Consider the following 57,671-nt stretch of genomic DNA (forward strand, 5'->3'; position numbering starts at 1 on the left):
TTCAAAAACTAGATTTGGATGCCTTTGGCAAAAGTATTTGGATTACTATAACCAGAATTGGTAAAGCTGAAAGCGCACCAACAGAGGTTAAACAAGTAGAAGCACCAATAATACAATTAGATGCTGCAAGAGATAAAGATTATGCTAATTTAGGGTTAGATATAAGGGATTTTAGCATTGGGCAATGGAAACCATCAGCTAAAAATCCATATGTTAATACAATAGCACCAACGCAATCTATCTACATTGTACCTTCTAAAGTTGTATTGGACATGAAGAGCTTCCAAGCAAAGGAAGAGTTAATTAGTATTGCTACTAACTCTTGGGATGGAGCAAAACTATACAACGATTTGACTGGCGATAAATTAGAACTTAGAAAATTAGATAGTAAAAAAACATTATTTAAAGCTCAAAATTATGATGTGTATATAGCAACTAAGTACTCTGGTGAAGGTGGTCCTGATAGTGATGGAAAGCGTCCACGTGTAAATGGGATGATATCTAGCGATACTCCTTCTATTATGTTGGCTAAAGAAGAAGCATTACCTAAAAAGCCAATTATAATTACACAAAGAGTAAGAACTAGAGAAAGAGATGTAGATAAAGATGGAATAGCAATAGGAACAGCAATAGGAACAGAAATTACATTGGCTATAGCCCCTGCAATAGGAGAAACTGCTTGGATTGTACCAGTTGAAGATATTGCAAAGGTAAAAGGATGGAAGTGGGAAGATAGGGACAAGTGGTTAGGTTCTACTGGATGGGTTAATGAAGGAGGTAATAATCCATATGATCCTTTTAAAGAATTGGAAAAAGAATATGCTAAGTATGGCACGCAATTGGAAAACATTACAAAGTTAGTTGGAGATGGATCCAATAAATTTATTAAAGCTCCTTTAGGAATGAAGGATGATGCCAAATATAAAGATAAGAACTATAAATTATTTATAGTAAATGGTGTAGGCGCATCAGTGGAAGGCGGAGCCTCTTTAAGAGATACAAATGATAGCATTATAGTAGATAATCAAGCATCAACATTATCACTCTTATCAAAGATAGTTGTAAAAGCTGGAGATTTCATTAAAGTTAAAACTTCGGAGAATCCAAATATGCCATTGGAATCTGAACGAGCAAGGGTGTTTATTATAGATGGTGACAGTGATGTGTATACCCTCGAGCAACTTGAAAATTCAGTAAAAAATAAAAATGGAAAGTTTATCAATGTAAGAAATAAAGATGTGTATAAACTATATACAACAGGTTTAGAAGCTAAAGAAAGTAATTTTAAAAAACCTAACTATACTATTGTAGTAGTTGATGATGCTGGAAATGTTTCACCGTTATATCGAGTTAGTATTGTGGTTAAGACTTATGAATTAAAGGAACTATTTGTGGAAGTGACTAATAAATTGGGAATCACAAATACAGAGGATAAAGCTACCATAAGTAGAATGAATAGTTTGATTTCATATCTACCTAACGTAAAAAAGATTATAGAAAACGCAAGTTACGAGAGTCAAAACAATATAACAGATGCTTTTAATAATTTAAAAAGTAAATATTCATCTTTTTTAAATTTATTAGATCCTAAACCTGCTATAATAACTAAAGATATTGATGTATCTGAGCCGATGTTTACATACAAAGATCCAGCAGAAGTAGATAGTAGCTCAATTAAGGTTAATATCAAATCAGATAAAGCAGCAACAGCTCATTATGTAGTGTTGCCAGCAGATTTTCAGTGTCCAGATTATAAACTATTAATGCATTCTAATAGTTTAGGTATGATAAAAAGTACAATTCCTCTTTTGAAAAACACAGAAAAACCGCTAGAAATAGATATAACTTCTTTAAAATCAAAAACAGATTACATTATTTATGTAGTATTAGAGGATGATGATCTTAACTATTCTGATGTTGAAAAGATAGAATTTACAACTAAATAAGAATAATTAGCAATTCAAACCTATGATATATCATATTAAAAAACTCATTCTAACTTAGTGTATGATTACAAATAATTATAATGAATTTAATACAGTAACTGTAAAAACAGGCTTAATGAAAATTAAGTCTGTTTTTGTATAATTAAGTCTATTCTTGTATAAGATTGTTAAAACTATTGACAATATAGAACAGTAATGTATAATAAAATAGGTTTGAAATAAAAATCCAGATAACATAAAGATTGCCAGAAGGGAAACATGGCAATTAAAATATGTATTTCAACAGTGAAATATAGAATCTTAAATTGTAAAGTTAATTAAATTAATAAAATAATCGGAAGATTATATTCACTAAGATAAACAAATAGTATATAATAAGATTATTAAAGTCGAAATTTTAGATTTTGAAAATAAACTTAGCTAATTTTTATTAAAGTGATAGGTTTTAAGAAGGGATTTTGAACTATATGTCTAATTAATAGAGTAGGAGATGATTTTGTGAATATAAAGGGAGAATCTGTAAATATAAACACCTACGATTTGCTAAAAAATAGCATGGATGCTTCCGCATTGAGGGGCAAAGTTATTGCAAATAACATTTCAAATATTAATACAAAAGGTTATAAAAAGCTTTATGTTACATTTGAAGATACCTTAAATAACAGTATGAGTGGAGATACACTAAAAACTGACAATAATAAGCATATTCAAACAGGGAGCACCAGTGGGGAAATTGCAGTACAAAGAGATGAAAGCACTAGCATGAGACAAGACGGTAACAATGTAGATATTGACCTAGAAATGACTAATCAAGCAGCAAATGAATTAATGTATAACGCTTTAGTTAAACAAGTTAATAGTAAGATTTCGCTTACTAGTTATATTATAGGAGGAGGAAAATAATGAATAATGCTTTCATGGGAATGAGAATAAGCTCTAGCGGGCTAACTGCAGAAAGACTAAGAATGGACACTATAGTGTCAAATATAACAAATGCAACAACTACAAGAGGAGAAAATGGACAACCATACATAAGAAAAATAGCTGTGTTTCAAGAAAGCTTGCAAAAGGAGTTAGATAAAACTAGTGGTACATACAAGGATAGTTTTAGAGGAGTCAAGGCTGTTGGTATTGAAAATGATGGTTCTCCTTTAAGAAAAGTTTATAATCCATCACATCCAGATGCAGATAACCAAGGGTATGTTACAATGCCTAACGTAAATATTTTAAATGAAATGGCAGATATGATTGCTTCAACAAGAGCATATGAGGCAAATGTAAGTTCTATAAATGCCCAAAAGAGTATGTTTTCAAAAGCTTTAGAAATAGGTAGATAGGAGAGGGATTTATGAATATTAATGCTTACATCCAAAATGCTAAAATACATAATGAAATTCAAAAAAATGTTATAGAAGGTGATAAGAAAAGTAATGGGTTCTTAGACACTTTAAAAGAAAAGTTAAATGAGGTTAATGATAAGCAAATAGAAGCAGACAATATTACTCAAAAGTTTATAAAGGGTGAAGAGGATGACATTCATAAAGTTATGTTATCTACAGAAGAAGCTAAACTGTCATTAGAACTTGCAGTGCAAATTAGAAATAAACTTGTTGATGCATATGGGGAATTTAATAGGATGCAGATATAGTAAGGGGTGCTGGATATGAACAAGCTGCTTGAAATAAAAAATAAGCTTTCGCAATGGTTTGTTAACTTAAGTAAAAGTAAAAAGATAGCTTATAGTTTACTTGCGGGCGTAATTGTAGTAGCTCTTAGCTCTTTTATAATAATGGCATCAAAAGTTAAGTATGATGTGTTATTTTCAAATATGACATCAGAGGATTCTGGCGCTATAGTAGCAAAGTTAAAAGAGAAAAAGGCTCAATATAAAATAACCGGTAACTCAATACTGGTGCCAAAGGGAAATATCGATAGTCTTAGAATGGAACTTATGTCAGAGGTTGATATTAAAGAAGGAAGTAACGGATTTGAACTCTTTGATAATGGTAAAATGGCACCTACAGACAAAGAAACTAGTATTATGTACCAAAGAGCTTTAGCAGGTGAAATTGAAAGAGCTATTAAATCTTTTCCAGAAATCGAAGGAGCTAAGGTTAATTTAGTCTTGCCAGAAAACACAGCTTTCGTTCGCGAAACGGAGCCAGCAAGTGCATCTGTAGTAATAAAACTTAAAGCAGGTACTAAGTTAAATAACTCACAGGTAAAGGCAATAGTTTCTTTACTTACAGGTGCGGTGGAAAACCTGCCAAAGGAAAACGTTAGCATAGTTTCTGATAAGTTTGAGCTTTTAACAGAAGGGTTATATGAGGAAGAAAAAGACACATTAATTGGGTCTACAGACAAGCAACAACTTTTAAAGGCAGAAATTGAAAAGGGTTTGGAAGCAAAGATAATGAAGGTTTTAGAACCTATATATAAAAATGGAGTAAAGGTTTCAGTTAATACAGATCTTGACTTTGATGCCCTTCAAAAAAACAGTGTTAAATATGAACCACAAGGAACTATTGTAAGCTCACATGAGGTTGAGACGGTAGACAATGGTTCTACTACTGGAGTATCCTCTAGTCCTGTGGATAATGCAACTCAAAACACAACACCTGTAACCACCAATAATGGTAACGTGGTTAATAAAGATATTACAAAGAATTTTGAAATTTCAAAGATAGAAGAATCTTCAGTGAAAGCACCTGGGGGAATTAAGAAAATTACTACTTCCGTTGTATTGGATGGCAATTTAGATGAAAATACTAGAACGGCTGTAAACAATTTAGTTATAAATGCCATAGGATATTCAGAAACCAGAGGAGACTCTATAAGTGTAGAAGGATTGGACTTTAATAGTGATAGCAAGAAAGAAACTGAAAAGGTACTTCAAGATATTGAAGATGCCCGAAAATTAGCGGAAAAGCAAGCACTATACACTCGTATTGGATTTGCAGCTGCGGCTATTATATTATTTGTTATATTATTATTTGCAATCCGTAGATCTAAAAAGAAAGCAAACAACGTGCCAGAAGGCATTGATATGGTAATTGGAGATGAAATAGCTCCAAAACAACAAGAAGTATTTGCTCCTATTGAATTTGAAGTTAACGATAAAAATTCCCATATGGAGAAGGAAGTTAAAAAGTATGCTGCAGAGAAACCAGAACAGGTTGCAGATATAGTTAAGTCTTGGCTGACGGAAGATGAGAGGTGATAAATAGTGGCTAAAAGTGAGAAACTTACGGGAATACAGAAGGCAGCTATATTATTTATAACCTTAGGGCCAGACGCTTCCTCAGGTATAATAAAGAAGTTGCCAGAAAAAGATATTCAAAAGATAACCTACGAAATTGCTAATATAACTTCCGTAAAATCAGAGCAAAGATTAGCAATTTTGGACGAATTTATGGGAATGAATAAAGCAAAAGATTTTCTATTAGAAGGTGGAGTAGAATATGCAAGAAATTTGCTTTCAAAAGCATTGGGTAGTCAGAGAGCAAAAGATATATTAGATAAGGTTATGGAAGAAACCCAACAGTATAGACCTTTTTCTATTGTTAGAAAAGCAGATGCACATCAGCTGCTAAACGTTATGTCTAGTGAACATCCACAAACCATAGCACTTATTATGTGTTATATGCAACCAGATAAGGCTGCGCAGATAATGTCAGAACTACCTTTGGATCTGCAAAGTGAAGTATCTTATAGAATAGCAACTATGAGTAGTATTTCTCCAATGGTTGTAAAAGAAATAGAAAAGGTTTTAAATGGTAAGTTATCTTCTGTTATTAGAACGGATAGTGCTGTCATTGGCGGAATAGATTCCTTAGTTGATATTTTAAATCAAGTAGATAGAACCACAGAGAAGAATATTACAGAAGGTCTTGAAAGAGAAGATGCAGAACTAGCAGAAAAAATTAAAGAATCTATGTTTGTATTTGAAGATATTATTACATTAGATGATGTTTCAATACAAAGGATTTTAAGAGAAGTAGATGTTAAAGACTTGTCACTTGCATTAAAGGGATGTTCAGAAGAGGTGGCAAATAGTATATTTAAGAATCAATCTAAGAGAGCCGCAGCATCTTTGAAAGAGGATATGGAGTTCTTAGGACCTGTAAGACTTATGGATGTTGAAAAAGCACAACAAAAAATTGTTGGTATTTTAAGGCGATTAGATGAAGCAGGTGAAATTGTGCTTTCAAGAGGTGGAGAAGATGCAATTATCCTATAATGTTATAAAAAATTCACAAATTATAGAGCAAGGTAGCAGAGAAATAAATACACATAAAAATAACGATTTCAAGGTGGCTAAGCAGGAGGAAGATCAGGGGGTTAAAGACTCTACATTAGAGAGCTTTGAAAACATTGCTAAGAATATATTAGGAAATGCAAAAAGGCAAAGTGAGGAGATCATTTCAAAGGCTTATATGGATTCAGTAGAATTAAAAGAGCAAGCCTTTGAAAGTGGTACAGAGCAAGGGTACAAAGAAGGTTACGAAATTGGCTACAATAAAGCAATGGATACAGCAAAGGATGAAGCAAAGATTGTTAAGGCAGATGCTGACTCTGTATTAATGTCTGCAAAGGAGCAGTATAATGCTTATTTAGTAGAGAAAGAACAACATATTAAAGCCTTAATTGTAAATATAGCAGAAAGTATATTAAAAAGAGAAATGAAGGAGCCAGATGCTTTAAATGAAATGATTTTTCATGTTTTAGAAGCTGAAAGAAATATAAAAACATATATTATAAAGGTTAATAATTCTCATTTTGCTATGATAAAGGATCAAATTGAAGTTTTTAAAGTTAAGCTTGCTTTTCAAGGTGATATATTTGTTATAGAGGATAATCTTTTGGATGAGGGAACTGCTGTTATTGAGAAAGAAACAGGAAAAAGCATCGTAAGCATAGCTTATGGTATAGAAAAGATTGTTGAAATTTTTCAGGAAGAGCAAATAAAGGCATAGAAAGGCGAACCTATTATGATAGCTGTAGATTTTGAGCATTTAATGAAAAAAATTCCTGGCATTAACTATACTTATTCTGAGGGTGTGGTAAAAAACGTAATAGGACTTACCATTGAAGTTCAAGGGATAACGGCATTTGTTGGTGAGGTATGTAAAATTTATAACATATCAAATGAAGAAGTTTCATGTGAGGTTGTTGGGTTTAAAAATATGGATGTAATTCTAATGCCTCTTGGTGAACTTGTAGGAATATCTCCAGGGTGCAGAGTGGTGCCAACTGGAAATCCACTTAGTGTTAAGTGCTCAGAAGAACTTTTTGGTAAAGTCTTAGATGGGCTTGGTAATCCTTTAGATGGTAGTGAAATTAGTAAATACACAAATTATTCTTTAAATGCAGCGCCACCAGACCCTTTAAAAAGACGCAGAATAACAGATGTTTTGCCTACAGGGGTAAGAGCTATAGATGGATTTTTAACTTGCGGAGAAGGACAAAGAGTGGGAATATTTGCAGGTAGTGGAGTAGGTAAAAGTACAACTCTTGGAATGCTTGCAAGAGAAGCAAAAGCAGATATAAATGTAATTGCACTTATTGGAGAAAGAGGAAGAGAAGTGCGTGATTTTCTAGAAAAAGATTTAGGTGTTGAGGGAATGAAAAAGTCAATTATAGTATGTGCAACATCTGATCAACCAGCTCTTGTAAGGTTAAAAGGTGCATTTACAGCTACAGCTATTGCAGAGTACTTTAGAGATCAAGGAAAGAAAGTCATATTAATGATGGACTCAGTAACAAGGTTTGCAATGGCACAGAGAGAAATTGGACTAGCTATAGGTGAGCCACCAGCAACTAAAGGATATACTCCTTCTGTGTTTTCAATGTTACCTAAACTAATGGAACGTAGCGGGATGTCTGACAAGGGATCTATTACAGCTTTTTATACAGTACTTGTAGATGGTGATGATTTTAATGAGCCTATAGCAGATGCTGTTCGGGGTATACTGGATGGTCATATAGTTTTATCAAGAGCATTGGCTGCAAAAAACCACTTTCCAGCTATCGATATTCTAGCTAGTATCAGTAGGTTGATGTCTGAAGTTGCTATGAAAGACCATAAGGAAGCAGCATCTATGGCAAGGGATTTAATGGCAACATATAAAGACTCCGAAGACCTTATAAATATTGGAGCTTATGTAAAGGGCAGTAGTAAAAAGATAGATAAGGCAATTCATTATAATGATAGTATAGAATCTTATTTAATTCAGGGTATGGATGATAGTACAGACTTTGAAGTTAGTATAAATATGTTGGAAAATATGTTTAATTAAAAAAATCGAAGTACTGCAGAGAGAGGGGTTTTAAATTGCCAGAAGTATATAAGTTTAGACTTCAAAAGCTTCTTGATATTAGGATGGATAGCGAAGAAAAAAGTAAACTTAAATTTAAAGAGGCGCAAAGAGAAAAGAATTTAGTAGAAAAGCAGCTAAATGATCTAAAAGAGAATTACAAGGTGCATAGAAATATAACTACAGATGAATCAATTATTCATCAAAAAATCAAACAGAACTACTTAAATGCTATAAATTTCTCAATCAATGAAACTACAGCAGTATTAAGGGATAAAAATATAACACTTGATGAAAAGAGAGAAAACTTAAAAAAATGTCAAGTAGAAAAGAAAACTGTTGAAATTTTAAAAGAAAAGCAGGTAAGTGCTTTTATAAAAGAGCAAAATTCAATAGAACAAAAGGCTAATGATGAGTTCGCTCTTTATGCATTTATTAGAAAGAACCATATGGGAAGGGAGGTGAAAAAATAATGAAAGTAGATATTAATGTAATTGCAAATAATATTCCGAAAAAACTAGATAATCCAAAGTCAACAAGCAAAAAAGATGAGTTTAAGAAAATTCTAGACAACCATGAAATGCAATCTAAGAATTCTTCAAATGAAAATGTTGATGAAAAGTACAATAAAGATGTTGCTAAAAGAGATGGTAAGGATTTGGGAAAAACTAACTTGAAAAACTTAGACAATGAAAATCAAAATGTTAAAACTGAGAAAACTGCTGTAGATGAAAGTGAAGAAATGGAACCAGTTAACACAAAAGAAAATAGCAAGATAGGTTCAGAGATATTGAGCTTTTTAAAACAATCTATTGATGAGCTAACGAAAGGCACTGATAAATCTTCAGAAGAATTATTAGGCGTAGGTAAAGCTACTGACGAAATGACACAAATCCAGCAGTTGCTGCAATCCTTACTTACTATGTTTCAAAAATTTAATGATACCACCGCAACTAAAGATCAAGATACTAAAAGTGGTACTGTTAATCTAGAACAATTAGTAGGTGGAGAAAAGGTAATCACAGATACAAAAGGTTTACTAAAAAACAGTCTTAATGAAATGGTGACACTGTTAGAAAGTTCTAAAGAGAACAGCCAGGTATCGTCTCAAATAATTGATGTGCTCCAAAAACTTATGACGAAAGTAGAACAGGTAGAGGGAGATTTGAATTTATTTAAAATTCCTAAGTTTGAAACTTTAAGCGCAAGTAGTGAAGACAAATCAATAAAAGACAACCTACTACAAAAGATAATTGATCAAGGTAATAAAGTAGTTTCTGAAATTTTACCTAATTCTCAAATGCAAAATTCTGGTGATTCTAAAAGTGATAAGAAGTCGTCAGGAAATAGTTTTTTTGAAGAGAAATTTCTTAATAATTTAATTGGCGAAGATAAAGAAGAGCCTAAAATATCAAAAGTAGTTAACTTTATGAATCAATTTGAATCTGTAAAAACTCTAGAAACATCTAAGGTTCAAGCTACAAACCTAGTTATTGATAAAAGTAATGTTGGAGCAGATGTAATTAAAACCATAAAATTTATGGAAATTAATAATATTAAGGATTTAACAGTAAAAATGAATCCTAAAGAACTTGGAGAAATCACCATAAAGATTGTTGTGGAAAGCGGTGTAATGAAGGCTAGTATATCAGCTCAAAACAAGGAGACTTATAATTTATTAAATCAAAACATTCAAGACATTGGTGATAAGTTAAAAAATATGGATATTAAGATTCAAAGCTTAGATATAAATATTTATGAGGATTCAACCTTCTTTAGTAAAGACTCTAATGAAAAAAATAATCAAAGACAACAAAATAAAAACACAGATAAAAATGTAGGCTTAGAAGAAGATGATGTTTTCTTAGGTAATAACTACGTTATGGAAGAAAGTCAGGTAAATAAATTTGTTTAAAAACAATTTAATAGCTTGTACCTTATGTATGCAAAGGAGTGATAAATATGGGTACTGAAATTCTTGAAACGAGATCAGAAGCGGAACTAGCGGCAAGGGCAACACAAAGGGGTACTAGGATTGTAAAGAAAGGTCAAGAAATGGATAAAAACTCTTTTTTAAGAATTCTTTCTGCAGAGCTTTCAAACCAAGATCCAACTAAGGGTAAGGATGGTACAGAATTTGTATCTCAATTGGCCCAATTTGCGGCATTAGAGCAGATGACAAATTTAAATAGCACTGTAGCTTTTTCAACATCTTCTTCACTAGTGGGTAAAATGGTAGCGCTTAGCTCTTACGATGCAAAAGGAATGCAACATGGAGGCATTGTGAAGGCTGTGTTTAAAGAAGCAGGTGTAACGAAACTCGCAGTGCAACTTACAGATGGAACTATGAAAGACTTCCCAGCTGATGCTTTGTCTGATATTTTGGATGTACCAGACTATAGGTTAGATTACATTAATGGCAATGCAAGTTTTTCAAGTGCAGTAAGCTTAATGGGAAAGCAGATTGAAGCAGTTGTGCAAGAAGGTGTGGATGGAAAGGATACAAAAAACTATGCTGGAACAGTTAAAAGCGTCTTTAGAGATGCAACTGGTACTAATTTAACTATTGCATGGCAGGAAAATGGACAAGAAGTTACCCAAAATGTAAATTTCAACAATATAGTAAAAGTTCAATAAAAAGTACCTAATGGGAATAGTAAGGTGATATTATGTCATATCGAGTGATAAATGGTAAACTGTACGATGCAAAGGATTTTTCTGATTTTTCATATGGAAACTTACAGAAAAATAGGGTTAAAGATAACAAAGAAATTACTGATTTTAAACAAATTTTAGATAAGCAGATTAAAAAAGAAGAGTCCTTTACCATATCAGCCCATGCAGCACAGAGATTAAGCAGTAGAAATATTACTTTAGATCATGGAGATATGGAAAAAATCAACAAAGGGATAAATATGGCCTCTGAAAAGGGTGCTAAGGAATCACTGATATTATATAAAGATGTTATCTTAGTTGCAAGCATTAAGAATAGAACTATTATAACTGCTTTAGATAAAAATCAAAGTGAAGGAAATGTAATAACAAACATAGATAGTGTAGTTTTATTGTAAGCTGGACCATTTTGGAGGCTTAGCTTTGTGGAAAGATAGAAGCAAAGTAACTATTGTAACTATAGTTTTAAAATAGAATTTCATTATAAAATTTTTATAGAAATATTTTCAGTAAAACTCAAACATAAAAGTGGAGGTAATATTATGCTAAGATCATTATATTCTGGTATAAGCGGAATGAAAGCAAATCAAGTCAAATTAGACGTTATAGGAAATAATATAGCTAACGTTGGAACTACAGCATTTAAGGGTTCAAGAGTTAGATTTCAAGACATGGTAAGTCAAAGTATGTCTCAAGCCTTAGCTCCTGGAGCAAATCAAGGTGGAGTTAATGCAAGACAAGTAGGTCTTGGTGTACAAGTTGCAGGGATTGATACTATGGTAGGGCAAGGTATGATGCAACCAACATCTAGAAATTTGGATGTTGCTATGGATGGTGAAGGGTACTTAATGGTGGCTAAAGGGTTAGTTCCCAAAGGTGAGGCTGAGAGGAGTATAAATCCAGATCAAATAGCAGCTGCAGAAGAAACAATTGAATCATCAAAGGATAAAAAACTTAATGAAAAAAAAGGGGTTCAGCTAAATCCTGATTATACAGTAAATGATTCCAATGGGTTAACAATATCTTATACAAGAGACGGAGCTTTAACCCTAGATAATGAAGGAAACTTACTGAATTCTGACGGATTAAGAATACTCGGATACGCTGTTAATGATGGAAAAAATACAAGTTTAGATTATGATAAAAATGGTAAGCCAATTTTAACTTACGCTAATGCAGATAGTCCAACCATATTTACAAGCCACATATTAGTACCTCTGGTTATACCAGAAAAGATTTTTGTTCCAGCAGTAGAGGAGATTCCTGGACCACCTATTATTCCAGCTACAGAAGCGACATTTTCTAGAATTAGAACTTTTTCTATAGAAAAGGATGGGATGATAAAAGCAGTTTTAGACAGTGGTAAAGTTGCAATACTAGGACAAGTAGCGGTTGCTTCATTTAAGAATCCTGCTGGATTATCTAAAGTTGGAGGTAATATATACGCAAATACCTCAAACTCGGGTGCTGCAGTGGTAAGGACAGGAAAGGGCGCACTTCCTGATGACGTTGATCCTGAAAGCTTCGATCCTGAGGATCCTAAATACGTTACAGACAATGGCATGGGCTACGGTGACATGCTTCAAGGAATGCTTGAAATGTCAAACGTTGACCTAGCTGAGCAATTTACAGATATGATTGTTGCAAGTAGAGCTTTCCAAGCAGCAGGTAAGACAATTACCACTGGGGATGAAATACTACAAGACATAATAAATCTGAAAAGATAGTAGTAACATGAAATTTTAAAGTGAATTTGTGTTAAGTCTCAAATGCTACAAGTATTTGAGACTTACCAAATTCTTTTAATTTATAATACATATTAGATAATAGGAGGGGCTATGATAAAATTAACAGGTTTAAATAAAGAAGGATTTGTTTTAAACGCTGAAATTATTGAAAAAATAGAAGTGGTGCCTGAAACATTAATAACGCTTATAAATGGAAAGAAGTATCTGGTGCTCGAGAGTACAGAACAAGTAATTAAGGAAGTTATAGATTATAAAAAGAAGATATTTGCAGGTAGGTTATAGGAGGAAGTTACATGAAAAAACATGATATTTTGACCAGTATTGGTGTTGCAATAGGAATCGTGCTGATTGTATGGGGTATGTCGGCTGGTGGAGCTAACTTAAGGATATTTTATGACTTCGCATCAATATTAATTACAGTAGGGGGCTCATTTGCTGCACTTCTCATAGCATACCCTATCTCAGCAATGAAAAGAGTAATGACAGTTACGCTGCAATCATTTAAAGAGAGTACAATGTCTAGCACAGAAATTATTGATAGCTTCACAAATTTATCTAAAAAGGCAAGAAGAGAAGGGCTTTTATCTCTTGAAGATGAAATGGCTCAATTAACAAATGAATTTCTGAAAAAGGGACTTCAAATGGTGGTTGATGGTCTTGAACCAGAAACAATAAAGGAAATCATGGAACTAGAAATAGGTGAAATGGAAAGACGTCATACTGATGGCGCTAACATGTTAAAAGCTTGGGCAGCTTATGCACCTGCATTTGGTATGATTGGTACTCTTATAGGACTTATTCAGATGCTTGCAAATTTAAGTGACTCTTCTGCATTAGCTTCTGGTATGGGAAAAGCATTAATAACTACGTTTTATGGAGCACTACTTGCAAATTTAATATTAATACCTATGGCGCAAAACTTAAATTATAAATCAACTATTGAAGTAAATGCTAGGGAAATGATGCTTGAGGGAATACTTGCAATTCAATCTGGAGTTAATCCAAGGATTGTTGAAGAAAAGTTAACGTCTTATTTATCACCATATGACAGGTTAAAGTTTCTTGAAGCACAAGCAAAAACAGCTGGGGTGACAGATAATGTCTAGAAAAAAAGGTGCTAAAGAGGAGATGCGAACAGATGCTTGGATAGCTACCTTTTCAGATACTATGACACTTCTTCTAACCTTCTTCGTGTTATTATATTCCTTTTCAACAGTTGATGCTGCAAAGTTCAAACAAATCGCGTCTTCTCTTCAATCTGTTTTAACAGGTGAAACTGGAAAGAGTATTTTAGATTTCAATGTAAAAACTGGAGAAGTTCCATTAGTAGGGGAGCCAATTCCAACTACTAACGCTAATAATGATACTGAGGATATATATGAAAAGGTTCAAAGCTTCATAAAAGACAAAAAGTTAGAATCAACAGTAGTGATAAAGTCTGACAATAGAGGTGTTATCATTCAACTTAGGGAAAACATTTTATTTGAAAGTGGAAAAGCAGAGATTATAGATAAGAGTAAACCAGTTTTAAATTCAATAAATGGATTAATAGCTACTTTCCCGAATGATGTTGTAATTGAAGGGCACACTGATAATATTCCCATTAGCAATTACGAATATAACAATAACTGGCAACTATCTTCTGCTAGGGCTTTAAATGTGCTTGAGTATTTTGTAAGCATAAAAGGCCAAGTTCTTCCAAAAAGGTTTAGTTCTGTTGCATATGGTGAATACAGGCCTATTGTAGCTAATAATAACGATGTAAACAGAGCTTTAAACAGAAGAGTAAATATTTTAATTGTTGCAAATGAAAAGGAGGCCACTAAAAAATGAGTGAGAAACCAAAAAAAGATAAATCCCCAAAAGGAAACATTTTTAAAATTGTAATTATAGTTCTATTATCTTTAATAGTAGTAGGCGGAGCAACCTTTGGAGGAATGTATTTAGCAAGTAAAAAAGGCGTAGGTGCTGATGTTAAATCAGATAAACCTGTGGAAATTAATGAGGTAACTTATTCATTAGATGAATTTTTAGTGAATCTTTTAGATGAGGATGGAAGAAGATATCTAAAGGTGAAGGTTTTTATTGGCTACGAGGATAATAAAGATTTGACAGCGGAAATAGAGTTGAAAAAACCAATAATTAGGGATGTATTAAACACTTCTTTCAGGTCAAAAAAAACTACGGACTTTGGAGCAACAGGTGTTGATACTATGAAGGAACAGTTAATTGTTAGTATAAATTCAGCTTTAAGTAAAGGAAAGGTTTCTCATATATATTTTAATGATATATTAGTGCAGTAGGTGCAAATATGATAGACGGTGAATTTTGGATACTAATACTCAAAATTATATTGTTTTTACCCCTCATATTATTTTTATTGTACCTGTCTTTAAAATATGGTGGCAATAAGCTTCAAAAGTTACAAGATGGTAAGTATATGAAAATACTAGATAGGATTACCTTATCTAAGGACAATAGTATTCTCGTTGTAAAAATTGGTGAAAACGCTTATGCTATATCTTCAAGTTCAAAGAACATAGAAATTTTATTTGAAATTCCCAAAGAAGAAATTATTATTATTGAAAATAGTAAAGAAATACCACAATATGAAGATATGAAAGACTTGTTTAAAAAACACATTATGAAAAAGGAAGTTAAAGATGAAAAGAAAAAATAAAAACTTGTTTATTTTTGCTTTGGCTATGGTAATTGTAGGGATTGTTGCAGTTAAGGTAGTAAATGCAGCACCTCAAACACTGCCAATACCTAAGATTAATATTTCAGTCGACAATGCTAAGACGCCAACTGACTATGTTGATAATATTAAGCTGTTAATAATGCTTACAGTACTTACTTTATTGCCTTCATTTATAATAATGACCACAAGCTTTGTAAGAATTATTATAGTACTTTCCTTATTTAAAAGTGCTATTGGAATTCAGCAGGCAATACCAAAGGAGGTAATTATAGGGCTTGCATTATTTTTAACTTTTTTTACAATGGCTCCAACCTTTGAAAAATTAAATAATGAGGCTTTAACTCCATACTTAAATAATCAAATAACTCAACAGGTTGCTATTGATAAAGGGTCAAAACCTATGAGAGATTTTATGTTAAAACAAACAAGAGCAAAGGATTTAAAACTTTTTTTAGAAGTTGGAAAGTTAGAAGATACAGTTAAAAATCAGGTTGATGAAGCGGGAAAGGTAATAATGGTAAATGGGAAGCCTAAATTAACCTATGATAAAGTGCCCCTATATGCAGTGGTGCCTTCTTTTATGATAAGTGAGCTAAGGCGATCTTTTGAAATGGGATTTTTAATATTCATACCATTTATTATAATAGATATTGTTACAGGTAGTATTTTAATGGCTATGGGAATGATGATGTTACCACCAGTTATGATTTCGCTTCCATTTAAGTTATTGTTATTCATTATGGTTGATGGATGGAATCTTTTGGTAAAATCATTAATTATGAGTTTTAGTTGAGGTGAAATAAATGACTGAGAGTATTGTGTTATCTATAATAAAAGATGCAATTCAAACTGCAATATTAGTAGCTGCACCAATTTTACTTGTGGCTACCCTTGTAGGATTAATAATAAGTATATTTCAAGCTACTACTCAAATCCAAGAGCAAACATTAACTTTTGTACCAAAGTTATTAGCAGTTGCATTAATGGGACTATTAATGGGTAGCTGGATGCTTCATACAGTAGTTAGTTTTACAACAAGAATTTTTGAACTTATGGCTAATATGGGAGGTTAGGTGGAGTTATATTGATTGATACAGCTTATTATTTAGGCTTCATTATGGTACTCCTGCGAATTTCAGCATTTTTTATGGGCATACCAATTTTCTTTCCTAAATCTACTCCTCCAATGGCAAAGGTTGGATTTTGTGTTATTTTCACTTTTTTAATAGTGCCAGGTGTTAATTATGAAAATGTAAATTTAATTACTAGTAATATGACGCTGATAGTTTTTGCAATATCAGAGGTTACCACTGGATTAATATTAAGTTACTTAGTAAAATTTTGTTTTTTCTCAGCACAGATGGCGGGGCAACTCATGGATTTCCAAGTTGGATTCTCTATGATGAGCATGTTTGATCCTATATCAAATGAGAATGTTACGCTACTTGGTAGGTTGCTATATTGGGTAAGCATGGTAATGTTTTTTGTTGTAGATGGCCATCATATGCTAATAAGGGCTATTATTGATAGTTTTAACAGTGTTAGTATTGGAAGGTTTATACTTAATCAGCAGTCATCAATGATGGTAGTAAAGGTTTTTATAGAATTTTTTACACTTGGAGTAAAAATAGCCATACCAATTATTTTAATAATTATTATCACTGATTTGTGTATGGGACTGGTATCAAGGACAGTGCCTCAATTAAATATTATGATATTAGGTATGCCAATAAAGATATTGGTAGGGCTCAGTTGCTTTGCTTTAGTGCTGCCAACAATTTTAAATTTAATAGTGAATTCTTTTTATGCAATTCCAGATGTAATTAAAGCTCTATATAAGGTATTGCCATTATTAATTATTGTTTCTGCAGATAGTGGTGAAAAAACTGAAGAAGCTACTCCCAAAAAGAAAAGTGATTCAAAGAAAAAGGGGCAAGTAGCAAAAAGTAAGGAATTATCATCTACTATTACACTATTTACTGTGACACTGCTTATGATTATGCTAGGCTCATATATGCTAGAGAATTTAAAAGGTTTATTAAGTCTTTTCTTAAGCAATTATTTAACATTAAGTGTTAACGAGTATACTTTTAAAAATATGCTTCTTGTTTCATTAATAAGGTTTGGTCTTTTGGTTTTACCAATTCTTGTACCTATTATGATTATGGGTATAATTGCAAGCCTTATGCAATCTGGATTTATATTTACCGGTGAACCACTTAAGGCTGATTTAAAAAAGCTAAATCCAATAAGTGGATTCAAGAAAATTTTTTCTACAAGATCTTTAGTAGATTTAGTTAAGAATTTAGCTATAATTTCTGTAATAGGATTTGTAGCTTATGATTTTATTCAAAGTAATTACTTAAGTATAATGAATTATGGAAGTTTGAAAATAGATGCTATTTTAACTGTATTCGGTGGATTAGTGGTGGACATATTTTTCAAAATAGCAATAATTATGATTATAATATCCGTAATTGACTTTGCATATCAAAAGTATAAACACAACAAAGAGTTGAAAATGAGTCTTCAAGAAATTAAAGAAGAATATAAGCAACAAGAAGGAGACCCACAGATTAAATCTAAAATTAAGCAAAAGCAAAGGGAAATGGCGGCAGGTAGAATGATGCAACAAGTGCCTGATGCTACTGTGGTTATTACAAATCCTACTCATTTAGCTATAGCAATTAAATATGAGCAAGGAGGCGAAGGTGCTCCAATAATTGTGGCCAAGGGAGCAGACAATGTAGCTATAAAAATAAAAGAGATTGCTAAAGAAAATCAGGTCCCAATTTTTGAAAATAAACCTTTAGCAAGGTTAATATATAAACAATTAGATATAGGATCGGAAATCCCAGCTGAGATGTATGGTGCTGTGGCAGAAATATTAGCATTGGTATTCAAATTAAAGAAAAGAAAGTAAAGGATGATATTTGTGGCTGAAAACTCGAAATTTAGTATAAAGAACAATCTAGACATTTTAGTTGCATTTGGAGTAATAGGGATAGTTTTAATGATAATTATTCCATTACCTCCAAAGCTTTTGGACGTAATAATTGCAATTAATATTACACTGGCAGTTATAATTTTATTATTAACAATGTTTACAACAGAAGTGTTGCAATTTTCAGTTTTTCCAACGTTGCTACTTATTACAACACTTTTAAGATTAGGATTGAATATTTCATCTACTAGGCTAATATTAACAGAAGCTTATGCAGGTGATATAATTGAAGCCTTTGGTGAATTTGTTGTTGGTGGTAATTATGTAGTAGGAATAATTATTTTCTTAATAATAATCGTTATACAGTTTATAGTTATTACAGCAGGGGCAGGAAGGGTTTCAGAAGTTTCTGCTAGATTTACACTAGACGCAATGCCTGGTAAGCAAATGAGTATTGATGCTGATTTGAATACTGGTGCCATTAATGAAGATCAGGCAAGAGAGAGAAGAACAAAATTGCAGGATGAGGCTAGTTTTTATGGAGCTATGGATGGAGCATCTAAATTTGTAAAAGGAGATGCTATAGCAGGTATAATTGTTACTATAATCAATATTTTTGGTGGTATTATTATAGGCGTAGTAATGCTTAAGATGCCAATTGCAAAAGCTGCAACTACTTATGTTAGACTTACAGTAGGGGATGGTCTTGTAGGCCAAATTCCAGCGCTTTTAATATCAGTTGCTTCTGGTATTCTAGTTACTAGATCAGGTAGTACTACAAATTTAGGAAGTCAAGTGACCAAGCAACTTACTGCTTTCCCAAAAGTAATAGGTCTAGCATCAGTGGTGCTATTAGTTTTAGCAGCAATTCCGGGAATGCCTCACTTGGTTTTTATTATGCTTTCAATTGCTACTGCAATTAGCGCATATTTTTTACATAAAGACGAAAAAGATCAAAAAATTATGAAAATAGAAAGTGAAGAACAGGAGTCTTTTGAAACTGAAAATAGAGAACCAGAAAATGTAATGAATTTGATTTCTGTTGAGCCTATGGAAATAGAAATAGGATATGGATTAATCCCACTGGCGGATGAATCTACAGGAGGAGACTTATTACAAAGGATTGCATCAGTTAGAAGACAATGTGCTTTGGAGATGGGGATTGTTGTTCAACCTATTAGAATTAAAGATAATCTGCAACTTAAAACCAATGAATATGTGGTTAAAATTCGAGGAACTGTAATAATAAAAGGAGAGTTAATGCCAAGCATGCTACTGTGCATTGACCCAAGTTCCGAGGATATTAACATGCAAGGCATAAACACAATTGAACCAACCTTTGGGCTACCGGCAGTTTGGATAAATAATGACCAAAGAGAAGATGCAGAAATAAAAGGGCTCACAGTGGTAGATCCAACTACTGTAATGGTAACACATTTAACAGAAACTATTAAAAATCATGCCTTTGAGTTATTAGGTAGACAAGAAACAAAGTTATTACTTGACTCTGTAAAAGAGAAATATAATACTGTGGTTGAGGAGTTAATACCTGATCTTATGACTGTTGGTGAGGTTCAGAAGGTCCTTCAAAGTTTATTAAAAGAAAGGGTAGCAATAAAGGATATGGTTACAATTTTAGAATCTTTAGCAGATAATTCAAGAGTGACTAAAGATATAGAAGTATTAACAGAATATGTCCGTTTTTCTCTAGGAAGAAGTATATGCAATGGACTTGTTGATGACAATGGATGTATAACAATAATAACTTTAGCACCAGAGGTTGAGGATATTATCGGTAATAACATTCAAAAATCCTTGCAGGGGTCTTTTCCAGCGGTAGATCCTGATACCACAGGGAGAATATTAAATTCCATTAAAAGTAATATTAGTACAATTTATTTTCACAACAATCAGCCAGTGATTTTGGTATCTCCAAAAATAAGACCAGCCTTTAGAAGATTAATTGAAATGGTATTCCCAAGCATTACAGTGCTTTCACTTAACGAGATACCAAATGAAATCGAGATTAAAACTGAAGGAGTTGTGACGTTGCAATGATTATAAAGCGATATGTAGTTAATAGCATGAATGAAGCCATGACGAGAATAAGATATGAGCTTGGCACAGATGCTGTAATTATTAGTCAAAGGAAAATACGAAAACCAGGCTTAAAAGGTTTATTTTCAAAAAAGATTATTGAAGTAACAGCTGCGGTTGAAAATGAAGTAAATGTGCAAGAACAAAATGTAAAAAGTAGTATAGATGCAATTAAAAAGGTTGTAGAGAAGGAAAATAGCCACGTTAGTGGTAATGATTACTTCAAGGATTTAAAGGATGCAAAAGAATTAAGGGATTTAAAGAATGCTAAAGATGCAAAAGAATTAAGGGGTTCAAAGGAGTCTATGGACTCAAAGAATTCAAAGGACTTAATGAATGAAATGCAAGAAATGAAGAGTATGCTTAGTGAACTTACTAGTGGTAATAAGGTAGAGCATAGTGAAAAAAGTAATATAGAAAAAATCTTGGAAGAAAATGATGTAGATAATGAAAATATTGAGAAACTATTGGAAAAAATTAAGAGTATTCAAGATGAATTTAGTGAAATTACAACTGGTAAAAAACAAACTGATGAAGCCAGAAGTGACGAAGTAGAAAGTAATGAATATGAAAGATTAAAAGTTGCATTAAAAGAAATGATTCATGTGACTAAGCCAAAACTAGAAGGTAGAATAGTTCTTGTGGGGCCAACTGGCGTTGGAAAAACTACTACCATAGCAAAGCTTGCGGGAAGGTTAGCTTTAGTTGAGAAAAAAAAGGTAGGATTAATTACTGTTGATACCTACAGAATTGGTGCAGTAGAGCAACTGAAAACCTATGCCGATATAATGAACATACCGTTTAAGGTAGTATACAACATGAAGGACATGGAAAGTGCTATAGAAAGTATGAAAGAATGTGAAGTTGTGCTCATTGATACTACAGGTAGAAATAGTAAAAATAATATGCAGATGTCGGAACTCAGAACTTTTGTGGAAAAAGCTGATACAAAAAATATCCATTTAGTCCTAAGTTCGACAACTAAAAATAAAGATATTAAATATATTATTGAAGGATATCGAATTTTAAACTATAATAATATAATAGTAACTAAATTAGATGAAACTTCAACTTATGGTTCCATACTTAATATATTAGAAATTGCAAAAAAACCATTGAGCTTTGTTGCAACTGGGCAAAATGTACCTGATGATATTAAAGAATTATCAGTTGACAAGATTGTCAGTCTTGTATTAGGAGAGGATAACATATGCTAGATCAAGCTCAAAGATTGAGACAGATGGCTGTTGAAAATGATAAAAACAATATGTCTAGTAGAGCTGATAATTCTAATAATACCAGCAAGCCTAGAATTATAACTATAACCTCTGGTAAGGGAGGAGTAGGTAAAAGTAACATAGTAGTTAATTTATCTATAGCACTTCAAAAAATGGGTAAGAAAGTTATGATTTTTGATGCAGATATAGGCATGGGAAATGATGATATTATAATGGGATGCTCCTCTAGATACAATGTGTTTGATGTTATAAGTAAAGGTAAAGAGATTGAGGAAGTTGTTTTAACTGGGCCCTTTGGGGTGAAACTTTTAGCAGGCGGATCAGCCCTTTCTAAAGTTGAAGATTTGACGCAAGATCAAAGGGATTTATTCCTAAATAAACTTACCGCTTTAACGGGGTTTGATTATATAATAATGGATACAGGAGCTGGTGTTAATAAAAGTGTTTTGGGATTTATTGCATGCTCAGAGGATTTAGTAATAGTAACAACACCTGAACCTACATCCCTGACAGATGCATATAGCTTATTAAAGGCTGTTAAGCATTTTAATATTAAAAATTCTGCTAAAGTTATAATAAATAGATCCTTAGATAATAATGAAGCTACCATTACATATAACAAATTTAATAATGCTGTTACTAAGTTTCTTTCAATGAAACTAGAGTATTTAGGTCAAATAGGTGAGGATAAAAAATTATCTTATGCAGTAAGACAGCAGCAACCAGTAATAATAAGTTACCCCAGTTCTCAAGTAGCTCAAGATATAAATTCTATAGCAATTAAAATTGAAGGCATAAAGGAAAAGGCCAGTGGCATGGGGCTAGAAGGTCTGTTCAAGAAAATTTTCAGTATTTTCTCGTAAGGGGTTGGAATAATGACTAAAGTTGATTTTAAAGTAAATATGAAACTAGAATTATTTATTGACGAAAAGTATTTTAATTGCAATATACAAGACATAACTGATGAATACATAGCAACTAACATTCCTGTTAGTACAGGTCAATATATACCATTATCAAGGGGAACGGCTGTAGAGGTTATTTACTATGAAGAAGATAGTATTTATAAATTTAAATCTTCAGTTATAGGACGTAAATTTGAAAATATACCTATTTTACTTTTAGCACAACCAACGGAAATAGAAAAAATACAGAGAAGAAAATATTTTAGAATAACATTGCTAAATAGCGTTAAATATAAAAATCTTAAAAACGAGCCAAAAACTAACCCTAAAACCATAGAAGATAGTGAATATACAAACGGTGTATTGCTTGATTTAAGTGGTGGTGGAATGAAAATTAAAGTAGCAGAGCACGTTAAGCAAAATGATTTCCTACTGGTATCATTAACTATTAATAATGAAAATTTACTTGTTGTAGGGCAAGCAATGAGAATTATAAAAGATGATGAAGGTAGATTTGTTTGTGGTTTAAGCTTTGAGTTTTTAGATAATTCAACCAGAGAAGTTATCATTAAGTTTATATTTCAACTTATGAGAGAACAGATGAAAAAAAGTTAGGAGGCGCTTAAATGTCCAATGTTGATGCAGTTGATATAAAAGAGCAAATTGTGAAAAAGCATATACCTTTAGTTAAATATATTGCATCTAGAGTAATAATTGGAAAAACCAAATATGTTGAGTATGAAGATTTGATTAGCTATGGAATGCTCGGACTTATGGATGCTTTAGGAAAGTTTGATGCCACTAAAGGCATGAAGTTTTCAAGTTATGCATCTATAAGAATAAAAGGGGCTATGATTGATGAACTTAGAAGAAATAGTCCTATTTCTAAGGGTGCCATGGATAAGTTAAGCAGATACAATGAAGCTATTGAAAGACTTCAGAAAACCTTATATAGAGAACCTTCAAACCATGAAATTGCAAGTGAATTAGGTATTACAATTTATGATGTGGCGGATATTGAAAGCAATATAAATTATATATCTGTAGTTTCCCTAGAGGATATAATATTTTCAGAAGGCGATGACATGCCACTAAGTGGTACGATTAAAGATGACAATAGTCCAAGTCCAGAAAAGACTCTAGAAGATAAAGAGCAGGTTGAATACTTAGCCTTAGGTCTTGAAAACCTAAAAGAAAAAGATAAAATGGTACTAACTTTATATTACTATGAAGGTCTTACTTTAAAAGAAATCGGAAGTATCCTGAGTGTATCAGAATCGAGGGTTTGTCAACTTCATAGTAGAGCACTTGTAAACCTGAGAAAGGAACTTGCGAAACTAAAGTATGAAATATTATAAAATTTGGAGTGAGTTGTATGACGGGTTTATTGATTTTTATTGGACTGATACTTATAATTTTAAATGTAATAGCTATAAAAAAACAAAATAAATCCTTTGATGGAGCGCTAGGAAATGCTATAGGGAATATTAATGATTATGATATTAAACTAGGGGAAGTTAGGCAAGAGTTTTCTGAAAGTATTGTTGAGCTTCAAAGTGAGTTAATGGCTATTAGAGAAATCATGGAAAGTAGTGCTAATAACCTGCAAAGTACTGAGAAAATCAATGACGATAATAAAGATAAAATTATTATAGATAATTATCATAATGGTGATGATAGTGAAAGTACTACTGTCAACATTACTGATACTAATATTAGCACTAACATTGATAATGCTAACGAGTATAAGGTTAATGAGATAAAAAGATTATTTAGTGAAGGATTTTCCGATCAGGAAATATCAGAAATATTGAAGCTCGGTAAGGGGGAAGTGCTATTAATAAAGGATTTATATATAAGATAAAGAGTTTAATAGGATTTCTAAGTGATAGGAAGCTTTTAATAGGAATAGGAATAGGAATGGTTATAGCGTCTATTTTATTAAGTGGTGCGAAAATAAATTATGAAATGAGTAAAGGTAAGGTTGAAATAAAAGCTAGGGGATATGGTATGCGTTACCCTGATGAGATGACAATTATTACGAAGGATGGTGTCAAAAAATGATTAGAGGTCTCTATACAGCAGTTACAGGGCTTATAACTGGGGAAGCTAAACAAAGCGTTGTAACTAATAATATAGCAAATGCAAATACTATTGGTTTTAAAAGCGAAAATCTTTCTATTAAAAAGTTTGATGATGTATTAATACAAAACTATGACAAGGTTGTAAATGGGAAGAATACTAGGAATGTTATTGGTTCTTTAAGCATGGGTAGTGAAATAGATGACCTAAATACATATTTTACTCAAGGATTGCTTCAACAAACTAATAAATCTACAGACTTTGGAATTGAAGGCAGTGGATTTTTTGCAGTACAAAGGAATAATGGTATTGAGAACAAGACCTATTATACTAGAAGTGGTGATTTTCACATTGATAGACTAGGGTATTTGGTAACAGATAGTGGGGATAGGGTTTTATGTAAGAATAAAGCAACTAACGATACTGAGCCTTTATTTGTTGGTGATGGCAAGCTTCAGGTTGATAAGTATGGAGATATAAGCGTTAATGATGAAAACTTATATAAATTTAATACTGTAGATTTTCAAGATTATAAAACCCTCAATAAAGTTGGAGATAATTTATATGATGCATTAAGTCCAATTGAAAATACAAATATTACAGTGAGACAAAACACCTTAGAGAAATCTAATGTTAACGTTACAAATGAAATAGTAAATATGATGACAGTTATGAGGAATTTTGAAAGTAATCAAAAGGTTATGCAATCTATTGATGAAACATTAGGAAAAGCTGTTAATGAAGTAGGCAGAGTAGGATAAAACATGAAATGAACAATATTTAATAAGATATAAATGAGGAGGCGATAGTGTATGTTAAGACTTTTATGGAATAGTCGAAGTTCTATGATGGCACAACAGGAAAAATTAGATGCAATATCTAATAATATTTCCAATGTAAATACTAATGGATATAAAAAGGTTGATGCAAGTTTTAAAGATCTTGTTTATGAGTCACTTGATAGAAAAGGATATCCGGTATCTGCTGATAAACAGGGGAAGACGGTACTGCAAAATGGTACAGGTATTAGATTATCCGAGTGGACAAGGGACACTACGCAGGGTAGCGTTACACCAACGGGGCTTTCGACGGATTTAGCATTAGATGGTACAGGCTATTTTGAAGTGCTCCAGAAGGACAACAGTAAGGCATATACCAGAGCGGGGAATTTTCTGACTGATGCTAGTGGTACTATAGTTGATCAAAGTGGAAATAGACTTAGTATTGTTGATGGTGAAGGTAAGGATATTAATAAAGCAGACGGGCCTTATAAATTTAATTCTAATAATTTCAACATAGATTCAAAAGGCGAGGTAACTATTAAAGAGAATAATAGTGATATACCTGTTGGAAAAGTAAAAATATCAAGGGCTATAGGAAATAACTCAATGATTTCTGTAGGGGACAATTTATTTATGCCAAAGCCTGGTGTAGGGATGTTAGAAAGTAATGATTATTCTATAATGCAAGGATATTTGGAGTTGTCTAATGTTGACCTTGCAACAGAAATGACAGATATGCTTATGACACAAAGGGCGTTTCAGCTTAGTTCTTCTACTTTGAAAACTGCCGATGAAATGTGGCAAATGGCTAATAATTTACGAAGATAATAAATCAATAATCAAATAAAAACAAAGCATTATAGATTTTGATAAGCCTATAATGCTTTGTTTTTTATTTAAAATAGGAAATTACGTATTTTAGTTTATCTTATCTATAACTGCTGTAATAGGCGGTATAACTTGTTTTTTTCTTGAAACTAAACCAGGAATATATACTCCATTATTAGTTAAGGAAACATTAAAGGCTTTTGAAACAACATCTGTATGCTCTCCAACAGCCATTAACACAGAGCCACCATTTAATATGTCTGTTAGCATTAGTAGAATTAAGTCAAAACCACTATCCTTAGCCTTTTTAGTCATTAAATTTATCATGTCATCTTTTAATGGGTCAAAACTTTCAATATACATTGTACCCACTTGCGATACCCCTACTTTAAAATTATTTAGTGAAAAAACTTTAAAGTCTTGGAAGAAGATTTCTTTAGCGGTTTTACCTTCTAAAGATGTTCCAGCTTTAAACATTTCTTTAGCAAACTCTTCTATATTTAAATCAGCGATTTGAGCTAATCTTTTTAATATAAGTTCATCTACTAAAGTAGCAGTAGGAGATTTTAAAAGCAATGTGTCAGAAATAATTGCTGCACATAAAAGACCGGCAACATTTTTTGAAGGTCTGATTCCATTTTCAAAAAATATGGAGGCTACAATTGTTGACGTACTACCCACAGGCTCATTTCTAAAGTATATAGGTAAGCCAGTTTGCACATCTGCAATTCTATGATGATCTATAATTTCTAATATTTCAGCATCTTCAAGACCAAGAACTGATTGAGTTTTTTCATTATGATCCAAAAGTATAACCTTTTTTCTATTTTGAGATATTAAATGGTATCTAGATATACTTCCAATAACTTTATTATTTTCATCAAGAACAGGGTAACTCCTGTATCTAGTTTCAAGCATAATATATTTTATGTCATCAATAAAGTCCTCTGTATTAAAACTTAAAACATTTTTTCTAGACATAACATAGCTTATTGGTATGCTTTGAGTTATTAATCTAGAAGCTGTAAAAGTATCAAAAGGGGTTAATATGATTGTGCAACCACTAGCTTTTGCAAGGGTGATAATATCATCCGTTGGAACATAGTTGCCTGTAATGATTATAAGGCAAGCTTTAGAATTAATTATTAAACGCTGGGAATCTTCCCTATCTCCGCATATAGCTATATCACCTGGCTCAATTATCTCTTTCATGCTATCTGGATGCATAGAAGCTACAATAATTTTCCCAGTTATTTTAAAAGTACCTTCTGGTCTGTACACGCATTTAGCTGACAGAGTGTCTAGTATATTTTCAAGGGTTGTCTTGCTTTTAGCTAAAATAGAATTGTCCCAAATATCTAAATAGCTAGAAGCAAGATTTGATACTGAAGCAACTCCCGCTAACCTATCATTTTCATCTATAACAGGTAGTGTCTTAATATCATTTTTTTTCATAATAGCCCAAGCCATTTTTAGAGATATATCTGGTGAAATAGGAGCCACCATGTCAATGTCCAAATCAGAAACCTGTGTTTTAACAGTGGTTATAAGCTCAGGCATATCTGCTTTAAAGTAACCTAGAACAAATTGTGTTTCACGATTGATCTCTCCAAGCCTAATTGGAACTGCTGCAATTTTACCAGTTTTATTTTTAAACTCTGCATAGGCAATAGCAGAGCAAATAGAATCAGTGTCTGGATTTCTATGCCCAGTAATATAAATAATATTTTTCACCTATGAACCCTCCTTATTTCCGCACGAGGCATATAACAATTATAAACTATTATATGCCTTATTATTAAACTTACGATTTTTATAACCTTTATGACTTTGAAAAAATCACATGATTAGTATTAGTTTATATTTAAACACCCATATTGTAAAGAAAAAACCAATGCTTTGCACATAAAAATCAATAAAAGGTCAACTATATCACTAATATATTGTGAATTAACTAAAATAATACACAATATTTTTTTCATATGTAAGTAGACAAGCACATATAGTAGTAGAGAAGAATAAGGGGGGATACACGTGGTTAATGAAACATTTGCAGGGGGGCTTACAAAAGAGAGTGCGGAGGTTAGATTAAAAAAATACGGGTTTAACAAACTGGAAAATAAGAAAAAAATATCTGCAATTTCGATTTTCTTTTCACAATTCAACGATTTTATTACTTGGATATTAATTGCAGCAACAGTTATTTCAGGACTTATGGGAGAGAAGGCAGACGCAGTAACTATATTTATAATAGTTATAATGAATGGAGTATTAGGGTTTATTCAAGAGTATAAAACTGAAAGGTCTCTAGAGGCACTAAGTCAATTGGCAGCACCAACTGCAAAGGTGATTAGAAATGGAAGCCTAACTATAATTAATGCCATATATTTGGTACCAGGTGATTTAGTAATTTTGGAAAGTGGGGATAGGATCCCGGCGGATTGTATTTTAACAGAAGATAATAATGTAATGCTTGATGAATCCTTACTTACTGGAGAATCGGCTGGGGTATCCAAAAGTGCAACTTCTAAGGATAATAATGTTTATATGGGCACAATACTTCTTACAGGAAAGGCTAAAGCAAAGGTTGTAGCTACAGGAATGAGCACAGAAATGGGTAAAATAGCAAATATGCTTCATAGTATTGAAAATGAAAAATCGCCGCTGAAAGAAAGACTAGACCATCTTGGGAAAATACTAGTTGTGCTTTGTATAATAATTTGCATAGTTGTAACCTTTATGGGTATTAGACGAGGACAAAATAAGTACGAAATGTTTTTACTAGGAGTAAGTTTAGCAGTAGCAGCTATACCAGAAGGCTTAACGGCTATCGTTACAGTTGCATTAGCACTTGGTGTATCTAGAATGCTCAAAAGGAAAGCGTTGGTTAGAAAGTTACCAGCTGTTGAAACCTTAGGATGTACTTCCGTAATTTGTACAGATAAGACAGGAACACTAACTGAAAATAACATGACAGTAAAAGCCTTTTATTTTGATGGGCGGACTTATGATGTTGATAAGGATAATATTCCAATAAGTTTAGTAATGAAAAAAGCTTATACATACTGTAATGATTGCAATTATAATTTTAATGCAAAGAATATTGCTAAATGTTTATTTGGTGACCCTACAGAAACAGCATTAATTAAAGGATTTTTTGAAAATCCTAAAGAATTGCAAGAGTTTTTAGGCAAATCTAAACGTGTGTATGAAATACCATTTAATTCAACAAGGAAAGTTATGTCTGTTATCGTTAAAGAAGGAGATAAAGAAATATGCTATGTAAAAGGTGCGCCAGAACGAGTTATAGAAAATTGTAATTATATATTAGTAAGCGGTAACGTAACTCCAATGACTCCTAATTATAAAAATGCATTATTAAGGGCTGTTGAATCTATGTCTTTTAAGGCATTAAGATGTATTGCTTGTGCCTATAAGGTATCTGGAATTAGAAGAGATGATAGTTTGGAGAGTAATTTAATCTTTATAGGTATTGCAGGTATAATTGATCCTCCAAGAAAAGAAGTAAAAGGTGCAGTTATAAAGTGTAAAATTGCAGGGATAAGACCAATAATGATAACAGGTGATCATAAAAATACGGCTTATGCTATTGGAAAGGAATTAGATATCTGTAAATATCCAAGTGAGGTCATAACAGGAGATGAAGTTGACAAGTTAACTGACAAAGAGCTAGAGAAGAATATTGACAATTTTAAAATTTTTGCAAGAGTGACTCCAAAACATAAATTAAGAATAGTGAAAGCCTTTAAGCATAAAAATCAAATTGTAGCTATGACTGGGGATGGTGTAAATGATGCACCAGCAATAAAGGAAGCAGATATAGGTATAGCTATGGGTATATCTGGTACTGATGTAACCAAAGAGGCAGCTTCTATGATTCTCTTAGATGATAACTTTGCAACCATAGTTGCAGCAGTTGAAGAAGGTCGTGTAATATATGATAATATAAGAAAGTTCATCAGATATTTATTGTCTTGTAATTTAGGTGAAGTACTTACTATGTTTTTGGCTTCCTTATTTTATTTAGAAAATCCACTACTGCCAATACAAATTTTATTTGTAAATTTAGTTACAGATGGACTTCCGGCTATAGCTTTAGGGGTTGATCCGGCGGATAGGGATATTATGTTTGAAAAACCACGAAAAAAGAATGAAAGCGTATTTTCAAGAGGACTTGCAGAAAAAATTATTATTAGAGGTTGCCTCATTGGTATATGCACAATATTGTCATTTATAGGGGGTAAATATTACGGTATGAGTATTGAGGCATGTAGAACCTTGGCCCTTGGAACCTTAGTATTATCTCAACTTATACATGTATTTGAATGTAGATCAGAAAAGTACTCATTATTTGAAATTAACCCATTTACAAATTTATATTTGATTGGGGCTGTAGGTATATCTATAATTATGCTAGTTAGTATAGTTTATACTCCGTTGTTGCAGGGCGTTTTTCACACGATTCCCCTTAATTTTGGTCAATGGTTAATTATTTTGTTTTTCTCTGGAATAATTTCCTTTATAAATAGTTTATACTTATTTATAAAGCACAGGCATTAATTAATAATGCGAATAATAAAAGCTATATGATAAAATCATATAGCTTTTATTATTATTTAAAACGTTTATCAGATCTTATTCTCTGAACTTTTGGTGCATTTCCTTGCATTGGAACCAAATCTTTTTTTGTAGTCATGTTTCTAATATTCACAATTTGAATCTGCTCTCTGTTTTCTTTTCCTTTTTTACCCTTCATTCCTTGAATTACAACAGAATGTCCTTGTAGCACGGAAATGAAATTGATTTTTTTAAACCAACGTCTTTTTTTAAATATGCACCTAGCAATGGATTTACTGCCGTCGGCCTTTACTAAGATAGTTACAGTTAATTTATAAAATATTTTTAGAAAACTCTTTTCTTCTACTTTCACAGATAGAACTCTACCTTGTGTTTGGGTAAGTCTATCACCATATCTTTTTAAATAAGCCTGTGTATAGCTATTAGTCAATTTGTCTTTAAATCCCATGTGTATTACTCCTTCACAATAAAAATTATAAAAAATATAAAAAGTCAGTAAATTAATTATATCTTATGTTGTAATTTAACTCAAGTATTAAAAATAGCGTATTGTAATATATATAATAAAGTAATTAATAGAAAATATGTATAGTATTCTTAGTTTTTAAATATTATTATTTCTAAGTGATAAGATTTGTTCCTAAATTGATAATTTGAGAATATTAATATAATAAAGGATTGAAAGGAGGAGGAATATGAATAGAGAATTAACTCCAAAGAATATTATTTATGAGTTCGATATTGAAGATATAAGCTTAAGAAGCCATACAGACTCAATGCCACAGTATCTTGATGCAATAGAAAATATTAAAACGGCTCTTAGTATAGATGAAGAGGGTTTTAATATTTATTTAATAGAAGATTTTTCAAAACAAAACCTTAAAGATATTATTAAATATGTAAATAAGACTTTTGAAAATAAGGGTAAGCCAAAGGATATTTGTTATGTTTTATATGAAGATGAGAAATTACCCAAACCGATTTTTATAAGTAATGGGGGAGGGAATAAGTTGAGAGATGCTATTCTGAAAATGCAGAACCAATATTTAGAGTGCACATTTCAATTTTATAATAACTCCATAAATAAAGAAAAAGAAGAAATTAAAGAAAATATTCAAAAGCAAAGAAATGAGCTAATTACAAAACTTATTGATTTAGCAAAAGAGAAGGGCTTTGACATAAAATCCACTAATAGTGGGTTTAATTTCATTCCCTTAGGCAGTAGCGGTGAAATGACTGAAAATGAATATGATACATTAGACAAAGAGAACAGAGAAACTGTTTTAGAAACCGTAAGCATTTTAAAAGAAAAGGCTAGGAAGATATTAGAGGAATTAAAAGATATTGAAGTAAGAGATATAGGTAAGATAAAAGAAATAATGAAGGTGTATTATGAAGATGAAATGAATGATTTAAAAGAAGAGTCTAAAAAAATGTTTATGGAGGATGAAGCCGTTCAGGATTACTTTGATGTAATATGTAGTAATATTGAAAATAACCTTATAGAGAACTACTCCTTAAGCTATGATGAGGATGAGGAAAAGATAAATGAAATTATATATAAATATATCGTACATGTAATTGTAGATAACAGTAAAAATGAAACATCACCAGTGATATTTGAGCAAGACCCAAGTATAGCAAACTTACTTGGAAATATAGAATATGAAAATCATAATGGGGTCTATTCTACGGATATAGAGTTTATAAAAGGTGGTAGCATGTTAAAAGCAAATGAAGGATGTTTGATAATTAAGATAAATAATCTATTAAGTAACCCTTCAGCTTACTATTATTTAAAAAAAGCATTATTAACACAAGAGGTGGATGTATCCTCTAATAAAAGTTATTATGAGTTTCTTTCTTTAGGTACTTTAAAACCAGAACCTATACCAATTAAAGAGAAAGTGATCCTTATTGGAGATTATGAGACTTATAATTTGCTTTATAACTACGATGAGGATTTTAGAAAGATTTTTACTATGAGGGCAGAATGTAATCCCATGCAGAATATAAACAATGATTTAAAAGAATCTTTGATATTTGAGATAAATAAGATTTGTAGTGAAAATGATTTTAAGTGTCTTACAAAGGGCGCTATAAGAGAAGTTGCAAAGATATTGTCTAGAAAGGCACAGAGCAGGAGCAAGATATACTATGACAAATATGAAATTAATAGGCTGTTAACATTATCAAATAATAAGGCTAAAGAAGAAAATAAGGAAGAGATTAGTGAAGAAGATATAATTCATATAGGTTATAAAAAAGATGTTGTAGAAAAGGAAATTCTAAATAGTTATATAGAAAAGAAAATGCTTATTGATGTTAAAGATATAAGGGTAGGTCAAATCAATGGATTATCAGTAATTGATACAGGATACTTTAGTTTTGGTAAACCAATAAAGATTACTTGCTGTTGTTATAAGGGTGAAGGGAATATTATAGATGTTCAAAAGGATAGCAATCTAAGTGGGAATATCCATACTAAGTCTATAAATATTCTAAAGGGATATATAAGCACCATTAATGGTGGATTCACTAAGTTGCCAGTGGATTTTCACTTAAGCTTTGAACAAATTTATGGAAAAGTAGATGGAGATAGTGCATCCGTTGCAGAAGTTATATGTATGCTTTCAGCCCTAAGCAAAATACCAATAAAGCAAAGCATTGCTGTAACAGGTTCTATTAATCAATTTGGTGATGTTCAACCTATTGGGGGAGTAAATGAAAAAATAGAAGGATTTTTTGGAGTGTGCAAAGCAATTGACACAGTAAAGGGAAAAGGTGTATTAATTCCTTTATCAAATGCAGAGGATTTGGTTTTAAGCGCGGAGGTTGAAATGGAAATTAAGAATGGGAACTTTCATATATACACTATGACCTCTATAGAAGATGCAATTGAGGTGCTAATGGGGGATTCAAATACTAGCTTTAAGAAGGTAATGACTTCTATTAATAAGGAATTAAAAAAGTATAGTAATAAAAAGATTTTAAATAACAGTAATGTTTAAGGTATATATTAGAAGAACGGGACAAAATATTTATGTCCCGTTTTGTGATTTAAATACTGATTATTTTATACGTTAAATCTAAAATTAACTACATCCCCATCTTGCATAATATACTCTTTTCCTTCAAGTCTAAATAGGCCCTTTTCTTTAGCAGCGGCTTCGCTACCACATTCAACTAACTTATCAAAGGAAACTATTTCTGCACGTATGAAACCTCTTTCAATATCGGAGTGGATTTTTCCAGCTGCAGCAGGAGCTTTAGTTCCTATGTGTATAGTCCAAGCTCTTATTTCTTGAGGACCTGCAGTTAAATAGCTCATTAAACCTAATAACTTATAACTTGCGTGAATAAGCTTATCAAGGCCTGATTCATTGAGACCATATTCCTCTAAAAGTTGCATTTTTTCATCATCATCTAAAGTGGATAATTCCTCCTCTAGTCTTGCGCAAACTACGATTACCTCTGAATTTTCATTTGCAGCAAATTCTTTAACCTTCTTAACCATATCATTTTCTATATTACCTGACATTAGATCATCCTCACTAATGTTTGCAGCATATAATACTGGCTTTGAAGTAATTAAGAAAAGGGTACTTGCAAAAGCAGCTTCCTCTTCGTTAAATTCTAATGTTCTAACTGGGAAGTTTGATTCAAGATGGTTTTTTATTCTTTCCATAAGTTCATATTCCATTTTGGCTGTTTTGTCACCGGAACGAACAAGTTTTAATGATTTTTCCATTCTTCTTTCTAGAACGTCAAGGTCAGAAAAAATAAGTTCTAAATTAATAGTATCTATATCGCGAAGTGGATCTACGCCGCCCTCTACATGCACCACATTGTCATCATGAAAGCATCTTACAACATGAACAATAGATTCTACTTCTCTAATGTGAGATAGAAATTTATTACCTAGTCCTTCTCCTTTGCTTGCCCCTTTTACAAGACCAGCTATATCATAAAATTCAATTGCAGTATGAATTTTCTTTTTGCTATTATAAATAGTTTGTAATACATCCAATCTTTTGTCAGGTACACTAACAACCCCTACATTTGGTTCTATAGTACAAAATGGGTAGTTAGCAGATTCAGCACCTGCTTTTGTTATTGCATTAAATAATGTGCTTTTTCCTACATTTGGTAAACCTACAATTCCTAATTTCATATATATGTACATTCCTTTCTTACGCTTAAGATTATTAATATCTTATAAATTATACTCTAGAACTTAAGTTACTTCAAGAAAGTTTAAGGCATTTAAGGAAAGTAAATAGAGAATGCCTTTAAAACTCAGGAAATATAAGGGGTTTATGTGATTATAGGTAACACGATACAATACAAGGGATAAATAATTGAATTTTTTTAAAAAAGTAATAATAGTTTAATAAAATAAGAAGGTATTTTCATTTTTCTATAGAATAATACTTAAAAGTGGTTTAAAATGGTTTAAAGTGGTTTAAAGTGGAGTGATTATTAAAATTAAAACATAATTATAAAATGAATTAATTTTATAACATAGAGTAATAGTATAAAGTGGGGTAATAAAATGTTTATCGGTGAATATCAACATGCCATTGATAGTAAAAACAGAATAATTATTCCCACTAAGTTTCGAGAAGGGTTAGGAGGCGAATTTATATTCACTAAGGGCCTAGATGGATGTTTATACATATACACCATGGATGAGTGGATGATAATGGAGGAAAAGCTAAAGAAGCTTCCATTAACTAGCAAAGATGCAAGAGCTTTTGTAAGGTTTTTCTTCTCAGGTGCCAACGAGGTAACCATAGATAAACAAGGAAGAGCGTTAATACCCCAAAACTTATGTGAATATGCTTCAATTGAAAAGGAAATAGTAAGTATAGGAGTATCCACTAGAATAGAAATATGGGCCAAGGATAAATGGGATAAGTATAACGATTCAGATATAAATTTTGATGAGATAGCGGAAAAAATGGTTGAATTAGGTATATAAAAGGAGAGTAAATATGGAATTTAAGCATATATCAGTTTTATTAAATGAGTGCCTTGATGCATTAGATATTAAGGAAGATGGAATTTATGTGGATTGTACATTAGGGGGTGCTGGGCATTCTTTAGAAATTTTAAAAAGGCTGTCAAAAAATGGACGTTTGATTGGAATTGATCAAGACGTAGATGCATTAAAAGCTGCAAAGGAAAAGCTAAAAGATTTTAATAATGTTACATATGTACACGATAATTTTTATAATATTGAAGCTATATTGAAAAAACTGGATATTGAAAAGGTAGACGGTATTCTTATGGATTTAGGAGTCTCTTCCTTTCAATTAGATGAAACAGAGCGTGGTTTTAGCTACATGAGGGATGCAACTCTTGATATGAGGATGGATAGAAGTCAAAGCTTATCTGCACATGGGGTAGTGAATAGTTACAGTGAGGAGCAAATAGCAGAGGTTTTAAGAGATTACGGAGAAGAAAAGTTCTCAAAGAGAATAGCTAATTTCATAGTAGATAGACGTAAGGATAAATCAATAGATACTACTTTGGAATTAGTAAACATAATAGATGCAGCTATTCCTGCAAAGTACAAGAGAGACGGCGGGCATCCAGCAAAAAGGACCTTCCAAGGTATAAGAATTGAAGTAAATGGAGAATTAAGAATTTTAAATAAAGCAATAGAAGATGGAGTACATAGACTTAATAGTGGTGGAAGAATAGCGGTTATCACTTTTCATTCACTAGAAGATAGAATTATTAAGAATAGTTTTAAAGCCCTTCAAGACCCTTGTAAATGTCCAAAACAATTACCAATGTGTGTGTGTGGTAAGACAGCAATAATAAAACTTATAACTAGAAAACCTTTAGGAGCAACAGAGGAAGAATTAGAGGTAAATTCAAGAAGTAGAAGTGCAAAACTAAGAGTGGCAGAAAAGATTTAGTTCTAAATTTTGGGTGGGGTGAATAAAGTGATAATAGAAAAAAACAAGTTTAAAGTACTTGGGAATACTGTGCTAGCACCAGATGAAACCTTTAAAAAACAAAAACATGAGGATTTAGAAAAGTCACTAGAACAAATTAAACATAAAAAAAGACTAAAGAATATGAAAAAGAAAAAACACACACTTATAAACATATTATTAGGTTTTGTTGTTGGAGTAACTATTATTGCAAGGTACTCTATGATTTACAATTATCAAAATGCAACCTTTAAAGCTAAAGCTGAAATAGAGGTATTAAACAAAGAAAATGAAGCATATAAAATACAACTAATTAAATTTAAAAATATAAGTTACATTGAGGAAATTGCTACGGAAAAACTTCATATGGTTAAACCGAGAATTAGCGATATACAATACTATAATTTAAGTAAAAATAACTTGGAAACTAAGGAAGCTTCAGAAGTGAAAATAAGTAATACTATAATAAGTAAAATAAAAAATATAATATTTTAAGTGTCAAAGCATAAGGAGGAACTGATTTGGCAAGAGAAGAGTATAGAGACAAGGTATTAGTTAAACGTAGAATGTTAGTTGTCTTTTTCATACTTTTTCTTTTGTTTTTTCTATTGGTTAGTAGGTTAAGCTACGTAATGATAGTAAAAGGAAAGGATTATAAAGAAAGAGCGATTTTGCAGTGGACAAGTGATGTTCGTATTGCAGCAAAACGGGGACGAATTTTAGATAGAAATGGAAAGGAACTCGCTATAAGTGCAAATGTTTTTAGAGTAGACTTAGATCTTAATTCATTACGAGACTCTACAGCGAAAAATAAATTAACTATGCAGGATATTGCACCAGATCTTTCTAAAATACTCGGAATGGACTCTAATGATGTTTTATCTACTCTGACTAAAAGGAGCTCGACGGGTAAACTTATTGGAGGAGCAATTTTAAAAAGAAGAATAGATAAAGATATGGCTGATAAGATTAGTGATTTCTCAAAGGCGCATAAACTTCGAGGAATTGTTATTACTGGGGATACAAAAAGATATTATCCAAATAATAATTTTTTGGCAAATGTTCTAGGACATACTAATACTGATGGGAATGGACTCGTGGGAGTTGAACTATACTACGATAAATATTTATCTGGTATACCGGGAATGAAGATTTCAGAAACTGATAGGAAAAGCGAGGAATTACCTTATACAATATCAGATTATGCAAAGCCAATAGATGGGAAAGATGTAGTTCTTACTATTGATGAAATGATTCAATATTTCTGTGAGAAAGCAGCGGAGCAGGCTATGATTGACAACAAAGCAGCTGCAGTTACTATAGTTGCAATGAACCCTAAAAATGGGGAAGTACTAGGTATGGTTAACAAACCAGACTATGACCCCAACAATCCTTGGGATGTTAGTAAAAGTTATGACGAAAATCAAAAGGCATGGAGAAATAGAGCTGTAAGTGATACCTTTGAACCGGGATCTATTTTTAAAGTCATAACAGCCACTGCAGCAATGGAAGAAAAAGTAGTAGAGGAAAAAAGTGAATTTAATTGTAATGGAAGTACTGTAGTTTCCGGAAGAACAATAAAATGTTGGAAAACTACAGGTCATGGACATCAAACTTTTGTGGATATTCTAAAGAATTCCTGTAACGTTGGCTTTATGGAGCTTGGTAAAAGATTGGGACCAGAAAAATTAAATAAGTACATTAAGCTATTCGGTTTTGGAGTGCGGACTGGGATTGATTTAAATGGAGAAGCTTCAGGGATAATTAGAAAAACAGAAAATATAAGCCCTCTTGATTTAGCAACAATATCCTTTGGTCAAAATAATACATTATCTTGTATGCAGTATCTAACGGCACTAAATGCCATTGCAAATGGAGGTAAGCTTATAACTCCACATGTTATGAAGGAAATAGTGGATTATGATGATTTGGGAAAAAAAGAAGTTATACAAGCCTATTCAAAGTATAATGAAAGAAAGATAATAGACGAGCCAATTGCAAAAGAGCTAAGGGGTTACCTTGAGCAGGTTGTAGAAAATGGTGGTGGTAAAAAGGCTTATATTGCAGGATACCATATTGCTGGTAAGACAGGAACTGCTCAAAAGGTTATAGATGGTAAGTATGCCCCACAAAAATATGTTTCATCATTTGCGGGAATGGCACCAGCAAATGATCCTCAAATATCCTTATTAATTTCAATTGATGAGCCAGACCCATCTAATTATTATGGCGGTCAAATTGCCACTGTAGTAGCAAAACAAGTTTTTAATGATATTTTTAATTATTTATCCTTTAAATCTGATGCTTCTAGTGAAGAAGTTTCAAAAAGCTTATTAAAGGATGTTATTGTGCCAGAGGTAAGGGGTCTCAAAAAAGCTGAAGCTGAAAAATTATTAAAAGAAAGCAATTTAAAATTTAAATTAAGCTCAGATGGAGAAAATATTACTGACATGACACCGAAACCTGGATACACTGTTAAAGAAGGAACGCAGATTATTTTACACACTGATATAAAAGAACAATATGGTAATATAGTTATGGTTCCAAACATTAAAGGTAATAGTTCGGAAAGGGCTAGTGAAATTTTAAATAGTCTCGGGCTAAAAGTTCAATTTGTTGGTGAAGGAATAGCTTCAGAGCAAAGCATAGAAGGTATAGAGGTGAAAAAAGGTACTACGGTGACCGTACATCTAGACCTTATGGCGGATTAGATAAATACAGTGTATAATTATATTGATGAAAATAATAAAAACCGACAGGATTCAGCATTTCTGAACTGTCGGATTTGCCATGTAAAAGGCTATTGTTATTACAAAAAATAAATTTGCCTTGTATACTATTTTAAAAAAAGGTTAGTAATAAAGAAGAATTAAATTTTGTGTAATGATTTGAGGAGTGATAAATATGAAGTTGCGAGATATTATGGAGAATACTAATTTAGATATAATCCAAGGCAGTATTGATTTGGAAATAAATAGAATACAATACGATTCAAGAAAAGTTAACCAAGGGGATGTATTTTTCTGCATTGATGGATATAATGTTGATGGCCATAAATACATTCAGGATGCCATTAATAATGGAGCTATCGCTATAGTATGTCAAAAGGATATAGATATGGATTTTAAAAACTGTAGTGTGATTAAAGCTAAGGACAGCAGAAAAGCGCTAGCCATAAGTGCAGCTAACTACTATAAAAATCCTAGTAGAAAGATGAAAATTATAGGAATCACAGGGACGAATGGAAAGACAACCTCTGCTTTTATGATTAAAGAAATTTTGCAGCAAAAGGGGTATAAGGTTGGACTAATTGGGACAATAGCGAACTATATTGAAAAGAAGAAAATTCATACTGAGAGAACTACTCCAGAATCACTTGAACTACATGAACTATTTTCACAAATGGTGGAGTGTAAGGTGGACTATTGTGTTATGGAGGTATCTTCTCATTCTTTGAGCTTAGACAGGGTATATGGAATAGAGTTTTGTGAAAGTATATTTACTAATTTGACTCAAGATCATTTAGATTTCCATAAAACCTTCGAAAATTATTTTAATGCAAAATTAATGTTATTTAAAAATACCAAAAACTCTATAATTAATATTGATGATGTATATGGTGAAAAAGCGTATAGCTTAATTAAAGATAATAAGCTAAGTTTTGGATTAAATAATTCAGATGTTATGGCTATTGATATAAAAGTACATTCAAGAGGCAGTAAATTTACATTAAAATATGAAAGTAATTCCTTTGAAGTTGAGTTGAGTATACCAGGAAACTACAATGTATATAATGCCCTTGGTGCTATAGCCGTTTGTTTAAGTCAAGGAGTAGAACCATCATTAATTAAAATAGCACTTAAGAAGGTTCAAGTGCCTGGAAGATGTGAACTTGTTAAGGATACCCATAACCTTGGGTTTGAAATAATTTTAGACTATGCACATTCCCCTGATGGCCTTGAGAATATATTAAAAACTGCTAGGGAATTTACAAAGGGCAAGCTTATATGTGTTTTTGGATGCGGCGGAGATAGGGATAAAACCAAAAGACCTATAATGGGAAGAATAGGAAGTCAGCTATGTGATGCATTAGTAATTACTTCTGACAATCCAAGAAATGAAGATCCTTTGGAAATAATCAATGATATAGTTAAAGGAATGGAAAAACATAATTTTGAAATTATAGAAAGTAGAAAAGAAGCAATAAAAAGAGCTATGGAAGTTGCTAGTTCTGGCGATGTAATTGTTATTGCAGGAAAAGGTCATGAGGACTATCAGATTTTAAAAGATAAAACTATACATTTTGATGAAAGAGAAGTTGTTTCAGAGATAATAAAGGAGCGATTCTAGATGGAGCACATTACTTTAGATGAGATAATAGAGGCAATAGGTGGAGAAGTAGTAGTTAAAGGGGAAAGTAGGCTATATAACAATGTTAGCATTGACACAAGAGCTATAAAAGAAAATGATATTTTTATAGCGTTGAAAGGTGAGAACTTTAATGCTAATGAGTTCGTTTTAGAAGCTATGAAAAATGGTGCTTCAATTTGCATAGTTGATGAAATAAAATTTGAAAAATCGAAGGTTAGCAAAAAAACAACAGTAATTAAGGTGCCAGATACCAAAAGGGCACTACTTGATCTTGCAAAGTTTTACATGCAAACGCTGAATTTAAAGGTAGTAGGGATTACTGGTTCTACGGGTAAAACTTCAACAAAGGATTTAGTTGCTGCTGTATTAAGTACAAGATTTAAAGTTTTTAAAACAATAGGTAATTTTAACAATGAGATAGGGTTACCTATGATGATATTCAAACTTGATAAAAGTTATGATGTAGCAGTGCTTGAAATGGGCATGAGTGATTTTTCTGAGATTCATAATTTATGTGAGATTTCAAAGCCGGATATTGCTATTATTACTAACGTTGGAATGTCTCACATTGAAAACCTTAAAACTAGAGAAAATATTTTAAAGGCTAAAATGGAAATAACAGATTACTTTAATGATGACAGTGTTTTAATTGTAAATTCAGATAATGATTTATTGGATAGTATAGTAGGATCAAATTATAAACTTGTAAAAACAGGAATTGATTCAATGGCTGATTTTAAAGCTTGTAATTTGAATATTGAGGAAAAGAAAATATCTTTTAACTTAATGGAAAATAAAAAGTTAATAAATAATAACATTGAGGTAAATGTACCTGGAAGACACAATATACTTAATTCCCTACTAGCAGTAGCTTGCGGAAGGGAAATGGGCATGACCTATGATGAGATTTGTGAAGGGTTTAAAAGGTTAGAAGCTACATCTATGCGATTAGATATAATAAAGGGTGAGAAATTTACAGTAATCAATGATTGTTATAATGCTAGTCCAGATTCCATGATAGCTGCAATTGATGTGCTTTGCAATGTTAGTGGAAAATCCAAGATTGCAATTCTTGGTACTATGAGGGAACTTGGAGATGGCGCATTTAAGGCACATAAAGAAATTGGAGAATATGCAAGATTTAAAAATGTTGATTTATTAATTACCCTAGGTGAATTTAATGATGCATATAAAGAAGGATTTAACGATATAAATAAGTATAGAAGTTTTGAAACCTATGAGAATGTAGTTTCATATCTTGAAGAAATTTTAGCTGAAAATGATGTAGTTTTAATTAAAGCCTCAAGGTATATGAAGTTTGAAAGTATTGTAAGTGAACTTTACAAGATAAATTTCCTGAAAAATTTAAATGGTAGAGAGGTGATAAAAAAGTGAGCGTAATAATATATTCAGTTTTAATTGCATTTTTATTATCAATTATCCTAGGTCCTTTAGTAATTCCAATGTTACATAAGCTTAAGTTTGGGCAAAATATAAGAGAAGAGGGGCCTAAAAGCCACCTTAAAAAAGCAGGTACACCTACTATGGGTGGCATAATATTTATGGTTTCAACAATAATTACAATGTTAATTATTGTTAGACACACTAGCGATGAAGCTATGATTGCATTGTATTGTTTTATAGCCTTTGGAATAATAGGTCTTATTGATGATTTACTAAAAATAACACGTAAAAAAAATGAAGGGCTTACCTCCAAACAAAAAATGGTGCTTTTGCTCGTAGTATCAGGACTTATTGGGTATTACGCTTCAATTAAAATAGGAACTGATATAATGATACCGTTTTTTAATAAAAATATAGATTTGGGTTTTTGGTATGTACCATTTATTGTTATATATTTTGTAGCAACTACAAATTCAGTTAACTTAACAGATGGATTAGACGGCCTAGCTACTTGCATTACCATAGTAGTTATGACATTCTTTGCATTGGTGAGTAATATGATGTTTCATTCTAGTCTTGCAATATTCTGCGGGGCCCTTGCAGGGGCATTGCTTGGATTTTTGAAATTTAATTCTTATAAAGCACAAATTTTCATGGGTGACATGGGGTCACTTGCTCTTGGTGGTGCAGTAGCTGCAGTTGGAATGATACTAAAAATACCGCTATTAGTTATCATTGTAGGCGGAGTATATGTTATGGAAGCCATATCTGTTATTATTCAAGTTTCCGTATTTAAGGCTACTAAAAAGCGAGTATTTAAAATGTCTCCAATTCATCATCACTTTGAATTAGTTGGATGGCATGAAACTAAGATTGTTGCGATATTTTCAATTGTAACAGTAATTTTATGTTTAATTGGGTTTTTAGCCTTTCCCTATTAATGATGTAAGGAGAATATAATATGAAAAAATCCAGGGTTAAAATGGGACAAATAGATTTTGTATTATTTGCAACTGTAATGGTACTTGTGGCCATAGGAGTTGTAATGGTTTATAGTGCAAGCTCATATACTTCAGCTTTCAAGTTAAATGATCCAGAATACTACTTGAAAAAGCAACTGATGTGGGCATGTGTTGGCTTTGTTGCTATGGTTACAGCCATTAAAATTGATTATCATATTATAAAGAAATATACTGGCATTATTATGGTAGGTACAGCACTGCTTTTGATTGTGGTACTTGCATGTCCGCCTATTAATGGCGCTAAAAGGTGGATTCCATTAGGATTTGCAGCTATTCAGCCATCTGAAATTGCAAAATATGCTATAGTGTTATACATGGCTAAAAGTTTAGACTTAAAAGGAGAAAAAGTTAAGGAGTTCTTTTATGGCATATGCCCATATCTGTTAGTTTCGGCATTTTATGCAGCACTAATTTTGTTAGAACCAAACTTAAGTATTGCATCTGTTATAATGATTGTTACTGTAATTATTTTATTTGCAGTGGGTGCAAGATTTATACATATGTTTGCCATAGGTTCATCACTTGTAGCAGCAGTTGGTGTTTTAACAATTACTGCCTCCTACAGGCTTAAAAGACTTATGAATTTTATGGACCCTTTTGCTGATAGTCAAGGAGATGGCTATCAACTAGTTCAGTCCTTGCTTGCACTTGGATCGGGGGGAGTTACTGGCGCAGGTATAGGACAATCAAGACAAAAATGTCTGTATATACCAGAACCATGGACGGACTTTATTTTTCCAATAATTTGCGAAGAATTAGGGTTAATCGGAGGAAGCTTTATAATTTTATTATTCATAATTTTTGTATGGCGTGGTATTAAAACAGCAGTTACAGCTAAAGACATATATGGTAACATTTTGGCTATAGGAATTACATCTGTTATATCAGTGCAGGCAATTATTAATATAGCAGTAGTTACAGGGTCAATGCCTGTAACAGGGGTGCCATTACCTTTTATTAGTTATGGTGGTTCAGCTCTAGTTTTCAATATGTTTGCTATTGGAATATTACTTAATGTATCAAGGCAATCTGCTAATAAAAATTAGAAATAAAGGCATGCATATTGCATGGCTTTTTCTATGTTTACATTTAAAAATTATTTTATTTAAAAATACTAAAAGATTCATTAAAATTGGATGAAAATAATTTAATTAAGTGTTATTATATATATAAGAGCAAAATTCAAGGCAAATTCCTATAAGCTATACGGAATTTTACTTTGAGATTTTAAATTATGCACAATATGGGTTATTGAATGTGAGGAAGTGGATGAAAAATAAAGATAATGATTTAAAAAAAGGCAACTATATTATAGAAAATAAAGAGAAGTTATTATATAAGAGAAAACACAAAAAAAAGTTAAAGCGTTTAATTTTATTAGTAATAATTATGATATCTACGCTTATAACATTATGTTTTAAACTGCCTTATTTTAATATTGCAACAATTGATGTTATAGGAAATATAAATGTATCTAAAGCTGAAATTAATAATAATTCTAATATTTCTTTAGGAAACAATATTTTTTATACTAATTTTAGTGATAGCAAAAGACAAATTATAAAAAATCCTTATATTTTAAATGTTGAATTTAAGAGAGCTTTACCTAATAAGGTTATAATAAAAATCCAGGAAAGAGTAGCATTGTTTTATGGGAAGGCAAATAGTACTTTTTATATTTTAGATAACAAGGGCATTTTACTTGAAAAGAGATCTGATATAAAGGATATGAAATTAGTGAACTTGATTGGGTTTAATTATGAAAAATGTGAAGTAGGCAATTTAATTGTATCAGAGGATAGTAGAAAAATTAATATTGCAAATGAAATAACAAATCTAATTAACGATTATAGAAAGACTGATAGCAATAGCAAAATAACCATGGTAGATGTAAGTAATGTCGTAGATATAAAGGTGTTCGCTGGAGAAATGTGTATCAAACTTGGAACATCAGAGAACTTGAAAGATAAATTGAATAAAGCTATTAATATTACTTCACAACCTGAATATAAGGCTACAAAGGGATATGTAGATGTTAGTTTCAAGGGTAATCCAGTTGTTTTTATAGAAAAGAAGTAGTGAAGTCCGAGCAATAATTATCTCCCTTAGAGATTAACAAGGAGGAAGTCTATGAAGAAGCTTTGGTCCCAAATATCCATTGGTATAGTATGTATACTACTAGGATTTATGATAACTTACCAATTTAAAATGATAAGCAAACAAAGTTTAGTAACAGATACAGACAAGAACTCACCAGAAATCTTAATGGAAAATGAACAGTTAAAAAAGAGTAAAGAAGAGCTAAAGAAAAAAATTGATGAACTAAATGCTAAAACAAAAGAATATGAAAATGTTGCACGTGGAAGAGATGAGCAAAGTGAATTATTGTACAAAGAATTGGAAGAAACGAGAATCCTTACAGGCGGAACTGAAGTAGAGGGTAAAGGATTAATAATTTACATAACTCCGAAAAGTAACATTTTTGGAAGTAGCGCTGAAAGTCAGCGTATAAATGATTCGGATTTAGTTCATATAGTAAACGAACTAAATGCAGCAGATGCAGAAGCAATTTCTATCAATGATATTAGGCTGACTTCTCGTAGTGGTATAAGGAATGCTGGAAATGCAATTATTATAAACGATGAGAAGGTATCTTATAATAAAAGAATTACAATTAAAGTAATTGGTAGACAGGATATATTAGAAGGTGCTATGAGCTTTTCTGGTGCAATTCCACAAAATTTGATGTTGAACTGTGATATAAGCACAGAGAAATCAGACAAGATTAAAATTGAGAAATATAACAAAACATATAAGTTTGAGTATGCCAAACCAATAGAAAAGAAATAGAGGTGATTAAATGGTTGCATTTGTAGGATTATTAATAGGTATTATATTAGGAGTTGTGTGGAATGTTGATATTCCAGTTAAATTTTCTCCTTATATTTCTGTAGCGATTTTCGCCTGTTTAGATTCAGTTTTTGGAGCGATCAGGGGCTCGATTTCTCATAATTTCAGAGCTGATATTTTTGTATCAGGTTTTTTTGGAAATGCGGCATTAGCAGTAGCAATGGTTTATCTAGGTGACAAATTGGGAATTCCTATTTATCTAGCTGCTGTTATTGTATTTGGAGGAAGAATATTTGATAACTTTGCAATTATTAGGCGACTTCTAATTGATAAAACCAAATCTCATTCATGAGGTGATTAAATGAAAAATAATGAATCTACTATATTTGTTTTTATAGCTTCAATAATTGTAGGTCTGCTTATTGCAATGAATATTGGATTTGAGGGTAAAAGTAGTTTTTTGGATGTAAAACAATATGACGAAGCATATAATGAGAGAAATAAGTTGTATGGTGAAATAAATAATTTGAAAAATCAATATTATACTACTTATTCAAAGTTACAAAAGTATGATCATGGTGATACAAAAAAATATGAAGTTTTAGAAGAAATCCAAGAGGAAATCAGGTATAATAGTTTAATAATGGGAACTAGCGATGTGGAAGGTCAAGGTATTAAAATCATATTAGAAGATGGCGAAAGTAGCTTTGGCCAATATATCAATAGCTCACAGTTAATACACGACATTGATATCGTTCAAGTTATAAATGATTTAAAAAATGCAGGTGCAGAAGCGATTTCTGTTAATGGTGAACGGATTATTTATGATAATTATGGAATATGCACCGGATCTAATATTACATTAAATGGAATAAAAATTGTGCCACCATTTTACATAACTGCAATTGGAAACAAAGATGTATTATATAATTATTTAACTCTAGAACAAACACACATAAAAACACTAAAACTTCGAGAAGTTAAAGTAAATATTGCTAAAGAAGAAAATATAAAAATATTAGCGTATACAGGTAAATTTAATTATGAATATATGAGGTTTGTAGATAAATAATAATATTATCTGTATAACGATATAAATGATATAAAGGATTTTTTAGGTACCATGAAGAATTAATATACAAATGTGATTGTGGTAACAATTAGTATTATAATACAAAAGTTAAGGAGGATGAATAGTTGGAAATCTTTGAAGCTTATAATAAAATAAAAAATGAGATTCCAGAAGACGTAACATTAGTATGTGTTTCTAAAACTAGAGAAATACATGAAATAAAAGAAGCCTATGACTGTGGAGCTAGAGATTTTGGAGAGAATAAAGTACAAGAACTAATTGAAAAGTATGATAGTTTAAGTAAAGACATTAGATGGCATCTTATAGGACACCTACAAACCAATAAAGTAAAATACATTGTTGGAAAAGTTCATCTCATTCATTCTTTAGATAGTATAAGGTTATTACGGGAAATTGAGAAACGGTATGAATCACAAGGCGAAATTGCTAATTTGTTAATTCAAGTTAATATAGGTAAAGAAAGCAGTAAAACAGGGATAGATGCTGAAGAAATTGATGCTCTAATAAAAGTATGTGAAGAATGCAATCATATAAAAATTAAAGGTTTAATGGCTACAATTCCAATTGGTGACGAAGAAGAATGTAAAAAGTATTTTATCCAGATGAAAACTATATTTGATAATTTAAAAAATTATAAATATAAGAATGTTACTATGGAATTTTTATCCCTAGGCATGAGTGGAGATTTTGAAATTGCAATAGATGCAGGATCTAATATGATAAGACTTGGTTCTAATATATTTGGTAAAAGAGATTACAAAAAATCGGAGGTATAAACATGAGTAAAGTAATTAACAAAGTTATGGGATTTTTAGGAATGTCTGAAGAGGATGGCGACGAAATTCAAGAGATGGAAAATGATGATGAGAACATGGAAATTGAATCATTAATGAGTGCAAATAAAAAACAAAGTAAGGTTGTAAATATTCATACCACTTCTTCTGTAAAGGTAGTTATTATAAAACCAGAAGATTTTGATGAAGCAACTACTATTTGTGATAGTTTAAAGTCTAGAAAAATTGTAGTTATTAATACTACAGTATTGGACCCTAAAACTGGGCAAAGATTGTTAGATTTTATAGGAGGGGCGTGCTACGCTTTATGTGGTGATCTTCAGCAAGTGGAAAAAGGTGTGTATATAATATCTCCATCTAATATAGAAGTTAATAATGAATTGAAAAATGAACTAAGCTCAAAAGGAATTTTTAATTGGAATAAGTAAAAGGGGTAACTATTTTCTATTTTAAAAAGATATAGGAGGCACAAAATTTGTATATGTTATTTAAGCTTGTTGAAATGATTTTTAATTTTTTGCAAATTGCAATATTTGTTGAAGTGATTTTATCTTGGGTTTATTCTGGGCGGACAAATCAATATATAGAATTATTACATAAAGTTACAGAGCCTATTTTAAGACCAGGTAGATTAATTCAAGAAAGATATTTTAATAATTTAATGGTAGATTTTTCACCGATAATCGCACTTTTTATGTTATCAATTTTAAGAAAAATTGTACTTAATATATTGATATTAATATATTAGGGAAGATCTAAATGGATAAAAATTATTTTTTAAATAGTATAAGTTGTGAAGATAAGAATTTAATATCTGGTATATTTAATAAAATGCAAATAGCTGAAAAGACAAACAAAGTTATATTTACTAATGAGTTTGTATCCCCCCATGTATGGAATCAGATTTTTACTGTGTGTGAAAATTATAAAGTAAAATCCTTTGCAAATGGAATATTTGAGGATGCCGATAGAAGAATGGTATCATTTTCAAGTTTTGAGCAGCCTACAGCATATCCTATAACTTTACTTAAAATAAGTAATAAATCTAAGTTTTCCTCTTTGGAACATAAAGATTATTTAGGAGCAATAATGTCGCTTGGAATTAAAAGAGAAAAATTAGGGGATTTAGTAACTGAAGATAAAGCATGTTATGCAACAGTTTGTAGTGAAATTAGTAATTATATAATTACTAATTTAAGTAGTATAAGCAATTGTCCATGTGAAGTTCAAGAACAGGATTATAATTTACAGGACATTCCCAAAAGAAAGTTTCAGCAAAAGGTTATTATTTCTACATCTCTTCGGCTTGATGGCATGGTTTCGGCTATATGTAATATATCAAGGAATAACTCAGTTGAATTAATAGCTTCAGGTAAAATACTTGTAAATTACTTTCAATGTTTAAAAAAAGATAAAGTTGTAAAAGCAAATGATACTTTAACAATTAGAGGATATGGAAAATTCAAGATTTGCGATATTGTGGGGACAACTCAAAAGGATCGTTTGAAAGTCGCAATAAAGCAGTACATTTAGTTAAAGGGGGAGCAAGATGAAAATAACACCTATGGACATTAATAACAAGGATTTTAAAAAAGGCTTGAGAGGATATAATGTTGATGAAGTTCATGACTTTTTAGATAGCTTAGCTGAAGAGTATGAATTTATTTACAAAGAGAATTTAAGCTTAAAAGATAAAACAAGCTTTTTAGAAGAAAAATTAGAACATCATGTTAAAATAGAGGCTACCATTCAAAATACATTAGTATTAGCTCAAAATGCAGCAGAACAAGCAAAGCTTTCTGCCCAAAGAGAATCAGAACTTATTATTAAGAGTGCAAATGAATCTGCTCAAAGAATGTTAGATAGGGCTCATGATGATGTACTTAAGATAAATGATGAATATGAAAAAACTAAACAAGAATTTGCAAAGTTTAGAACTACATTTAGGAGCTTCATGAGTTGTCAAATTGATATGTTTGAAGGATTAGAAAAGGATTATTTTAAAAATTATAATGTTTCAAATGTTTCGAGTAAAGGTAATGAAATTAAGGATATAAATGGCCACCAAGAGATTAGTGGTGATGCAGAGTTTTCTAATTTAACTCTGAAAAACATTGATGAAAAAAATCTTAAGTGCAATGATTTTGAAGAAATAAAGACTTTTTTTGCAAAAGAATAGAAGTATATAAATCTCACTCATTGGGTGAGATTTTTCATGTCAAAAATGTGGTATAATATATTTGGCGTGCTATGGGAAGAAACAACCATAGTTTATTATAATGAATAATAGGAGATGAAGAAATGAATATAGGTATTATTGGAGCAATGACAGAAGAAGTAGAATTTTTAATAAAAAATATGAATTTTGAAAGAAGAGAAGTAAAGGCTAAAATGGAATTTAGTCTTGGAAAAATACATAATAAAAATGTGGTTGTAGTTACTAGTGGTATTGGAAAGGTTAACGCAGCTGTTTGTGCTCAAATATTAATTGATGATTTCAATGTAGATTATGTAATAAACGTAGGTATTGCAGGTGGAACTAAAGAGAATATATATCCTGGAGATGTTGTTATAGGAGAAAATCTAGTTCAGCATGATATGGATACATCTGCATTTGGAGATAAGATAGGCCAGATACCAAGGTTGGATACTTTTGATTTTAAATGCGATGCAAAACTAATTGAGTATGCTATAGAGGCATGCAAAGATATAAAGGGTCATAATCACTTCACAGGAAGAATTGTGTCAGGAGATCAATTTATTGCAAGTATTGATAAAATAAGATGGTTGAATTCTGAGTTTGAATGCTTGGCATGTGAAATGGAAGGCGCAAGTATTGCTCAGGTTTGTTATTTGAATAATACTCCATTTATAGTAATAAGGTCGATATCGGATAATGCCAATAATGGAGCTCATATGGATTATGAAAAATTTAAGGATATTGCTGTTGATAATTCTACAAACATTTTAAATAATATGTTGAAGCTAATTTAGAGGTATTTAATATGGAAAAGTTATTGGTTCATAAAAATAGTGGAACGGATTTAAAGGTATCGGTCAAAAATATACTTATCGGCGGAAAAGAAAAGGTTATTATATCAGGACCTTGTTCTGTTGAAAACTATGATAATATGTATAGTATTGCAAAAGAGCTAAAAAAAATAGGGGTTCATATGTTGAGAGGTGGGGCTTTTAAACCAAGAACTTCACCCTATGACTTCCAAGGGTTAAAAGAAGAAGGACTAAAAATACTTAAAAGTATTGGTGATGAGCTTGATATGCCAATAGTGACAGAGGTTATGGATACTCAGGACATAGACTTAGTATCAAATTATGCTGATATGTTGCAAATAGGTTCTAGAAATATGTATAACTACAGTTTGCTGAAAGCGGTTGGAAAGTTAAAAACACCTATTTTACTAAAAAGAGGTATGAGTGCAACACTTTCGGAATGGCTTTATGCCGCAGAATACATTCTATCTAATGGCAATGAAAATGTTGTTCTTTGTGAAAGAGGCATTAGAACCTTTGAAACATATACAAGAAATACACTGGATTTAAGCAGTGTTGCCGCAATTAAACAAAACTATAGAATTCCAGTAATTGTAGACCCTAGCCACGGAACTGGTAGAAGGGAACTTGTGGCTAAGATGTCAATAGCATCAATTGCAGCAGGTGCAGATGGATTAATAATTGAAAGCCATATTGACCCAAATAAAGCCCTATCAGACTCAAACCAAACTGTGTCTATGGATACAGTGAATACAATAGTAAAAAATGTAAGGAAGTTTGATGAAATTTTTAATTATACACAATAAACTTTAGATATTATTAATAAGGTGTAATAAAATCCTTTCCATGAGAAAACATAACTATATAGAAAGGTTATCATTTTAACTTTGCTATATTAAAAACTAGAGGAGTTGTTATCATGGAAAAGAAAAAATTACAGTATTTTAAAGAGAAATTGATAAATGAACATAATCGAGCACTAAATCTTATTAATCAGATGAAAGAAAATGAGGTTGTGAACTCTAATATTCAAGCTACAGGGGAATTGTCTTTTTATGACAACCACCCCTCAGATACTGCTTCTGAAATGTTTGAAAGTGAAAAAGGATTAGCTCTTAAAGCCAATGAAATGTCGATTATAGGAAAGATTAATAATGCCTTAAGCAGTATTGAAAATCATACCTATGGGAAGTGCAAAAATTGTGGTAAAGAAATAATTGAGGAAAGACTAGAGTTTATACCTTACGCAGAAAATTGTGTAGAATGTCAAAAGTCTATAGATAATATGAAGGTAGCAGAGCAAAACAATAGATGCGTTGAGGAAGATGTATTAGGCATACCATTTAGAGCGGGAAGTAGCGACCAAGTAGGTATTGACGGATCTGATACTTATCAGACATTAGAGAGTTTTAATAAATCAGATGACACAGTTGGGTATTACGATGATGACGATGACGGTTACGTTGAACCCATAGAAAGAATAAGCAATCAGCAATATAAAAATCAATTACCAGATTAATATTTTAGCGTAGTATATAATTATTAAATAGAGAAAAATGAGAAATGTATATATTGCAAAGAACTAGCTAAGAAAGGCACATTCGCTGCAATATATACGTTTTTAGTAAACAGGGGGAAGGTATGGAAGCACTAATTATTTTTTTAGGGTTACTATTAGACAGATTATCTAAGCTTTGGGCGTTAAGCTCTTTAAAAGATAAAAATGGAATTGTATTAATAAAGGACCTTTTTAAATTAGAATACTTAGAAAATAGGGGAGCAGCTTTTGGAATTATGCAAAATAAATTGATATTGCTATCCATAGTTACCTTCGCTATTATAGCTGGAATGATATATTACATTATTAAATATAAACCAAAATCAAGGTTTCTAAAAATAAGCTTTGCTTTGATTATAAGTGGAGCACTCGGAAACTTGTATGATAGATTATTTTATAAATATGTGGTGGACTTTATTTTAGTTCATTATAAGGATGTATATTATTTTCCAACCTTTAACATAGCTGATTCATTGGTGGTGGTAGGTACGTTAATTCTAGCAATTTCAATAGTAAAGGATGGATCATAGATGGAAAGTTTTGAGTTGAAAGTTGATGAAGAGTCAGTTGGTAAAAGATTAGATGTTTTTATTTCAAATAGATTTGAAGATAAATCCAGGTCGTATATTCAAGGGATAATTGAAGGTGAAACTGTTACTGTAAATGGTAAATGTAGAAAAAGTAATTATAAATTGAAGCTGGAGGATTTTGTTACAGTAGAGATTCCAGAGGCGGTAGAATTAAATATCAAAGCGGAAGAAATACCCCTGGACGTTTTATATGAAGATAGTGATGTGATTGTAATTAACAAACCACAAGACATGGTTGTTCACCCAGCACCAGGAAACTATACGGGTACATTAGTTAATGCACTTCTAAATCACTGCAGCGACCTATCTGGTATCAATGGTATAATAAGGCCAGGTATAGTTCATAGAATCGATAAAGATACATCAGGAGCGTTAATTGTTGCGAAGAATGATAATGCACATAATTCTTTAGCCGTGCAGTTCAAAGAACACTCAATTACAAGAAGCTATTTGGCTATTGTAGAGGGTATAATTAAAACTGATGAAGGCACAATTGATCAGCCAATTGGTCGTCATCCTAAGGATAGGATAAAGATGGGTGTAGTAGAAAGTGGTAAAAAGGCTGTCACTCATTATAAGGTAGTAGAAAGATTTGCTAGTCATACTCTAGTAGAATGTAATTTAGAAACAGGCCGAACACATCAAATAAGAGTACATATGGCAAAAATAGGCCATCCCTTAGTTGGTGATTTGATATATGGTTATAAAAAGCAAAGTTTTAATTTGAAAGGGCAAGCTCTTCATGCAAAAAGGCTTGGATTTATACACCCAAGTACTAATGAATATATGGAGTTTATTTCACCACTTCCAGATTATTTTGAAAAACTTATAATTAGATTGAGAAAAGATTTGAAATAGTATATGATTTGTGTTATTATGTAACAAGCGCAATAACTCGCAATATGAGTTATTATGTAATTAATATAATATTTATGCCTTTAAATGTTCCAGAGAGATCATAAGGATAAAGATAGCAATACTATTATGCAAGTATAGTATGCCTTTACCTTATGGTAAAGGCTTTTTTAGTTTCAAAATTTTAAAGAACATGCACATTAGGGGTAGCATTATAAAAAAACTGTATATTAATTTTGCAATAAATAATACTAATAGGAGGAGGGTAAGTTATGGAGTTAAAATCAGTGCTCTTAGATGAAAAAGCCATAAAAAGAACACTTACAAGAGTAGCACATGAAATAATTGAAAAAAATAAGGGAATAGAAGACATTGTACTTATAGGTATAAAAAGACGTGGAGTACCAATTGCAGAAAGAATTGCTGGGTTAATAGAGGATTTTGAAGGAATTAAAGTTCCTGTGAGAAGTGTTGATATCACTTTATATAGAGATGATCTTACATCTTTAGATCAACAACCAATTTTAAACAATCCAGAGATAGGTATTGATGTAAAAGATAAAAAAATAATTTTAGTTGATGATGTACTGTATACTGGAAGAACTGTTAGGGCTGCGATCGATGCCATAATAGATAAAGGAAGACCTCAAATGATACAATTAGCTGTTTTAGTAGATAGAGGTCACAGAGAACTACCTATTAGAGCAGATTATGTAGGTAAAAATATACCTACTTCAGGAAAAGAAATGATTTCTGTTGAACTTTTAGAAATTGATGGAAGAGATGCAGTAATTATATATGAGCTTTAACTTCGAATAAGATACGCATAGCTTCGAAGAAGATACATAATCTTTTAAAATAGTCCAGCGAGACTAAAAGGGGGAACTAAATGAAAAACTTTGTAGATGTTGAACAAAAATTACCTATTATGCAGACTATCCCATTAAGCTTACAACACTTATTTGCTATGGTGGGGGCAACAATTCTCGTGCCAATGCTCACAGGTCTTAGCCCGTCAATTGCACTATTTTGTAGTGGAGTTGGAACTTTATTGTATATATTATGTACCAAGGCTAAACTTCCAGCTTATGTAGGCTCATCCTTTGCATTTATAGGACCAATGTCTGTTGCCACAAAATTATATGGACAAAGTTCTATGTTGTCAGGAATTATTGCAGCAGGATTGGTATATGTAATTGTGGCGCTAATTATTAAGTTTGTAGGAACAAAATGGTTAGATAGAATCTTATCACCAGTTGTAGTAGGATCAGTTGTAATTGTTATAGGACTTAGCTTAGCTGGCGTTGCAATAAATTGGGCAGGACTGAATTCAAGTTTTACCACTCCGGCACTTGAAGGTGTATCTAGGGGTGCATGGATATTTGTTTCAATGGTAACCCTTGGAATAGCAATAATAGGAACTATGTATTTTAAAGGGTTTTTCGGTGTAGTACCAATTTTGATAGCAATGGTAGTTGGATATATACTTTCAATAGTACTAGGAGTAATTCCACAGGAAGTGCTAAAGGGAATAGGATCAGCACAGCTTATTAAATTACCTAGCTTTGTGCTACCTACCTTTAATATAAATGCTATTATGCTTATGGCTCCAGTAGCTTTTGTAACACTAGCCGAGCATATTGGCCATGTATATGTTACAAATAATGTTTGCGGACGCGACTTTACAAAAGATCCTGGATTACATAGATCCATCCTTGGAGATGGTATTGCTACAATGTTTGCAGGTTTTGTAGGAGGACCCCCAAATACTACTTATGGTGAAAACATAGGAGTTATGGCAATAACAAGAGTTTACAGTGTTTGGGTAATTGGAGGAGCGGCTATAATTGCAATAATACTATCCTTCATAGGACCTGTTGCTGAGGTAATAGGTAATATTCCATTACCTGTAATTGGAGGCGTAAGCGTAATGCTGTTTGGAATAATTGCATCTTCTGGTTTTAGAATTTTTGTGGAAGATAAAGTTGATTTTAGTAAAAAGAGAAATCTTATAATTGCTTCTGTTATAATAGTTTTAGGTATTGGTGGTGGCGGTATTAAATTCCCTTTTGCAGGCTTAGAAGTTGAGCTTGCAGGGGTAGCACTTGCAACATTAGTAGGTGTCATATTGAACTTAATTTTACCAGAAACTAGTAAAGCAGAAGAAAACTAATATAAAGTTACAATAAAAGTGTCAGAAGAAATTCTGGCACTTTTATTAACTTTTATGCAGTTACGTTGAAATTTCTAGACAATAATAGCAAATAGATATATTATAATATAAGTAATACTTGGAATAAGGAAAAGAAGAAATAGGAGAGATAACATATGATGTATACATTAATTGCAACGACTACTTTTGGTTTGGAAGCAGTAACTGCCAAAGAATTAAAGGAACTAGGGTATGAAGATTTAAATGTGGAAAACGGAAGGGTAACATTTGAAGGAGACGAGATGGATATTGCTATATGCAATATTTGGCTAAGAACAGCAGAAAGACTTTTTATAAAGATGGCTGAATTTAGTGCATTGTCTTTCGAAGAATTGTTTCAAGGGACCTTGGCTGTAGAATGGGGTAATTTAATACCTGAAGATGGCAAGATGCATATCGTTGGTAAATCTGTAAAGTCACAGCTACACAGTGTTCCAGATTGTCAAGGTATAGTAAAAAAAGCAGTAGTAGAAGCTATGAAGAAAAAGTATGATAAAGAATGGTTTTCAGAAGATGGCCCTGTGTATAAAATTGAGGTTTCAATTTTAAGAGATATAGTAACTTTATCAGTAGATACTTCAGGTGTTGGACTTCATAAAAGAGGATATAGAGAATATGCTGGTGAGGCACCACTAAAGGAAACTTTAGCTGCAGCCCTTGTACTTATAAGTAAATGGGATAGTACAAGAGTTTTGGCTGACCCACTTTGTGGTTCGGGGACCATAGCAATAGAAGCAGCACTTATAGGAAAGAACATGGCCCCTGGAATAAACCGAAAGTTCGTAAGTGAAACTTGGCCAACTATGGAAGCTGATACTTGGCAGCAAGTTAGAGAAGGGGCACTTAGAACTGTAAATAGCAATGAGGTGGAAATACTAGCTTCAGATATTGACGGAAGACTGTTAAAGATAGCCATAGACAATGCTGAAAAAGCAGGAGTATCAGATTGTATAAAGTTTCAAAAGATAGCAATGCAAAGTTTTAGTTCTAAGAAAAAATATGGAGTTATAATAACAAACCCACCCTATGGAGAAAGATTAGGGGAGCTTGAGGAAGTAAATAAACTTTATATGGATCTTGGAGAAATGTATTCAAGTTTAAA

General features: G+C 31.8%; 60 protein-coding genes (2 of these 60 running past the window's edge). 57 read left to right on the forward strand and 3 right to left on the reverse strand.

The window, feature by feature from the left end; all coding sequences use genetic code 11:
• From LGK97_RS03695 to LGK97_RS03840, 30 genes are all read left to right on the forward strand, one after another.
• A protein-coding gene (locus tag LGK97_RS03695) for a DUF5050 domain-containing protein (protein ID WP_226258389.1) crosses the window boundary here: on the forward strand, positions 1-1,946 show its end. 2,335 nt of this gene lie to the left of the window's left edge; the window shows 1,946 of its 4,281 coding nt (coding positions 2,336-4,281); its start codon lies beyond the left edge, outside the window; the stop codon is at positions 1,944-1,946.
• A gap of 498 nt (positions 1,947-2,444) precedes the next feature.
• A complete protein-coding gene (gene flgB, locus LGK97_RS03700; RefSeq protein ID WP_226258390.1) occupies positions 2,445-2,849 on the forward strand; it encodes a flagellar basal body rod protein FlgB in 405 nt (134 codons plus the stop codon).
• Positions 2,849-3,283, forward strand: a complete 435-nt coding sequence (gene flgC, locus LGK97_RS03705; RefSeq protein ID WP_226258391.1) for a flagellar basal body rod protein FlgC — start codon at positions 2,849-2,851, stop codon at positions 3,281-3,283. Before flgB ends, flgC begins: the two co-directional genes overlap by 1 nt.
• A gap of 11 nt (positions 3,284-3,294) precedes the next feature.
• Positions 3,295-3,594 (forward strand): flagellar hook-basal body complex protein FliE, encoded by a 300-nt coding sequence (gene fliE / locus LGK97_RS03710; RefSeq protein WP_226258392.1) that lies wholly within the window; start codon positions 3,295-3,297, stop codon positions 3,592-3,594.
• 15 nt (positions 3,595-3,609) lie between these two features.
• Entirely contained in the window at positions 3,610-5,166 is a 1,557-nt protein-coding gene (gene fliF, locus LGK97_RS03715) for a flagellar basal-body MS-ring/collar protein FliF (protein ID WP_226258393.1), read from the forward strand.
• A gap of 6 nt (positions 5,167-5,172) precedes the next feature.
• Complete coding sequence (gene fliG / locus LGK97_RS03720; RefSeq protein WP_226258394.1) at positions 5,173-6,186, forward strand: flagellar motor switch protein FliG; 1,014 nt, start codon at positions 5,173-5,175, stop codon at positions 6,184-6,186.
• Positions 6,170-6,922, forward strand: a complete 753-nt coding sequence (locus LGK97_RS03725) for a hypothetical protein (RefSeq protein ID WP_226258395.1) — start codon at positions 6,170-6,172, stop codon at positions 6,920-6,922. Before fliG ends, LGK97_RS03725 begins: the two co-directional genes overlap by 17 nt.
• Before the next feature lie 15 nt (positions 6,923-6,937).
• Positions 6,938-8,245: a flagellar protein export ATPase FliI gene (gene fliI, locus LGK97_RS03730; RefSeq protein WP_226258396.1), complete on the forward strand. Its 1,308-nt coding sequence runs from the start codon at positions 6,938-6,940 to the stop codon at positions 8,243-8,245.
• Positions 8,246-8,280: 35 nt separating this feature from the next.
• On the forward strand, positions 8,281-8,736 hold the full coding sequence (fliJ, locus tag LGK97_RS03735; RefSeq protein WP_226258397.1) for a flagellar export protein FliJ: 456 nt from the start codon (positions 8,281-8,283) through the stop codon (positions 8,734-8,736).
• Positions 8,736-10,178, forward strand: a complete 1,443-nt coding sequence (locus LGK97_RS03740) for a flagellar hook-length control protein FliK (RefSeq protein WP_226258398.1) — start codon at positions 8,736-8,738, stop codon at positions 10,176-10,178. The genes fliJ and LGK97_RS03740 overlap by 1 nt, the downstream gene beginning before the upstream one ends.
• A 47-nt stretch (positions 10,179-10,225) precedes the next feature.
• Positions 10,226-10,900: a flagellar hook capping FlgD N-terminal domain-containing protein gene (locus LGK97_RS03745; protein ID WP_226258399.1), complete on the forward strand. Its 675-nt coding sequence runs from the start codon at positions 10,226-10,228 to the stop codon at positions 10,898-10,900.
• A gap of 32 nt (positions 10,901-10,932) precedes the next feature.
• A complete protein-coding gene (locus tag LGK97_RS03750) occupies positions 10,933-11,334 on the forward strand; it encodes a TIGR02530 family flagellar biosynthesis protein (protein WP_226258400.1) in 402 nt (133 codons plus the stop codon).
• A gap of 144 nt (positions 11,335-11,478) precedes the next feature.
• Positions 11,479-12,663, forward strand: coding sequence for a flagellar hook-basal body complex protein (locus tag LGK97_RS03755; protein ID WP_226258401.1), 1,185 nt, complete (start codon positions 11,479-11,481; stop codon positions 12,661-12,663).
• A gap of 111 nt (positions 12,664-12,774) precedes the next feature.
• Positions 12,775-12,966, forward strand: coding sequence for a flagellar FlbD family protein (locus tag LGK97_RS03760; RefSeq protein WP_226258402.1), 192 nt, complete (start codon positions 12,775-12,777; stop codon positions 12,964-12,966).
• Positions 12,967-12,977: 11 nt separating this feature from the next.
• Positions 12,978-13,790 carry a motility protein A gene (locus tag LGK97_RS03765; RefSeq protein WP_226258403.1) on the forward strand — a complete coding sequence of 271 codons (813 nt, stop codon included), beginning with the start codon at positions 12,978-12,980 and terminating at the stop codon, positions 13,788-13,790.
• Complete coding sequence (locus LGK97_RS03770; protein ID WP_226258404.1) at positions 13,783-14,517, forward strand: flagellar motor protein MotB; 735 nt, start codon at positions 13,783-13,785, stop codon at positions 14,515-14,517. Before LGK97_RS03765 ends, LGK97_RS03770 begins: the two co-directional genes overlap by 8 nt.
• Complete coding sequence (gene fliL / locus LGK97_RS03775; RefSeq protein ID WP_226258405.1) at positions 14,514-14,987, forward strand: flagellar basal body-associated protein FliL; 474 nt, start codon at positions 14,514-14,516, stop codon at positions 14,985-14,987. Before LGK97_RS03770 ends, fliL begins: the two co-directional genes overlap by 4 nt.
• Before the next feature lie 8 nt (positions 14,988-14,995).
• Positions 14,996-15,364 (forward strand): flagellar biosynthetic protein FliO, encoded by a 369-nt coding sequence (fliO, locus tag LGK97_RS03780; RefSeq protein ID WP_226258406.1) that lies wholly within the window; start codon positions 14,996-14,998, stop codon positions 15,362-15,364.
• Positions 15,348-16,178, forward strand: a complete 831-nt coding sequence (fliP, locus tag LGK97_RS03785) for a flagellar type III secretion system pore protein FliP (RefSeq protein WP_226258407.1) — start codon at positions 15,348-15,350, stop codon at positions 16,176-16,178. The genes fliO and fliP overlap by 17 nt, the downstream gene beginning before the upstream one ends.
• 10 nt (positions 16,179-16,188) lie before the next feature.
• On the forward strand, positions 16,189-16,458 hold the full coding sequence (gene fliQ, locus LGK97_RS03790) for a flagellar biosynthesis protein FliQ (RefSeq protein ID WP_226258408.1): 270 nt from the start codon (positions 16,189-16,191) through the stop codon (positions 16,456-16,458).
• Positions 16,459-16,469: 11 nt separating this feature from the next.
• Positions 16,470-18,308, forward strand: coding sequence for a fused FliR family export protein/FlhB family type III secretion system protein (locus tag LGK97_RS03795; protein WP_226258409.1), 1,839 nt, complete (start codon positions 16,470-16,472; stop codon positions 18,306-18,308).
• 3 nt (positions 18,309-18,311) lie between these two features.
• Positions 18,312-20,387, forward strand: coding sequence for a flagellar biosynthesis protein FlhA (gene flhA, locus LGK97_RS03800; RefSeq protein ID WP_226258410.1), 2,076 nt, complete (start codon positions 18,312-18,314; stop codon positions 20,385-20,387).
• Positions 20,384-21,643 carry a flagellar biosynthesis protein FlhF gene (gene flhF, locus LGK97_RS03805; protein WP_226258411.1) on the forward strand — a complete coding sequence of 420 codons (1,260 nt, stop codon included), beginning with the start codon at positions 20,384-20,386 and terminating at the stop codon, positions 21,641-21,643. The genes flhA and flhF overlap by 4 nt, the downstream gene beginning before the upstream one ends.
• Positions 21,637-22,527 (forward strand): MinD/ParA family protein, encoded by an 891-nt coding sequence (locus LGK97_RS03810; protein ID WP_226258412.1) that lies wholly within the window; start codon positions 21,637-21,639, stop codon positions 22,525-22,527. The genes flhF and LGK97_RS03810 overlap by 7 nt, the downstream gene beginning before the upstream one ends.
• A gap of 12 nt (positions 22,528-22,539) precedes the next feature.
• Complete coding sequence (locus LGK97_RS03815; protein WP_226258413.1) at positions 22,540-23,184, forward strand: flagellar brake protein; 645 nt, start codon at positions 22,540-22,542, stop codon at positions 23,182-23,184.
• Positions 23,185-23,195: 11 nt separating this feature from the next.
• Entirely contained in the window at positions 23,196-23,927 is a 732-nt protein-coding gene (locus tag LGK97_RS03820; RefSeq protein ID WP_226258414.1) for a FliA/WhiG family RNA polymerase sigma factor, read from the forward strand.
• Between the two features lie 17 nt (positions 23,928-23,944).
• Positions 23,945-24,433 carry a DUF6115 domain-containing protein gene (locus LGK97_RS03825; RefSeq protein ID WP_226258415.1) on the forward strand — a complete coding sequence of 163 codons (489 nt, stop codon included), beginning with the start codon at positions 23,945-23,947 and terminating at the stop codon, positions 24,431-24,433.
• Positions 24,434-24,489: 56 nt separating this feature from the next.
• On the forward strand, positions 24,490-24,633 hold the full coding sequence (locus LGK97_RS03830; RefSeq protein WP_226258416.1) for a hypothetical protein: 144 nt from the start codon (positions 24,490-24,492) through the stop codon (positions 24,631-24,633).
• Complete coding sequence (locus LGK97_RS03835; RefSeq protein WP_226258417.1) at positions 24,630-25,412, forward strand: flagellar hook-basal body complex protein; 783 nt, start codon at positions 24,630-24,632, stop codon at positions 25,410-25,412. Before LGK97_RS03830 ends, LGK97_RS03835 begins: the two co-directional genes overlap by 4 nt.
• Before the next feature lie 51 nt (positions 25,413-25,463).
• A complete protein-coding gene (locus tag LGK97_RS03840; protein WP_226258418.1) occupies positions 25,464-26,261 on the forward strand; it encodes a flagellar hook-basal body complex protein in 798 nt (265 codons plus the stop codon).
• 90 nt (positions 26,262-26,351) lie between these two features.
• On the opposite strand, the gene LGK97_RS03845 is transcribed toward LGK97_RS03840, so the two are convergent.
• A complete protein-coding gene (locus LGK97_RS03845; RefSeq protein WP_226258419.1) occupies positions 26,352-27,995 on the reverse strand; it encodes a putative manganese-dependent inorganic diphosphatase in 1,644 nt (547 codons plus the stop codon).
• Positions 27,996-28,295: 300 nt separating this feature from the next.
• On the opposite strand from LGK97_RS03845, the gene LGK97_RS03850 reads away from it, so the two are divergent.
• Positions 28,296-30,842, forward strand: coding sequence for a cation-translocating P-type ATPase (locus tag LGK97_RS03850; RefSeq protein WP_226258420.1), 2,547 nt, complete (start codon positions 28,296-28,298; stop codon positions 30,840-30,842).
• A gap of 52 nt (positions 30,843-30,894) precedes the next feature.
• On the opposite strand, the gene LGK97_RS03855 is transcribed toward LGK97_RS03850, so the two are convergent.
• Positions 30,895-31,308: a hypothetical protein gene (locus tag LGK97_RS03855; RefSeq protein WP_226258421.1), complete on the reverse strand. Its 414-nt coding sequence runs from the start codon at positions 31,306-31,308 to the stop codon at positions 30,895-30,897.
• A gap of 247 nt (positions 31,309-31,555) precedes the next feature.
• On the opposite strand from LGK97_RS03855, the gene LGK97_RS03860 reads away from it, so the two are divergent.
• Positions 31,556-33,871: an AAA family ATPase gene (locus LGK97_RS03860; protein ID WP_226258422.1), complete on the forward strand. Its 2,316-nt coding sequence runs from the start codon at positions 31,556-31,558 to the stop codon at positions 33,869-33,871.
• 65 nt (positions 33,872-33,936) lie between these two features.
• Here the strand turns inward: LGK97_RS03860 and ychF are convergent, their stop codons facing one another.
• Complete coding sequence (gene ychF / locus LGK97_RS03865) at positions 33,937-35,034, reverse strand: redox-regulated ATPase YchF (RefSeq protein WP_226258423.1); 1,098 nt, start codon at positions 35,032-35,034, stop codon at positions 33,937-33,939.
• 381 nt (positions 35,035-35,415) lie between these two features.
• On the opposite strand from ychF, the gene mraZ reads away from it, so the two are divergent.
• The 25 genes from mraZ to LGK97_RS03990 all read left to right on the forward strand — a co-directional run.
• Entirely contained in the window at positions 35,416-35,844 is a 429-nt protein-coding gene (gene mraZ / locus LGK97_RS03870; protein ID WP_226258424.1) for a division/cell wall cluster transcriptional repressor MraZ, read from the forward strand.
• A gap of 13 nt (positions 35,845-35,857) precedes the next feature.
• A complete protein-coding gene (gene rsmH, locus LGK97_RS03875) occupies positions 35,858-36,790 on the forward strand; it encodes a 16S rRNA (cytosine(1402)-N(4))-methyltransferase RsmH (RefSeq protein WP_226258425.1) in 933 nt (310 codons plus the stop codon).
• A gap of 27 nt (positions 36,791-36,817) precedes the next feature.
• Positions 36,818-37,303: a hypothetical protein gene (locus tag LGK97_RS03880; RefSeq protein ID WP_226258426.1), complete on the forward strand. Its 486-nt coding sequence runs from the start codon at positions 36,818-36,820 to the stop codon at positions 37,301-37,303.
• A gap of 26 nt (positions 37,304-37,329) precedes the next feature.
• Positions 37,330-39,519: a stage V sporulation protein D gene (locus LGK97_RS03885; RefSeq protein WP_226258427.1), complete on the forward strand. Its 2,190-nt coding sequence runs from the start codon at positions 37,330-37,332 to the stop codon at positions 39,517-39,519.
• A gap of 193 nt (positions 39,520-39,712) precedes the next feature.
• Positions 39,713-41,158 (forward strand): UDP-N-acetylmuramoyl-L-alanyl-D-glutamate--2,6-diaminopimelate ligase, encoded by a 1,446-nt coding sequence (locus tag LGK97_RS03890; protein WP_226258428.1) that lies wholly within the window; start codon positions 39,713-39,715, stop codon positions 41,156-41,158.
• A complete protein-coding gene (locus LGK97_RS03895; protein WP_226258429.1) occupies positions 41,159-42,574 on the forward strand; it encodes a UDP-N-acetylmuramoyl-tripeptide--D-alanyl-D-alanine ligase in 1,416 nt (471 codons plus the stop codon). It begins immediately after the preceding gene.
• Complete coding sequence (gene mraY / locus LGK97_RS03900) at positions 42,571-43,524, forward strand: phospho-N-acetylmuramoyl-pentapeptide-transferase (protein WP_226258430.1); 954 nt, start codon at positions 42,571-42,573, stop codon at positions 43,522-43,524. Before LGK97_RS03895 ends, mraY begins: the two co-directional genes overlap by 4 nt.
• Positions 43,525-43,544: 20 nt before the next feature.
• Positions 43,545-44,651 (forward strand): stage V sporulation protein E, encoded by a 1,107-nt coding sequence (spoVE, locus tag LGK97_RS03905; protein WP_226258431.1) that lies wholly within the window; start codon positions 43,545-43,547, stop codon positions 44,649-44,651.
• A gap of 223 nt (positions 44,652-44,874) precedes the next feature.
• Complete coding sequence (locus tag LGK97_RS03910) at positions 44,875-45,684, forward strand: cell division protein FtsQ/DivIB (protein ID WP_226258432.1); 810 nt, start codon at positions 44,875-44,877, stop codon at positions 45,682-45,684.
• A gap of 51 nt (positions 45,685-45,735) precedes the next feature.
• Positions 45,736-46,455 (forward strand): DUF881 domain-containing protein, encoded by a 720-nt coding sequence (locus LGK97_RS03915; RefSeq protein ID WP_226258433.1) that lies wholly within the window; start codon positions 45,736-45,738, stop codon positions 46,453-46,455.
• A 10-nt stretch (positions 46,456-46,465) separates the two neighbouring features.
• Entirely contained in the window at positions 46,466-46,807 is a 342-nt protein-coding gene (locus LGK97_RS03920; protein ID WP_226258434.1) for a small basic family protein, read from the forward strand.
• Between the two features lie 9 nt (positions 46,808-46,816).
• Positions 46,817-47,527, forward strand: a complete 711-nt coding sequence (locus tag LGK97_RS03925; protein ID WP_226258435.1) for a DUF881 domain-containing protein — start codon at positions 46,817-46,819, stop codon at positions 47,525-47,527.
• 125 nt (positions 47,528-47,652) lie between these two features.
• Positions 47,653-48,324: a YggS family pyridoxal phosphate-dependent enzyme gene (locus tag LGK97_RS03930; RefSeq protein ID WP_226258436.1), complete on the forward strand. Its 672-nt coding sequence runs from the start codon at positions 47,653-47,655 to the stop codon at positions 48,322-48,324.
• 2 nt (positions 48,325-48,326) lie between these two features.
• Entirely contained in the window at positions 48,327-48,770 is a 444-nt protein-coding gene (locus LGK97_RS03935) for a cell division protein SepF (protein WP_226258437.1), read from the forward strand.
• Positions 48,771-48,823: 53 nt separating this feature from the next.
• Positions 48,824-49,090, forward strand: coding sequence for a YggT family protein (locus LGK97_RS03940; RefSeq protein WP_226258457.1), 267 nt, complete (start codon positions 48,824-48,826; stop codon positions 49,088-49,090).
• An 11-nt stretch (positions 49,091-49,101) separates the two neighbouring features.
• Entirely contained in the window at positions 49,102-49,875 is a 774-nt protein-coding gene (locus LGK97_RS03945; RefSeq protein ID WP_226258438.1) for an RNA-binding protein, read from the forward strand.
• 16 nt (positions 49,876-49,891) lie between these two features.
• Positions 49,892-50,521 carry a DivIVA domain-containing protein gene (locus tag LGK97_RS03950; protein WP_226258439.1) on the forward strand — a complete coding sequence of 210 codons (630 nt, stop codon included), beginning with the start codon at positions 49,892-49,894 and terminating at the stop codon, positions 50,519-50,521.
• Between the two features lie 122 nt (positions 50,522-50,643).
• A complete protein-coding gene (locus tag LGK97_RS03955) occupies positions 50,644-51,336 on the forward strand; it encodes a 5'-methylthioadenosine/adenosylhomocysteine nucleosidase (protein ID WP_226258440.1) in 693 nt (230 codons plus the stop codon).
• Positions 51,337-51,347: 11 nt separating this feature from the next.
• Positions 51,348-52,160, forward strand: a complete 813-nt coding sequence (aroF, locus tag LGK97_RS03960) for a 3-deoxy-7-phosphoheptulonate synthase (protein WP_226258441.1) — start codon at positions 51,348-51,350, stop codon at positions 52,158-52,160.
• Between the two features lie 113 nt (positions 52,161-52,273).
• On the forward strand, positions 52,274-52,873 hold the full coding sequence (locus LGK97_RS03965; protein WP_226258442.1) for a TraR/DksA C4-type zinc finger protein: 600 nt from the start codon (positions 52,274-52,276) through the stop codon (positions 52,871-52,873).
• A gap of 122 nt (positions 52,874-52,995) precedes the next feature.
• A complete protein-coding gene (gene lspA / locus LGK97_RS03970) occupies positions 52,996-53,442 on the forward strand; it encodes a signal peptidase II (protein ID WP_226258443.1) in 447 nt (148 codons plus the stop codon).
• Positions 53,443-54,360, forward strand: a complete 918-nt coding sequence (locus tag LGK97_RS03975) for an RluA family pseudouridine synthase (protein WP_226258444.1) — start codon at positions 53,443-53,445, stop codon at positions 54,358-54,360.
• Positions 54,361-54,629: 269 nt separating this feature from the next.
• Positions 54,630-55,166 (forward strand): bifunctional pyr operon transcriptional regulator/uracil phosphoribosyltransferase PyrR, encoded by a 537-nt coding sequence (pyrR, locus tag LGK97_RS03980; protein WP_226258445.1) that lies wholly within the window; start codon positions 54,630-54,632, stop codon positions 55,164-55,166.
• A gap of 80 nt (positions 55,167-55,246) precedes the next feature.
• The gene (uraA, locus tag LGK97_RS03985) at positions 55,247-56,530 is read left to right on the forward strand and encodes a uracil permease (RefSeq protein WP_226258446.1); all 1,284 of its coding nucleotides are present in this window, start codon (positions 55,247-55,249) and stop codon (positions 56,528-56,530) included.
• Positions 56,531-56,685: 155 nt separating this feature from the next.
• A protein-coding gene (locus LGK97_RS03990; RefSeq protein WP_226258447.1) for a THUMP domain-containing class I SAM-dependent RNA methyltransferase crosses the window boundary here: on the forward strand, positions 56,686-57,671 show its 5' portion. It continues 154 nt past the right edge of the window; the window shows 986 of its 1,140 coding nt (coding positions 1-986); the start codon lies at positions 56,686-56,688; its stop codon lies off the right edge, out of view.

Source organism: Clostridium sp. CS001, from assembly GCF_020443565.1.
Lineage (GTDB): Bacteria > Bacillota > Clostridia > Clostridiales > Clostridiaceae > Clostridium_AD.

Excerpts from the sequence above, each read along its gene's own strand:
- LGK97_RS03835 (WP_226258417.1), top strand. The coding sequence starts at position 24,630 with ATGATTAGAGGTCTCTATACAGCAGTTACAGGGCTTATAACTGGGGAA.
- uraA (WP_226258446.1), top strand. The coding sequence starts at position 55,247 with ATGAAAAACTTTGTAGATGTTGAACAAAAATTACCTATTATGCAGACT.
- LGK97_RS03895 (WP_226258429.1), top strand. The coding sequence starts at position 41,159 with ATGGAGCACATTACTTTAGATGAGATAATAGAGGCAATAGGTGGAGAA.
- LGK97_RS03820 (WP_226258414.1), top strand. The coding sequence starts at position 23,196 with ATGTCCAATGTTGATGCAGTTGATATAAAAGAGCAAATTGTGAAAAAG.
- LGK97_RS03830 (WP_226258416.1), top strand. The coding sequence starts at position 24,490 with ATGGTTATAGCGTCTATTTTATTAAGTGGTGCGAAAATAAATTATGAA.
- fliI (WP_226258396.1), top strand. The coding sequence starts at position 6,938 with ATGATAGCTGTAGATTTTGAGCATTTAATGAAAAAAATTCCTGGCATT.
- LGK97_RS03975 (WP_226258444.1), top strand. The coding sequence starts at position 53,443 with ATGGAAAGTTTTGAGTTGAAAGTTGATGAAGAGTCAGTTGGTAAAAGA.
- LGK97_RS03920 (WP_226258434.1), top strand. The coding sequence starts at position 46,466 with ATGGTTGCATTTGTAGGATTATTAATAGGTATTATATTAGGAGTTGTG.
- LGK97_RS03760 (WP_226258402.1), top strand. The coding sequence starts at position 12,775 with ATGATAAAATTAACAGGTTTAAATAAAGAAGGATTTGTTTTAAACGCT.
- fliE (WP_226258392.1), top strand. The coding sequence starts at position 3,295 with ATGAATATTAATGCTTACATCCAAAATGCTAAAATACATAATGAAATT.
- flhF (WP_226258411.1), top strand. The coding sequence starts at position 20,384 with ATGATTATAAAGCGATATGTAGTTAATAGCATGAATGAAGCCATGACG.
- fliF (WP_226258393.1), top strand. The coding sequence starts at position 3,610 with ATGAACAAGCTGCTTGAAATAAAAAATAAGCTTTCGCAATGGTTTGTT.
- lspA (WP_226258443.1), top strand. The coding sequence starts at position 52,996 with ATGGAAGCACTAATTATTTTTTTAGGGTTACTATTAGACAGATTATCT.
- mraZ (WP_226258424.1), top strand. The coding sequence starts at position 35,416 with ATGTTTATCGGTGAATATCAACATGCCATTGATAGTAAAAACAGAATA.
- LGK97_RS03755 (WP_226258401.1), top strand. The coding sequence starts at position 11,479 with ATGCTAAGATCATTATATTCTGGTATAAGCGGAATGAAAGCAAATCAA.
- LGK97_RS03765 (WP_226258403.1), top strand. The coding sequence starts at position 12,978 with ATGAAAAAACATGATATTTTGACCAGTATTGGTGTTGCAATAGGAATC.
- LGK97_RS03965 (WP_226258442.1), top strand. The coding sequence starts at position 52,274 with ATGGAAAAGAAAAAATTACAGTATTTTAAAGAGAAATTGATAAATGAA.
- LGK97_RS03740 (WP_226258398.1), top strand. The coding sequence starts at position 8,736 with ATGAAAGTAGATATTAATGTAATTGCAAATAATATTCCGAAAAAACTA.
- LGK97_RS03810 (WP_226258412.1), top strand. The coding sequence starts at position 21,637 with ATGCTAGATCAAGCTCAAAGATTGAGACAGATGGCTGTTGAAAATGAT.
- flgC (WP_226258391.1), top strand. The coding sequence starts at position 2,849 with ATGAATAATGCTTTCATGGGAATGAGAATAAGCTCTAGCGGGCTAACT.
- fliP (WP_226258407.1), top strand. The coding sequence starts at position 15,348 with ATGAAAAGAAAAAATAAAAACTTGTTTATTTTTGCTTTGGCTATGGTA.
- LGK97_RS03910 (WP_226258432.1), top strand. The coding sequence starts at position 44,875 with ATGAAAAATAAAGATAATGATTTAAAAAAAGGCAACTATATTATAGAA.
- pyrR (WP_226258445.1), top strand. The coding sequence starts at position 54,630 with ATGGAGTTAAAATCAGTGCTCTTAGATGAAAAAGCCATAAAAAGAACA.
- LGK97_RS03915 (WP_226258433.1), top strand. The coding sequence starts at position 45,736 with ATGAAGAAGCTTTGGTCCCAAATATCCATTGGTATAGTATGTATACTA.
- LGK97_RS03935 (WP_226258437.1), top strand. The coding sequence starts at position 48,327 with ATGAGTAAAGTAATTAACAAAGTTATGGGATTTTTAGGAATGTCTGAA.
- rsmH (WP_226258425.1), top strand. The coding sequence starts at position 35,858 with ATGGAATTTAAGCATATATCAGTTTTATTAAATGAGTGCCTTGATGCA.
- LGK97_RS03950 (WP_226258439.1), top strand. The coding sequence starts at position 49,892 with ATGAAAATAACACCTATGGACATTAATAACAAGGATTTTAAAAAAGGC.
- LGK97_RS03940 (WP_226258457.1), top strand. The coding sequence starts at position 48,824 with ATGTTATTTAAGCTTGTTGAAATGATTTTTAATTTTTTGCAAATTGCA.
- LGK97_RS03815 (WP_226258413.1), top strand. The coding sequence starts at position 22,540 with ATGACTAAAGTTGATTTTAAAGTAAATATGAAACTAGAATTATTTATT.
- flhA (WP_226258410.1), top strand. The coding sequence starts at position 18,312 with ATGATATTTGTGGCTGAAAACTCGAAATTTAGTATAAAGAACAATCTA.
- LGK97_RS03750 (WP_226258400.1), top strand. The coding sequence starts at position 10,933 with ATGTCATATCGAGTGATAAATGGTAAACTGTACGATGCAAAGGATTTT.
- fliQ (WP_226258408.1), top strand. The coding sequence starts at position 16,189 with ATGACTGAGAGTATTGTGTTATCTATAATAAAAGATGCAATTCAAACT.
- fliO (WP_226258406.1), top strand. The coding sequence starts at position 14,996 with ATGATAGACGGTGAATTTTGGATACTAATACTCAAAATTATATTGTTT.
- LGK97_RS03860 (WP_226258422.1), top strand. The coding sequence starts at position 31,556 with ATGAATAGAGAATTAACTCCAAAGAATATTATTTATGAGTTCGATATT.
- LGK97_RS03745 (WP_226258399.1), top strand. The coding sequence starts at position 10,226 with ATGGGTACTGAAATTCTTGAAACGAGATCAGAAGCGGAACTAGCGGCA.
- LGK97_RS03925 (WP_226258435.1), top strand. The coding sequence starts at position 46,817 with ATGAAAAATAATGAATCTACTATATTTGTTTTTATAGCTTCAATAATT.
- LGK97_RS03725 (WP_226258395.1), top strand. The coding sequence starts at position 6,170 with ATGCAATTATCCTATAATGTTATAAAAAATTCACAAATTATAGAGCAA.
- ychF (WP_226258423.1), bottom strand. The coding sequence starts at position 35,034 with ATGAAATTAGGAATTGTAGGTTTACCAAATGTAGGAAAAAGCACATTA.
- LGK97_RS03890 (WP_226258428.1), top strand. The coding sequence starts at position 39,713 with ATGAAGTTGCGAGATATTATGGAGAATACTAATTTAGATATAATCCAA.
- fliL (WP_226258405.1), top strand. The coding sequence starts at position 14,514 with ATGAGTGAGAAACCAAAAAAAGATAAATCCCCAAAAGGAAACATTTTT.
- aroF (WP_226258441.1), top strand. The coding sequence starts at position 51,348 with ATGGAAAAGTTATTGGTTCATAAAAATAGTGGAACGGATTTAAAGGTA.
- LGK97_RS03825 (WP_226258415.1), top strand. The coding sequence starts at position 23,945 with ATGACGGGTTTATTGATTTTTATTGGACTGATACTTATAATTTTAAAT.
- LGK97_RS03840 (WP_226258418.1), top strand. The coding sequence starts at position 25,464 with ATGTTAAGACTTTTATGGAATAGTCGAAGTTCTATGATGGCACAACAG.
- LGK97_RS03855 (WP_226258421.1), bottom strand. The coding sequence starts at position 31,308 with ATGGGATTTAAAGACAAATTGACTAATAGCTATACACAGGCTTATTTA.
- spoVE (WP_226258431.1), top strand. The coding sequence starts at position 43,545 with ATGAAAAAATCCAGGGTTAAAATGGGACAAATAGATTTTGTATTATTT.
- LGK97_RS03770 (WP_226258404.1), top strand. The coding sequence starts at position 13,783 with ATGTCTAGAAAAAAAGGTGCTAAAGAGGAGATGCGAACAGATGCTTGG.
- LGK97_RS03945 (WP_226258438.1), top strand. The coding sequence starts at position 49,102 with ATGGATAAAAATTATTTTTTAAATAGTATAAGTTGTGAAGATAAGAAT.
- LGK97_RS03955 (WP_226258440.1), top strand. The coding sequence starts at position 50,644 with ATGAATATAGGTATTATTGGAGCAATGACAGAAGAAGTAGAATTTTTA.